Origin of the sequence: Streptomyces sp. NBC_01716 (genome assembly GCF_036248275.1) — a bacterium.
In the GTDB taxonomy this organism is placed as follows: domain Bacteria; phylum Actinomycetota; class Actinomycetes; order Streptomycetales; family Streptomycetaceae; genus Streptomyces.
In genome coordinates, this window is record NZ_CP109181.1 from 4245832 (window position 1) to 4301750 (window position 55919).

At 69.7% G+C, this 55919-nt stretch carries 55 protein-coding genes, 1 tRNA gene and 1 pseudogene (2 of these 57 only partly in view); 27 read left to right on the forward strand and 30 right to left on the reverse strand.

All coding sequences use genetic code 11. The features are described from left to right. The 7 genes from OIE74_RS18420 to pdhA form a co-directional block, all read right to left on the reverse strand. On the reverse strand, positions 1-541 hold the 5' portion of the coding sequence (locus tag OIE74_RS18420; protein WP_329384799.1) for an NAD(P)H-quinone oxidoreductase. The gene continues 446 nt to the left of window position 1, outside the view; the window shows 541 of its 987 coding nt (coding positions 1-541); it begins with the start codon at positions 539-541; its stop codon lies off the left edge, out of view. A gap of 93 nt (positions 542-634) precedes the next feature. Continuing rightward, entirely contained in the window at positions 635-1690 is a 1056-nt protein-coding gene (locus tag OIE74_RS18425; protein WP_329392344.1) for a potassium channel family protein, read from the reverse strand. Positions 1691-1710: 20 nt separating this feature from the next. Continuing rightward, positions 1711-3183 carry a molybdopterin molybdotransferase MoeA gene (locus tag OIE74_RS18430; RefSeq protein WP_329384801.1) on the reverse strand — a complete coding sequence of 491 codons (1473 nt, stop codon included), beginning with the start codon at positions 3181-3183 and terminating at the stop codon, positions 1711-1713. Next, complete coding sequence (locus tag OIE74_RS18435; RefSeq protein ID WP_329392345.1) at positions 3180-4085, reverse strand: DUF6457 domain-containing protein; 906 nt, start codon at positions 4083-4085, stop codon at positions 3180-3182. The genes OIE74_RS18430 and OIE74_RS18435 overlap by 4 nt, the downstream gene beginning before the upstream one ends. A 157-nt stretch (positions 4086-4242) precedes the next feature. Further along, the gene (locus OIE74_RS18440; protein WP_329384803.1) at positions 4243-5664 is read right to left on the reverse strand and encodes a dihydrolipoamide acetyltransferase family protein; all 1422 of its coding nucleotides are present in this window, start codon (positions 5662-5664) and stop codon (positions 4243-4245) included. Continuing rightward, complete coding sequence (locus OIE74_RS18445; protein ID WP_329384806.1) at positions 5664-6695, reverse strand: alpha-ketoacid dehydrogenase subunit beta; 1032 nt, start codon at positions 6693-6695, stop codon at positions 5664-5666. Before OIE74_RS18445 ends, OIE74_RS18440 begins: the two co-directional genes overlap by 1 nt. Beyond that, the gene (gene pdhA / locus OIE74_RS18450; RefSeq protein WP_329384808.1) at positions 6692-7885 is read right to left on the reverse strand and encodes a pyruvate dehydrogenase (acetyl-transferring) E1 component subunit alpha; all 1194 of its coding nucleotides are present in this window, start codon (positions 7883-7885) and stop codon (positions 6692-6694) included. The genes OIE74_RS18445 and pdhA overlap by 4 nt, the downstream gene beginning before the upstream one ends. A gap of 157 nt (positions 7886-8042) precedes the next feature. On the opposite strand from pdhA, the gene OIE74_RS18455 reads away from it, so the two are divergent. Continuing rightward, positions 8043-8558, forward strand: coding sequence for an Lrp/AsnC family transcriptional regulator (locus tag OIE74_RS18455; RefSeq protein WP_329384811.1), 516 nt, complete (start codon positions 8043-8045; stop codon positions 8556-8558). A gap of 33 nt (positions 8559-8591) precedes the next feature. Here the strand turns inward: OIE74_RS18455 and OIE74_RS18460 are convergent, their stop codons facing one another. Beyond that, complete coding sequence (locus OIE74_RS18460; protein WP_329384814.1) at positions 8592-9188, reverse strand: TetR/AcrR family transcriptional regulator; 597 nt, start codon at positions 9186-9188, stop codon at positions 8592-8594. After that, a complete protein-coding gene (locus OIE74_RS18465) occupies positions 9185-10732 on the reverse strand; it encodes a 3-hydroxyacyl-CoA dehydrogenase (RefSeq protein WP_329384817.1) in 1548 nt (515 codons plus the stop codon). The genes OIE74_RS18460 and OIE74_RS18465 overlap by 4 nt, the downstream gene beginning before the upstream one ends. A 241-nt stretch (positions 10733-10973) precedes the next feature. Between OIE74_RS18465 and paaN the strand changes: the two genes are divergently transcribed. Continuing rightward, a complete protein-coding gene (paaN, locus tag OIE74_RS18470) occupies positions 10974-12683 on the forward strand; it encodes a phenylacetic acid degradation protein PaaN (RefSeq protein WP_329384819.1) in 1710 nt (569 codons plus the stop codon). A gap of 99 nt (positions 12684-12782) precedes the next feature. Here the strand turns inward: paaN and OIE74_RS18475 are convergent, their stop codons facing one another. From OIE74_RS18475 to OIE74_RS18485, 3 genes are read right to left on the reverse strand one after another with little or no spacing between them, the layout of a single operon-like run. Further along, positions 12783-13535 carry a TrmH family RNA methyltransferase gene (locus tag OIE74_RS18475; RefSeq protein ID WP_329384822.1) on the reverse strand — a complete coding sequence of 251 codons (753 nt, stop codon included), beginning with the start codon at positions 13533-13535 and terminating at the stop codon, positions 12783-12785. A 34-nt stretch (positions 13536-13569) separates the two neighbouring features. Further along, positions 13570-14856: an HTTM domain-containing protein gene (locus OIE74_RS18480; protein WP_329384825.1), complete on the reverse strand. Its 1287-nt coding sequence runs from the start codon at positions 14854-14856 to the stop codon at positions 13570-13572. Then, on the reverse strand, positions 14853-15611 hold the full coding sequence (locus tag OIE74_RS18485) for a DUF5819 family protein (protein WP_329384828.1): 759 nt from the start codon (positions 15609-15611) through the stop codon (positions 14853-14855). The genes OIE74_RS18480 and OIE74_RS18485 overlap by 4 nt, the downstream gene beginning before the upstream one ends. Positions 15612-15725: 114 nt before the next feature. On the opposite strand from OIE74_RS18485, the gene paaA reads away from it, so the two are divergent. From paaA to OIE74_RS18510, 5 genes are read left to right on the forward strand one after another with little or no spacing between them, the layout of a single operon-like run. Continuing rightward, positions 15726-16784: a 1,2-phenylacetyl-CoA epoxidase subunit PaaA gene (paaA, locus tag OIE74_RS18490; protein WP_329384831.1), complete on the forward strand. Its 1059-nt coding sequence runs from the start codon at positions 15726-15728 to the stop codon at positions 16782-16784. Continuing rightward, positions 16781-17071: a 1,2-phenylacetyl-CoA epoxidase subunit PaaB gene (gene paaB / locus OIE74_RS18495; RefSeq protein ID WP_069628646.1), complete on the forward strand. Its 291-nt coding sequence runs from the start codon at positions 16781-16783 to the stop codon at positions 17069-17071. Before paaA ends, paaB begins: the two co-directional genes overlap by 4 nt. Then, complete coding sequence (paaC, locus tag OIE74_RS18500) at positions 17068-17850, forward strand: 1,2-phenylacetyl-CoA epoxidase subunit PaaC (RefSeq protein ID WP_329384835.1); 783 nt, start codon at positions 17068-17070, stop codon at positions 17848-17850. The genes paaB and paaC overlap by 4 nt, the downstream gene beginning before the upstream one ends. Beyond that, positions 17847-18347 (forward strand): 1,2-phenylacetyl-CoA epoxidase subunit PaaD, encoded by a 501-nt coding sequence (gene paaD, locus OIE74_RS18505; protein WP_443076156.1) that lies wholly within the window; start codon positions 17847-17849, stop codon positions 18345-18347. The genes paaC and paaD overlap by 4 nt, the downstream gene beginning before the upstream one ends. Then, a complete protein-coding gene (locus OIE74_RS18510) occupies positions 18348-19421 on the forward strand; it encodes a 2Fe-2S iron-sulfur cluster-binding protein (RefSeq protein ID WP_329384839.1) in 1074 nt (357 codons plus the stop codon). A 373-nt stretch (positions 19422-19794) separates the two neighbouring features. Here OIE74_RS18510 and OIE74_RS18515 read toward each other — a convergent pair whose 3' ends face one another. The 4 genes from OIE74_RS18515 to OIE74_RS18530 all read right to left on the reverse strand — a co-directional run bounded on the left by OIE74_RS18515 (position 19795) and on the right by OIE74_RS18530 (position 23289). Then, the gene (locus OIE74_RS18515) at positions 19795-20139 is read right to left on the reverse strand and encodes a rhodanese-like domain-containing protein (RefSeq protein WP_329384842.1); all 345 of its coding nucleotides are present in this window, start codon (positions 20137-20139) and stop codon (positions 19795-19797) included. 71 nt (positions 20140-20210) lie between these two features. Further along, positions 20211-21185 carry a J domain-containing protein gene (locus tag OIE74_RS18520; protein WP_329384843.1) on the reverse strand — a complete coding sequence of 325 codons (975 nt, stop codon included), beginning with the start codon at positions 21183-21185 and terminating at the stop codon, positions 20211-20213. Between the two features lie 100 nt (positions 21186-21285). Next, positions 21286-22752 (reverse strand): DUF2252 domain-containing protein, encoded by a 1467-nt coding sequence (locus tag OIE74_RS18525; RefSeq protein WP_329384846.1) that lies wholly within the window; start codon positions 22750-22752, stop codon positions 21286-21288. Positions 22753-22932: 180 nt separating this feature from the next. Further along, positions 22933-23289: a winged helix-turn-helix transcriptional regulator gene (locus OIE74_RS18530; protein ID WP_329384849.1), complete on the reverse strand. Its 357-nt coding sequence runs from the start codon at positions 23287-23289 to the stop codon at positions 22933-22935. Positions 23290-23456: 167 nt separating this feature from the next. On the opposite strand from OIE74_RS18530, the gene OIE74_RS18535 reads away from it, so the two are divergent. Together OIE74_RS18535 and OIE74_RS18540 are read left to right on the forward strand one after the other, a co-directional pair. Further along, positions 23457-24068 carry an FMN-dependent NADH-azoreductase gene (locus OIE74_RS18535; RefSeq protein WP_329384852.1) on the forward strand — a complete coding sequence of 204 codons (612 nt, stop codon included), beginning with the start codon at positions 23457-23459 and terminating at the stop codon, positions 24066-24068. A 600-nt stretch (positions 24069-24668) separates the two neighbouring features. After that, the gene (locus OIE74_RS18540) at positions 24669-26381 is read left to right on the forward strand and encodes an AIPR family protein (RefSeq protein ID WP_329384855.1); all 1713 of its coding nucleotides are present in this window, start codon (positions 24669-24671) and stop codon (positions 26379-26381) included. 68 nt (positions 26382-26449) lie between these two features. Here the strand turns inward: OIE74_RS18540 and OIE74_RS18545 are convergent, their stop codons facing one another. Further along, positions 26450-26890 carry an NUDIX domain-containing protein gene (locus OIE74_RS18545; protein WP_329384858.1) on the reverse strand — a complete coding sequence of 147 codons (441 nt, stop codon included), beginning with the start codon at positions 26888-26890 and terminating at the stop codon, positions 26450-26452. A 257-nt stretch (positions 26891-27147) separates the two neighbouring features. On the opposite strand from OIE74_RS18545, the gene OIE74_RS18550 reads away from it, so the two are divergent. Together OIE74_RS18550 and OIE74_RS18555 are read left to right on the forward strand one after the other, a co-directional pair. Next, on the forward strand, positions 27148-28170 hold the full coding sequence (locus OIE74_RS18550) for a TniQ family protein (protein WP_329384860.1): 1023 nt from the start codon (positions 27148-27150) through the stop codon (positions 28168-28170). Positions 28171-28542: 372 nt separating this feature from the next. Further along, positions 28543-28851 (forward strand): DF family (seleno)protein, encoded by a 309-nt coding sequence (locus OIE74_RS18555; RefSeq protein WP_329384863.1) that lies wholly within the window; start codon positions 28543-28545, stop codon positions 28849-28851. 8 nt (positions 28852-28859) lie between these two features. Here OIE74_RS18555 and trxB read toward each other — a convergent pair whose 3' ends face one another. Both trxB and OIE74_RS18565 read right to left on the reverse strand, forming a co-directional pair. After that, positions 28860-29858, reverse strand: coding sequence for a thioredoxin-disulfide reductase (trxB, locus tag OIE74_RS18560; protein WP_329384866.1), 999 nt, complete (start codon positions 29856-29858; stop codon positions 28860-28862). Further along, a complete protein-coding gene (locus tag OIE74_RS18565; RefSeq protein ID WP_329384868.1) occupies positions 29855-30268 on the reverse strand; it encodes an arsenate reductase ArsC in 414 nt (137 codons plus the stop codon). The genes trxB and OIE74_RS18565 overlap by 4 nt, the downstream gene beginning before the upstream one ends. A gap of 114 nt (positions 30269-30382) precedes the next feature. On the opposite strand from OIE74_RS18565, the gene OIE74_RS18570 reads away from it, so the two are divergent. The 3 genes from OIE74_RS18570 (at position 30383) to OIE74_RS18580 (ending at position 33019) form a co-directional block, all read left to right on the forward strand. Next, positions 30383-30691 (forward strand): ArsR/SmtB family transcription factor, encoded by a 309-nt coding sequence (locus OIE74_RS18570; RefSeq protein ID WP_164251842.1) that lies wholly within the window; start codon positions 30383-30385, stop codon positions 30689-30691. Further along, positions 30688-31827, forward strand: a complete 1140-nt coding sequence (gene arsB / locus OIE74_RS18575) for an ACR3 family arsenite efflux transporter (protein ID WP_329384872.1) — start codon at positions 30688-30690, stop codon at positions 31825-31827. Before OIE74_RS18570 ends, arsB begins: the two co-directional genes overlap by 4 nt. A gap of 73 nt (positions 31828-31900) precedes the next feature. Then, on the forward strand, positions 31901-33019 hold the full coding sequence (locus tag OIE74_RS18580) for an ArsO family NAD(P)H-dependent flavin-containing monooxygenase (protein WP_329384875.1): 1119 nt from the start codon (positions 31901-31903) through the stop codon (positions 33017-33019). On the opposite strand, the gene OIE74_RS18585 is transcribed toward OIE74_RS18580, so the two are convergent. From OIE74_RS18585 to OIE74_RS18600, 4 genes are all read right to left on the reverse strand, one after another. Next, the gene (locus OIE74_RS18585) at positions 32997-33812 is read right to left on the reverse strand and encodes a sulfite exporter TauE/SafE family protein (protein ID WP_329384878.1); all 816 of its coding nucleotides are present in this window, start codon (positions 33810-33812) and stop codon (positions 32997-32999) included. The genes OIE74_RS18580 and OIE74_RS18585 overlap by 23 nt on opposite strands. A 242-nt stretch (positions 33813-34054) precedes the next feature. Further along, a complete protein-coding gene (locus tag OIE74_RS18590) occupies positions 34055-34570 on the reverse strand; it encodes a GNAT family N-acetyltransferase (protein ID WP_329384881.1) in 516 nt (171 codons plus the stop codon). Between the two features lie 29 nt (positions 34571-34599). Continuing rightward, positions 34600-34968: an ArsR/SmtB family transcription factor gene (locus OIE74_RS18595; RefSeq protein WP_329384884.1), complete on the reverse strand. Its 369-nt coding sequence runs from the start codon at positions 34966-34968 to the stop codon at positions 34600-34602. A 58-nt stretch (positions 34969-35026) separates the two neighbouring features. Next, positions 35027-36085, reverse strand: coding sequence for a flavin-containing monooxygenase (locus tag OIE74_RS18600; RefSeq protein ID WP_329384887.1), 1059 nt, complete (start codon positions 36083-36085; stop codon positions 35027-35029). Between the two features lie 105 nt (positions 36086-36190). Here OIE74_RS18600 and OIE74_RS18605 point away from each other — a divergent pair, with 105 nt between their 5' ends. The 3 genes and pseudogenes from OIE74_RS18605 (at position 36191) to OIE74_RS18615 (ending at position 42093) form a co-directional block, all read left to right on the forward strand. Next, positions 36191-37603, forward strand: a complete 1413-nt coding sequence (locus tag OIE74_RS18605; protein ID WP_329384890.1) for an FAD-dependent oxidoreductase — start codon at positions 36191-36193, stop codon at positions 37601-37603. Then, a complete protein-coding gene (locus OIE74_RS18610; protein ID WP_329384893.1) occupies positions 37600-38823 on the forward strand; it encodes an MFS transporter in 1224 nt (407 codons plus the stop codon). Before OIE74_RS18605 ends, OIE74_RS18610 begins: the two co-directional genes overlap by 4 nt. Positions 38824-38955: 132 nt before the next feature. After that, positions 38956-42093: pseudogene (locus tag OIE74_RS18615) on the forward strand (Tn3 family transposase). A gap of 13 nt (positions 42094-42106) precedes the next feature. On the opposite strand, the gene OIE74_RS18620 reads toward OIE74_RS18615, so the two are convergent. From OIE74_RS18620 to OIE74_RS18640, 5 genes are all read right to left on the reverse strand, one after another. Then, complete coding sequence (locus OIE74_RS18620) at positions 42107-43075, reverse strand: arsenic resistance protein (protein ID WP_329392346.1); 969 nt, start codon at positions 43073-43075, stop codon at positions 42107-42109. 114 nt (positions 43076-43189) lie between these two features. After that, the gene (locus OIE74_RS18625) at positions 43190-43666 is read right to left on the reverse strand and encodes a MerR family transcriptional regulator (RefSeq protein WP_329384895.1); all 477 of its coding nucleotides are present in this window, start codon (positions 43664-43666) and stop codon (positions 43190-43192) included. Positions 43667-43700: 34 nt separating this feature from the next. Beyond that, positions 43701-44024 carry a hypothetical protein gene (locus tag OIE74_RS18630; protein ID WP_329384898.1) on the reverse strand — a complete coding sequence of 108 codons (324 nt, stop codon included), beginning with the start codon at positions 44022-44024 and terminating at the stop codon, positions 43701-43703. Further along, positions 44005-44451: a MerR family transcriptional regulator gene (locus tag OIE74_RS18635; RefSeq protein WP_329384901.1), complete on the reverse strand. Its 447-nt coding sequence runs from the start codon at positions 44449-44451 to the stop codon at positions 44005-44007. Before OIE74_RS18635 ends, OIE74_RS18630 begins: the two co-directional genes overlap by 20 nt. Then, positions 44448-44780, reverse strand: coding sequence for a hypothetical protein (locus tag OIE74_RS18640; RefSeq protein WP_329384904.1), 333 nt, complete (start codon positions 44778-44780; stop codon positions 44448-44450). The genes OIE74_RS18635 and OIE74_RS18640 overlap by 4 nt, the downstream gene beginning before the upstream one ends. Before the next feature lie 278 nt (positions 44781-45058). On the opposite strand from OIE74_RS18640, the gene OIE74_RS18645 reads away from it, so the two are divergent. The 3 genes from OIE74_RS18645 (at position 45059) to OIE74_RS18655 (ending at position 47409) form a co-directional block, all read left to right on the forward strand. Then, on the forward strand, positions 45059-45418 hold the full coding sequence (locus OIE74_RS18645) for a recombinase family protein (RefSeq protein WP_329384906.1): 360 nt from the start codon (positions 45059-45061) through the stop codon (positions 45416-45418). 5 nt (positions 45419-45423) lie between these two features. After that, a complete protein-coding gene (locus OIE74_RS18650; RefSeq protein WP_329384909.1) occupies positions 45424-45942 on the forward strand; it encodes a resolvase in 519 nt (172 codons plus the stop codon). A 1017-nt stretch (positions 45943-46959) separates the two neighbouring features. After that, positions 46960-47409 (forward strand): hypothetical protein, encoded by a 450-nt coding sequence (locus OIE74_RS18655; protein ID WP_329384912.1) that lies wholly within the window; start codon positions 46960-46962, stop codon positions 47407-47409. 258 nt (positions 47410-47667) lie between these two features. Here the strand turns inward: OIE74_RS18655 and OIE74_RS18660 are convergent, their stop codons facing one another. Next, positions 47668-47940 carry a helix-turn-helix domain-containing protein gene (locus OIE74_RS18660; protein ID WP_329384915.1) on the reverse strand — a complete coding sequence of 91 codons (273 nt, stop codon included), beginning with the start codon at positions 47938-47940 and terminating at the stop codon, positions 47668-47670. Between the two features lie 312 nt (positions 47941-48252). On the opposite strand from OIE74_RS18660, the gene OIE74_RS18665 reads away from it, so the two are divergent. After that, positions 48253-48996, forward strand: coding sequence for a hypothetical protein (locus tag OIE74_RS18665; RefSeq protein ID WP_329384917.1), 744 nt, complete (start codon positions 48253-48255; stop codon positions 48994-48996). Next, positions 48996-50444 (forward strand): hypothetical protein, encoded by a 1449-nt coding sequence (locus OIE74_RS18670; RefSeq protein WP_329384919.1) that lies wholly within the window; start codon positions 48996-48998, stop codon positions 50442-50444. Before OIE74_RS18665 ends, OIE74_RS18670 begins: the two co-directional genes overlap by 1 nt. A gap of 142 nt (positions 50445-50586) precedes the next feature. Here OIE74_RS18670 and OIE74_RS18675 read toward each other — a convergent pair. Beyond that, positions 50587-50673: transfer RNA gene (locus OIE74_RS18675), tRNA-Leu, on the reverse strand. 315 nt (positions 50674-50988) lie between these two features. Here OIE74_RS18675 and OIE74_RS18680 point away from each other — a divergent pair. The 5 genes from OIE74_RS18680 to OIE74_RS18700 form a co-directional block, all read left to right on the forward strand. Then, positions 50989-51846, forward strand: a complete 858-nt coding sequence (locus OIE74_RS18680; protein WP_329384920.1) for a DUF3662 and FHA domain-containing protein — start codon at positions 50989-50991, stop codon at positions 51844-51846. Positions 51847-51856: 10 nt separating this feature from the next. Next, positions 51857-52372: an FHA domain-containing protein FhaB/FipA gene (locus OIE74_RS18685; protein WP_329384922.1), complete on the forward strand. Its 516-nt coding sequence runs from the start codon at positions 51857-51859 to the stop codon at positions 52370-52372. Between the two features lie 141 nt (positions 52373-52513). Next, entirely contained in the window at positions 52514-54028 is a 1515-nt protein-coding gene (locus tag OIE74_RS18690; protein WP_329384924.1) for a Stp1/IreP family PP2C-type Ser/Thr phosphatase, read from the forward strand. A 25-nt stretch (positions 54029-54053) separates the two neighbouring features. Next, positions 54054-55463: an FtsW/RodA/SpoVE family cell cycle protein gene (locus tag OIE74_RS18695; protein ID WP_329384926.1), complete on the forward strand. Its 1410-nt coding sequence runs from the start codon at positions 54054-54056 to the stop codon at positions 55461-55463. After that, positions 55460-55919, forward strand: partial view of a peptidoglycan D,D-transpeptidase FtsI family protein gene (locus tag OIE74_RS18700; RefSeq protein WP_329384928.1) — the 5' end (the start) only. It continues 1004 nt past the right edge of the window; the window shows 460 of its 1464 coding nt (coding positions 1-460); it begins with the start codon at positions 55460-55462; the stop codon falls past the right edge of the window. The genes OIE74_RS18695 and OIE74_RS18700 overlap by 4 nt, the downstream gene beginning before the upstream one ends.

Sequence of the window (55919 nt, forward strand, 5' to 3'; positions counted from 1 at the left end):
GCGCGAGTTTTTCGGGCCCGCCCGCCGTGACGGCGACCCGCGCGCCGACCGACTTGGCGAGCTGTATCGCCATCGTGCCGATGCCGCTCGCGCCACCGTGCGCCAACAGCGTCTCGCCGGGCCGCAGATGGGCGATCATGAAGACGTTCGACCAGACGGTGGCGGTCACTTCGGGGAGCCCGGCGGCCGTCGCCAGGTCCACGCCCTCGGGTATGGGGAGCAGTTGGCCCACGGGGACGGCGACCTTCTCGGCGTAACCGCCGCCCGAGAGCAGGGCGCACACCTCGTCGCCGACCGACCAGCCGGAGCCCGCGGTGCCGGGGCCCAGCGCGGAGATCCGGCCCGAGCACTCCAGACCGGGGTAGGGGGAGGCGCCGGGCGGGGGGTCGTAGAAGCCCTGGCGTTGCAGCAGATCGGCGCGGTTGACCGCGCTCGCCACGACGTCGACGAGGACTTCGCCTTCGGCGAGTACGGGATCGGGTACTTCGGCCCAGACGAGCGCCTCTGGGCCACCGGGTTCCGGAATCGTGATCGCATACATGGTCGGAGGCTACCCCCCGGCTCTCCCGGCAGTACCGCCCGCGGGTTCGGGCTCATTTCGACCGGATTCGTGTGGGGGCCGGTGGCGGGCCGGTCAGTCCGACTTGCTCTGCACGGGGTTGGGATCCGCCCGTACGATCGTGATCAGCCGGTCCGTGAGCTGGAGCGGGCTGGCCGACGGGTCGTCGTACCCCAGCAGGCGGTGCCCACGCAGGACACTGACCACCAGGTCGTCCGTCTCCCGAACGCTCCGCCCCACCTCCGCCTTTATCACCGGCCGTTCGATGAGATCGAGACCGCTGCCCTGCTGGATCAGGTCCTCCATCACCGTGCCGGCGACGGGGCTGAGCACCGAGAGGCCGAGCAGCCGGCCCGCCGCGCTGGCGCTGGTGATCACGGCGTCCGCGCCGGACTGGCGCAGCAGCGGCGCGTTCTCCTCCTCGCGTACGGCGGCGACGATCTTCGCCCCGCGGTTGAGCTGACGCGCGGTCAGCGCCACCAGTACCGCCGTGTCGTCGCGCTGAGTGGCGATCACCACCTGCCGCGCCCGCTGGAGTTCCGCCCGCAACAGTACGTCGCTGCGCGTCGCGTCGCCGATGACGCCCACGAATCCGTCCGCGTTGGCCGCCTCGATCACCTTCGCGCTGGGGTCGACGATGACGATCTGGTCCTTCTTGAGCCCGGTGGCGCAGAGGGTCTGCATCGCCGACCGGCCCTTGGTGCCGAAGCCGACGATGACGGTGTGGTCACGCAAGTTGGACCTCCAGCGGTTCAGCCGCCACTCCTCCCGGGTGCGCTCCGTGAGGACCTCAAGAGTGGTGCCGACCAGGATGATCAGAAAGAGCACGCGCAGCGGTGTCACGAGCACAACGTTGATGAGCCGGGCCGCGTCGCTGTACGGGACGATATCGCCGTAACCCGTCGTGGAGAGGGTGACGGTGGAGTAGTAGACGGCGTCGAGGAAGTCGACCGAGTCGTCCGCGTTGTCGTGGTAACCGGAGCGGTCGATCCAGACGATGAAGACCGTGGTCGCCAGTACCCCCAGCGCCATCAACAGCCGCTTGCTGACCTGCCGCAGCGGCCGGTCGACGATCCGGCGCGGCAGCTTCACCCGGCCGGTGATCAGGTGTTCGTCGGCATGACGCGCCATGGCGTCGTGGCCGGGAAGTTTCACGTGAAACACCCGTCGTCCATCGAGGCGGCGGCATCGCCCCAGGCGGCCCAGGGCAGGTCGAGGACCTCCAGCTCGTCGCCCGGACGTGCGCCGCCCGGCGGGACGACCGCGAGCCCGTCGGCGACGGCGATGCCGCGCAGCATGGCGGGACCGTTGTAGCGCAGCGGCACGAGCCGGTCGTCGCGGTGGACGAAGGGCACGAGCCGGGTGTCCTGGGGATGGCCGTGCACCTCGTCCCGTACCGGCGCGTGGTACGCGGGCGCCGGCGCCCGTCCGCCCAGGGCCCGCAGCAGCGGCTCGGCCAGCGTCAGCAGTCCTGATACGGCGGCGAGCGGATTGCCCGGGAGGCCCACCAGATGGCGGCCGGAGGCGAGCCTGGCCAGCAGCATGGGGTGGCCGGGGCGTACGGCGACGCCGTCCACGAGCAGTTCGGCGCCCGCCTTGCTGAGCACGGGGTGGACATGATCGACGGGACCGCCGGCCGTACCGCCCGTGGTGAGGACCAGATCGGCCTCGGACTCGGTGACCGCGCGGTACAGGGCGCGTTCGTCGTCGGCGACCCGGCGGGTGTCGATGACCTCGGCGCCGAGCGCGCGCAGCCAGGGCGCGATCATCGGGCCGAGCGCGTCGCGGATGAGGCCGTCGTGGGGCATTCCGCGGACGAGGAGTTCGTCGCCGAGGACCAGGATGTCGACGGTCGGGCGACGGGCGGTGAGCAGTTCGTCGTAACCGGCGGCGGCGGCCAGGCCGAGCACCGCGGGGGTCACGACGGCGCCGGCGGGCAGGAGTTGGTCGCCGGAGCGGCACTCCTGGGCGCGGGGGCGGATGTCCTGGCCGTGGGTCACCTCGCGGTCGGCGTGGAGATGACCGGTGGTGTCGGTGCGGGCGTGCTCGCTGCGGATCACGGCGGTGGTGTCGGGCGGGACCCGGGCGCCGGTGGCGATCCGTACCGCTGTGCCGTCGGGGAGCGGGGTGGTGGCGGCGTGCCCGGCGAGGATGCCGGTGGTGGGGGCGGCCGGCGCGGGGTCGTCGGGGTCCAGGGCGTCGGGGTCCGCCGGTCCTAGGGACCAGGGGCCCGGTCCGGACACCGCCCAGCCGTCCATCGCGGAAGTGTCGAAGGACGGCAGGTCGGTGAGGGCGGTCAGGGGCTCGGCAAGGACATGCCCCAGGGCCTGTTCGAGGGGGACGCGCCGGGTGCGGGTGGTGGTCGCGGTGGGGGTCTTGGGGGTGGTGGAGGTCTTGGGGGCGGTGGCCGCCGTACGGCCCGAACGAGCCGCGATAGCACGGGCATCGGCCCACGGGGTGGCGTGGTGCCTGCCCCTGCCTTCGGGCTTCACCGGCGCGGAGCTGTGGCCGGATCCGTGGTGCGAGTCGGCGCCGGACCGGTCTCCCGGGCCCGCGTCCGGCTGCCTGCCGAACAGCGCGAGGACGTCCTCGACGCCGTCCACCTCGGGGTCCTGGGCCGTCATCCGGCCTCGGCCCCCTCGGCCTTGCCGCCGCCCTCGGCCTTGCCGTCCGTCGCGTCCGTCTCCTCGGCCCAGCGCAGGGCGAGCACCGTGGCCTTCCGGGACGCCTCTGCCACCGCCTCGGGACCTCCGCCGCCGGCCGCCGCACGGCCCGCCGCGTACCCGACCAGAAAGGTCGTCAGCGGCGCGGCCGGCCGGGCCACACCGTGCGCGGCGTCGCGGGCGAGATCGAGCAGGACCTTGATGTCGACGTCGAGTTCGAGGCCGAGTTCGTCCTTGACTGCGGTAATCCATTCGTCCAGCACGGTTCCATGCTCCCTGATGCGTGCGCGCGCCGTGGAGATGTCTTCCCAGGTGTCGCAGTCGAAGGATGCGAGCGGGTCGGTGTCCGCGGCGACACGGGCGAGGTCGAGTTCACTGGTCAGCAGTCGGAGCGGCAGCCCGGCGAGGCTGCCGTACTCGGTGGCGAGGAGGGCGATCTCGCGGCGCAGCGGCTCCGTGCGGTACGCCGCGACCAGCGGCTGGTCGCGGCCGTCCGCGTCGGTGAGTAGCGCGCCCTCGCGTGCGGCGTCCGCGGCGAGTACGTCCAGGAGCCGGTGCGTCGTCTGCCGTGTCAGGAAGGGCAGGTCGGCGGAGAGCACGAGCACGGTGTCCGCGTCGACCTGCCGTACGCCCGCGTCGAGCGCGGCGACCGGGCCGCCGCCCGGCGGCTCCTCGCGTGCCCAGCGCACCGGCCGCGCCGTGGGCCGCCGGCCGCCCACGACCACGGTCCGCGCGGCATCGCCGCAGGCTCCGAGCACCCGGTCGAGCAGCGCCCGGCCGCCGACGCTGACGGCGGGCTTGTCGATTCCGCCGAGCCGCTTCGCGGCACCTCCGGCGAGCACGATGGCGTCATGGGCGGTCATGGTCATGGCTGAAGTATGGTCCGCGATCGGGTGTCCGACGCATGTGATGTCGGACCGTGATGTACGACCGTGATCTTGACCGGTGCGGACCGTGATCCTGGCCGGTGCGGACCGTGATCCTGGGCCCCGTGCCGGGCGCGGTCCACCCGGGCGTGGCCTACAGCGTGCGCAGCAGCACCGCCGGCTGTTCCACACAGTCCGCCACGTACCTCAGGAAGCCGCCCGCCGTGCCGCCGTCGCACACTCGGTGGTCGAAGGTGAGGGAGAGCTGGACGACCTGGCGTACCGCCAACTCGCCTTGGTGCACCCAGGGTTTGGCGACGATACGGCCGACGCCGAGCATCGCGGCCTCGGGGTGGTTGATGATCGGCGTGGAGCCGTCGACGCCGAACACGCCGTAGTTGTTCAGCGTGAACGTGCCGCCCGTCAGATCGCCGGGGGTCAGCTTCCCGGTCCGGCCGGCCTCCGTGAGCCGGGCGAACTCCGCGCTCAGGGACTCCGCCGAACGGTTCCGCGCGTCCCTTACGACGGGGACGACCAGCCCGCGGTCGGTCTGCGCGGCGAAGCCGAGATGGACGTCGCGCAGGCGGACGATCTCCCTGGCCTCCATGTCCACCGTGGAGTTGAGCTCCGGGAAGCGCGCGAGCGCCGCCGTGCAGATCCGCGCCAGCAGGGCGATGAGGGAGATCTTCGGCCCGCCGGCCGCGTTGGCGGCGGCCCTGGCCGCCAGCAGTTCCGTCGCGTCCGCGTCGACCCAGCAGGTCGCCTCGGGGATCTCGCGCCGGCTGCGGCTGAGCTTGTCGGCGACCGCGCCGCGCACACCGCGCAGCGGTACGCGCTCGGTGACCGCGCCGGAGGCGGTGGTGGGGGAGGCTGATGCGGAAGGTGAGGCGGGAGCGGAGGGCGCCGCTGTTCGTGCGGCCTGCTGCTCGATCCGCTCGATCGCCTGCTCGACGTCGCACCGCAGGATCAGCCCGTCCCGGCCCGATCCGTCCAGCGCCCGGAGGTCGAGCCCGTTCTGCCTGGCCAGCCGCCGCACCAGCGGCGAGATGACCGGCACGGGCCCGGACCGCTCAGGTGCGGGCGCCGCTGCCGCTGCCGGCGCCGCCGTCGGCAGCGGATCGGCGAGTGCGACGGGGGCGGCCGGAGCTGCCGGTGCCGCGGCGACGACCGTCGCGGGGCGGACCCGGCGCCGCCGGGCGGCCGGAGCACCCGTGCCGTACCCGACCAGCACGTTCCCGGACGTCTCGGCCGGACCGGACCCGGCGGCCGGAACCCCCTCGGCGCCCGTACCGGTGCCCGAATCCGCCGGGGGGCCGGCGGCAGGCTCCGAGGCCCCGACCGCCACCGTCAGCAGCGGCGCGCCGACCGGCAGCTCCGTGCCCTCCTCGCCGTACCGCGCGGTCACCACGCCCCCGTACGGGCAGGGGACCTCCACCATCGCCTTGGCCGTCTCGACCTCGACGACCGGCTGGTCGATGGCGACGACGTCGCCGACCGCCACCAGCCAGCGGACGATCTCGGCCTCGGTCAGGCCCTCACCGAGATCCGGCAGCTTGAATTCGAGCACCTGGGCCATCAGCTGTCCGCCTCCCACTGAAGCCGCGCGACCGCGTCCAGCACCCGGTCCACACCCGGCAGATGGTGCTGTTCCAGCATCGGCGGCGGATACGGGATGTCGAATCCGGCGACCCGCAGGACCGGTGCCTCCAGATGGTGGAAGCAGCGCTCATTGATCCGGGCGGCGATCTCCCCGCCGGGCCCGCCGAAACCGTTGGACTCGTGGACGACCACCGCGCGCCCCGTGCGCCGTACAGAGGCGACGACCGTCTCGTCGTCGAAGGGCACCAGCGAGCGCAGGTCGACCACTTCCAGGTCCCAGCCCTCCGCGCGGGCGGCCTCCGCCGCCTCCAGACAGACGGTGAGGGAGGGGCCGTACGTGACGAGGGTGGCGCTCAGTCCCGTACGCCGCACGACGGCCCGGCCGATCGGCTCCACCACCACCGGTGCCTCGGGCGACCACCGCGCCTTCGACCAGTACAGCCGCTTGGGCTCCAGGAAGACCACCGGATCGTCGGAGGCGATGGCGGCCCTGAGCATCCCGTACGCGTCCTCGACCGTCGCCGGGGTGACGACATGCAGGCCGGGCGTTGCCATGTAGTACGCCTCTGAGGAATCGCTGTGGTGCTCGACGCCGCCGATCCCGCCGCCGTACGGCACCCGGATGGTGATCGGCAGCGGCAGCGCACCGTGCGTGCGGTTGCGCATCTTGGCGACATGGCTGGCCAGCTGCTCGAACGCCGGATAGGCGAAGGCGTCGAACTGCATCTCCACGACGGGCCGCAGCCCGTACATCGCCATGCCGACGGCCGTGCCGAGAATCCCGGCCTCGGCCAGCGGCGTGTCCGTGCAGCGGTCCTCGCCGAACTCGGCTGCGAGTCCGTCGGTGACCCGGAAGACCCCGCCGAGCGTGCCGACGTCCTCACCGAGGATGTGCACGGCCGGGTCATCGGCCATCGCGTCGCGCATCGCGCGCCGCAGCGCCTGCGCCATGGTGGCCGGCTTCGCCGCAAGGTCGGTCCTGGGGGCCCTGGAGGCGACGGTGGTCATCGCGCCTCCCCCTGTCCCGCGTCGGCCGGCTCGTCCGAAGCGTCCAGCTCGGCCCGCAACTGGGCCGCCTGCTCGCGCAGTTGCGCCGTCTGCTCCGCGTAGACGTGCGCGAAGAGGTCCATGGGGTCCAGCTCCGGCTCGGCGTTCATCCGGTCGCGCAGCCGCGCGGCCATCGCGTCGGCGTCGTCGGCGGCCTTCCTGATCCCGTCCCCGTCGAGCATCCCGCGCTCCGTCAGCTCGTGCTCCAGCAGCCGGACGGGGTCGTGGGCGCGCCACGCCTCGACCTCGCCGTCGCCGCGGTAACGCGTCGCGTCGTCCGCGTTCGTATGAGCCTCGATGCGGTAGGTGACGGCCTCGACGAGCGTCGGGCCGCCGCCGCTCCTGGCCCGCCGCACGGCCTCGGTGAGGACAGCGTGCACCGCCGGGGCGTCGTTCCCGTCGACCAGCCTGCCGGGCATTCCGTAGCCGACGGCCTTGTGGGCCAGCGACGGCGCCGCGGTCTGCTTGGCGAGCGGGACGGAGATGGCGAAGCCGTTGTTCTGCACGAAGAAGACGACGGGCGCCTTCCATACGGCGGCGAAGTTCAGCGCCTCGTGGAAATCGCCCTCGCTGGTGCCTCCGTCGCCGACCAGGGCGAGCGCGACCACGTCGTCACCCTTGAGGCGCGCGGCGTGCGCCAGCCCGACGGCGTGCGGGAGCTGGGTGGCCAGCGGGGTGGCGAGCGGGGCGATGCGGTGCTCGCGCGGGTCGTATCCGGTGTGCCAGTCGCCGCGCAGCAGGGTGAGGGCCTGGACGGGGTCAAGGCCGCGCGCCACCACGGCGAGGGTGTCGCGGTAGCTGGGGAAGAGCCAGTCCTGCTCCTGGAGCACCAGGGCCGCGGCGACCTCGCAGGCCTCCTGGCCGGTGCTCGACGGGTAGACGGCCAGTCGGCCCTGCTTGGTGAGGGCGGTGGCCTGCGCGTTGAACCGACGGCCGCGGACCAGCTCCGCATAGAGCCGCCGCAGCAGCTCGGGATCGGCGTCCGTCACCGCTTCCGTGCCCAGTACGCGATACGGCTCGGGGTCGGGGAGCAACGGGGCGGGGTCCGTACGGGGCTGCCACGCCGGGGGCGGGGTGGGCCGGTGGACGACGGGCCCCGGGGGCTCCTGGACCGTCGTGCTGCTCTTCTTCAACGCGTGCACCTCCTCCATGGGAGCGGGCTGGGCGGCGCGTGAGTGTGGCGCGCCTCACCTACCGATTGTTCGGTTTGCGCGGCATTTTGGCTACCGGCGCCTTCAGCCTGTGGACAAACGGTTCTGCACAGCCTGTGATGGGCACAGGGTGTCCAAGAGTGGAGAGGTGGGGGACATGGCGGCTGAACAAATGGCCGAGGACTGGGAGCGGACCGGGCAGCGGGAGCCGCCTGCCCGGCCGCTCGACGCGATCGACCACGACATCCTGCGCATCCTCCAGACGGACGGCCGCGCCTCGATACGGTCGGTGGCCGAGCGCGTCCATGTCTCGCGCGCCAACGCGTACGCCCGGATCAACCGGCTCGTCGAGGACCGCGTCATCCGCGGGTTCGGCGCCAGGATCAACCACGAACGGGCAGGTCAGGGGGCCTCCGCGTACATCACGCTCAAGATCGTGCAGAACTCCTGGCGCACGGTGCGCGAACAGCTCCAGGAACTGCCGGGCGCCACGCACATCGCCCTGGTCAGCGGCGATTTCGACGTGCTGCTGCTGGTCCACGCGCCGGACAACCGGACGCTGCGGGAGCTGGTCCTGACCCGGCTCCAGTCGATCCCCGAGGTGCTGTCCACCCGCACCCTGCTGGTCTTCGAGGAGACCGACTTGGACCCTCCGGGCCCGCCCACGCCCTGAGAAGCAGGGGGCGGCCCGAGCGCCGTACGGGTGCTACGAAGATTCCCCGCGGAGCCCGTCGAACGCCATCCGTACGACCGTCTCGGCGACCTGGTCACTGTCGTAGCCGCCGCCCGGCTGCGGCCGGTACCACTCCACGAGCGAATTGATCATGCCGAAGAGCAGCCGCGTCGCCAGCCGGATATCCATGTCCGCGCGGAGGTCGCCGTCGGCCGCCGCCGCCTTCAGCAGGCCCGCGACCCGCTGGTCGAACTCGCGCCGCCGCTCCATGGCCCAGCGCTCGGTCCTGGTGTTGCCCCGGACCCGCAGCAGCAGAGTCACATAAGGCAGCTCCGCCATCAGGACCTCGACGGTGCGGCGCGTCACGTACTCGACCCGCTCGATGGCCCGGCCCCGCCCGGCGTCCGGCTCGTCGAGGATCCCGAAGAGGCCGTCGATGGCCCGGCTGACCGCCCGGCGCAGCAGCTCCTCCTTGCCCGAGACATGGTGGTATATGGAGGACTTGGAGATACCGGCGGCCTTCGACAGATGCTCCATGGAGGTGCCGTCGTAGCCGCGCTCGATGAAGACGCCGACGGCGACCGTGAGCAGTGTCTCGGGGGTGTAGGTGTCCCGCTTGGCGGTGGTCATGAGCCCGCCCCTTCCGGCGCGGCGCCGGCCGCCGACGCGGCCTCGGCGGCGGCGAGGCGGCGCAGCGCCTGCGAGGCGGCGTACCGGCCCGACGGATACTCCTCGTGCAGCCGCTCCAGCAGGTAGAGCGTCCGGTCGGCCCCCAGCTCCGCCACCCAGTCGAGCGGCCCGCGCGGGTAGTTCACGCCGAGCCGCATCGCGGTGTCGATGTCATCGGCGGACGCGACACCGCGCGCCAAGGCGTCGAGCGCGAAGTCGACGAGCATGGCGACCGTGCGGCCCACGATCATGCCGGGGACGTCCGCGATCACACTGACCTGCTTGCCGAGCGCCTGGAAGAGGCCCACGGCCGCGACGACGGACTCCTCGGGCACCGTGGCGGACGGCGCGAGGGCTATCCGGGTCGCGGCGCGGTAGTCGTGCGCGAGGTCGAAGTGGATCAGCCGCAGGTCGGACGAGTCCGCCGCCTCACCGTCGGTGAGGAAGAGGCGGGTGCCGCAGGGCAGTTCGAGCCAGCCGGGGTATCCGGGAACGGCGTCCTCTTTACGTATGACCTCGATCCCGGCCTCTTCGATCATCCCGGGCAGCGCCGCCGCGGCGAACAGCTCGCCCTGGACGACCACGGACGGCGGCGGGTCGGCGGGCGGTGCGGTCAGCGGTTCGGGCGCGGGGGCGCCGTCCTCGTAGGAGAACCACCCCCGGCCCGACTTGCGGCCGAGCCGGCCCGACTCCACCAGGCGCCGCTGGGCCAGGGAGGGCGTGAAGCGCACGTCCTGGAAGAAGGACTCCCAGACGGAGCGCGTGACCGCCTCGTTGACGTCCTGGCCGATGAGATCGGTCAGTTCGAAGGGGCCCATCCGGAAGCCGCCGCACTCGCGCAGGACGGCGTCGATGGTCGCGGGGTCGGCGGCCCGCTCCTCGTACAGGCGCAGCGCCTCGGCGTAGTAGGGGCGGGCGACGCGGTTCACGACGAAGCCCGGGGTGTCGGCGCAGCGCACGGGCGTCTTGCCCCACGCGGCCGCCGTTTCCCGGGCGCGCGTGGCCGCGCTCTCCTCGGTCGCGTGCCCGCTGACGACCTCGACCAGCGGCAGGAGCGGCGCGGGGTTGAAGAAGTGCAGGCCGACGAAGCGGCCGGGGCGGCGCAGGGCGCCCGCGACGGCCGTGACGGAGAGGGAGGAGGTGTTGGTGGCGAGCAGGCAGTCGTCGCCGACGATGTGCTCCAGCGCCGCGAACAGCTCCTGTTTGACCGTCAGTTGCTCCAGGACGGCTTCGACGACGAGAGCGGCGTCCGCGAGCTCGGACAGTTCCGCGGCGGGCAGCAGCCGGGCCTTGGCGCTGTCGCGGGCGTCCGCGTCCAGCCGCCCCTTCTCCGTCAGCCGGTCCAGCCGGGCTCCGACGGCGTCGGCCGCCTGCTGGGCACGGCCGGGCAGGACGTCGTAGAGGCGCACGGGATGTCCGGCGACGAGGGCCACCTGGGCGATTCCCTGTCCCATCGTGCCGGCGCCGACCACCGCGACGACACGGGAGCGCTCGATTGCTGTCATGACCCGATCCTCCTGTATGAACATCCGCCGCGGTACGTGATCTCCCAAGGAGACCGGTCGCGGGCGGCGATCAGCCGGAACTGACCGGAACGACACCGTCCGCGGCGACGGGAAAGCACGGGTTTTCCACAGCCCCCCTTGTCCCGACCGATCGTTCGGTTACTCTAACTCTGTCCGTCGCTCGTGTCCCCCTGTCGCTCATTTCCCCGATCCCGCCCAGCTCGACGAGGAGTTGGTCCTCATGGCCGCCCAGCTCAGCCCCCAGCAGCTCAACGAGAAGCACCGGCCCACGCTCGACCAGGCCCTCGACGCGATTCGCACGCGTGCCTACTGGTCGCCGCACCCCGAGCACCCGAAGGCCTACGGCGAGAGCGCGCCGGCCGAGGGCCTGGCCGCGTTCAAGGCCCTGCACGGCACCCGTATCGACCTGGACCAGCCGGGCACCGACGGCTGGACGGGCGGCGAGACCTCGCCGTACGGGCCGGAGCTCGGCGTCGAGTATCCGCACGCCGACATCGACGTCCTGCTGCCCGCCATGCGCGCGGGCATGAGCGCCTGGCGCGCGGCGGGGCCCGAGACACGTGCCCTGGTCAGCCTGGAGATCCTGGCCAGGATCAGCGCCAGGACCCACGAGTTCGCCCACGCCGTGATGCACACCAGCGGGCAGGCGTTCATGATGGCGTTCCAGGCGGGCGGGCCCCACGCCCAGGACCGCGGCCTGGAGGCGGTGGCGTACGCCTATCAGGAGCAGACCCGCACGCCCGCCGACGCCGGCTGGTCCAAGCCCCAGGGCAAGCGCGACCCCCTGGAGCTGCGGAAGTCCTTCACGGCCGCGCCGCGCGGCATCTCGCTGCTGATCGGCTGCAACACCTTCCCGACGTGGAACGGCTATCCGGGCCTGTTCGCCTCGCTGGCCACCGGCAATCCGGTCCTCGTCAAGCCGCACCCGCGCGCGGTGCTGCCCCTCGCCCTCACGGTGCGGGTGGCCCGCGAGGTTCTCGCCGAGGCCGGCTTCGACCCGAATCTGGTCGCGCTGGCCGCCGAGCGGCCCGGCGAGGGCATCGCCAAGACCCTGGCCGTCCGGCCCGAGATCAAGATCATCGACTACACCGGATCCACCGCCTTCGGCGACTGGCTGGAGACCAACGCCCGCCAGGCGCAGGTCTACACGGAGAAGGCGGGCGTCAACACGGTCCTCGTGGACTCCACCGACGACTACAAGGGCATGCTCGCCAATCTGGCCTTCTCGCTCTCGCTCTACAGCGGCCAGATGTGCACCACCCCGCAGAATCTCCTCATCCCGCGCGACGGCATCGCGACGGACGCGGGCCCGAAGTCCTTCGACGAGGTGGTCGCCGACCTGGCGGCATCGGTGAGCGGCCTGCTGGGCGACGACGCCCGGGCCAACGGCCTGCTCGGCGCGCTGGTCAACCCGGACGTGAAGAGCAGGCTGGACGCGGCGGAGGGTCTCGGGGACGTGGCGCTCGCCTCGCGCGTGATCGCCAATCCGGACTTCCCGGACGCGGTGGTCCGTACGCCGGTGATCGTCAAGTCCGACGGTTCGCGCAAGCAGTGGGACCCGGCGGCGGGGGCGAACGGCTCGGAGGCGCCGTATCTGTCGGAGTGCTTCGGCCCGGTCTCGTTCGCGGTCGCCGTGGAGTCGACCGAGGAGGCGCTGGAGCTGCTGCGCCGTACGGTCCGCGACAAGGGCGCGATGACAGTCGGGGCGTACACGACATCGGCCGGGACGGAGCGCGCGGTCGAGGACGTCTGTGTGGAGGAGCTGGCCCAGCTGTCCCTGAATCTGACGGGCGGGGTCTATGTGAACCAGACCGCGGCCTTCTCCGACTTCCACGGCTCGGGCGGCAATCCGGCGGCGAACGCGGCGCTGTGCGACGCGGCGTTCGTGGCCAACCGCTTCCGTACGGTGGAGGTCCGCCGCCAGGCGTGACACCGCGCCCGTGCCCGGCCGTCGAACGGCGTCCGGGCGCGGGGTGGTTGGGCGCAGGGCGGTTGGGCCGGGCGGGCCGGTGCGGCACGGCCCGGCACGTCAGTTCGGCCCGCCCCAGTGGAACAGCGCCATGGCCACGCTGGTGGCGAGGTTGTAGCTGGAGACCTGGGGGCGCATCGGCAGCGCCAGCAACGTGTCGGCGCGCGCCCGCAGTTCGGCCGAGAGCCCGTGCCGTTCGGAGCCGAAGGCCAGCAGCGCGTCGTCGGGGAGAGTCACCGACCGGATGTCCGCCCCCTCCGGATCCAGGGCGTACAGCGGCCCCGGGGGGAAGTCGTCGGGTGACAGCCGCTCGACGGCGGTGGCGAAGTGCAGCCCGGCGCCGGCTCGGACGACGTTCGGGTGCCAGGGATCGAGATCGCCGGTGGTCACCACCCCGGTGGCCCCGAACCCGGCCGCGAGCCGCACCACCGCCCCGACGTTCCCGAGATTGCGGGGATTGTCGAGGACGACGACGGGAGAGCGCCGGGGCGCCGCCGCCAGCGCGGCCAGATTCTCCGTACGGCCACGCCTGACCGCCAGGGCGACAACCCGCGTCGGGTGCACCTTCGGCACCAGCTCCCGCAGGTCCTCGGCGGGCACTTCGACCAGCGACCCCCGCAGGGTGCCGGCCAGATCGTCGGCGAGCTCGGCCGCCAGGGCGAGCACGGACTCCTTGTCGCTCGTGACCGCGAGCCGCACGTCCGCCCCGAACCGCAGCGCGTGCTTGAGCGCGTGGAAGCCGTCGAGGACCACGGCGCCCGGCGCTTGGTCGTGCCACAGCCGCAGGGCGCTCGCGGGATCGACGTCGTTCATCGCCCCAGCGTAGGCGGGCGGACGGGGAGAGCCGTCACCGGACGAGCGAGGGGTCCGCGTCGACACCGGGCGGTGCCGGGGGCGTCGCGTCCTGCGCGGCAGGCCCGGCCTCGTCGCCCGTGCGCCGGTCAGGCATGCCGGCCCCGTCACCGCCCCTGGGCACCGGCCCCTTGGTGAAGCGCAGCCGCAGGCGCGTCGCCGCGTGGCCGATCCGGATCATGAAGCTGGTCGGCAGGAAGACGGCGTCGGCGGCGATCATGGCGAGCGAGAAGAACGGCAGCCCGAGCAGGACGGCGATGCCCGCGTGCTCCAGCATCATCGCCACCAGCAGGACGTTCTTGACCCGCCGGTTGAAGAGCGTGAACGGGAACGCGACCTGCACCATGACCGTGCCGTACGTCAGCGCCATCACGATCAGGCCGCTGGAGGCCAGGATGTCGGCGAGGGCGGGCCACGGGGCGAAGTAGTCCAGGTGCAGCGGGTAGTAGAGGGCGGTGCCGTCCTGCCAGCGCGACCCCTGGATCTTGTACCAGCCGGCCGTGGCGTAGATCAGACAGACCTCCGCCATGATCACGACGAGTGCGCCGTTGTGCGCGAGGTTCGCGATGACGTCCAGCAGCGCGCGCGGCTCGCTCTTCGGCGCGTAACGGTTCAGCGCCCACCACAGCCCCTGGGAGAGCCACAGCGTCCACAGCAGCACCGTCACCCACCACTCGCCGCCGGTCCTGTCCAGCAGCGTGCCCAGCAGGGCGACACCGAGCACGGCCCACAGGAGGGGCCCGACCCGGTCCACCGGCGCGGCCTTGCCGGAGGCGACGGCGCGCGCGGCGCGGTCCTCCCGGCGGGCGTCCAGCGACCAGACCCGGCCGCAGCGCGTGAGCACCAGATAGATCGCCATCAGATGGATGACGTTGTCGCCGCCGTCGCCCATGAAGATGCTGCGGTTCTGGAGGGACAGCACGCCCACCATGAAGACCACGGACATGGTGCGGGTGCGCCAGCCGAGCATCAGCAGGGCGCTGGACAGTACGGAGACGGCGTAGACGATCTCGAACCAGACGCCGCTCTCGGACCACATCAGCGTGGTGAACGCGCCGTTGCCCGCGATCAGTTGCTGGGCCATGTCCCAGCTCCACGGGCTGCCGGGCCCGTACAGCTCACGGCGGTTGGGCAGTTCGCGCAGCAGGAAGAGGAGCCAGGCGGCGGAGAATCCGATCCGGACGACGGCGCTCTGGTGGGGGCCGAGCGGCCGGGAGGTGACGCGCTGGAGGACGAGCGCGGCCTTGTGGACGACGGTGGGGGCGTGGGCGGGGCGGCTCATCCGCGGGCCTCCGTACGGCTGTCGGCGCGCGGGCCGTCGCCCGGCGAGCCGTCGTTCCGCACGCCTTCGGACAGATCGTCCGGGGTCACGGTCCACCACGGGAAGACGCGGTAGCCCGGCTTGGTGTTGGTCTTCTCACCGCTCCACGGGGGCGCCTGGACGACCCGGGCTGCGGAGCGGAGCTGAATGCGCTCGACGGGGCCGCCGAGGTCGTACGACTCCAGGCGCAGCATCACGATCCTGCGTATGTAGCTCTCGGAGAGCTGTCCGCGCAGACCGTTGGGGCGGGCCTTGTCGTCGTGGGAGTTGACGTAGAAGTCCCAGCCCCGGCGCAGTTCGTTCTGGTCGACATGGCTGGGGAAGGGGTTGCCGCGGATCGCCTCGGCGTCGTCGGCGGTCAGATTGATCCAGCCGGTCGTCTCGCGCGCTCCGTCCGCCGTGTTCACGTCGGCGCGGACCTCGACGGCGATGTTCTGCTGGAGGGGATTGGGCGCGAAGAGCTTCCAGTTCTGTTCGAACTCGGGATAGATCCAGTCGCCCACCTGCTCGCTGTACTCCTTGGAGACGGTGTTCTGGGGCGCGACGTGCAGGAACACCATGGCCACATGGCCCACGGCGAGCAGCCCGACGACCGCGAGAGCGACGGCGGCGACCACCTGGTACGGGAAGGAGAGCCCGGCTATCCCCGGTGTCGGAGCCGCTGGTGGACCCGGTGGAGATTCCGGGTTTCCACCGTTGTCGTCGTTCGAATCCATCCCGCCCCGATCCCCGTCTTCCCACAGTCGGTTATCCACAGGGTTGACACCCTACGGGCCGCCGACCGACCATTGAAGTCCATGAACCGAACGATCGGTCGGTAGGGGGCCCGGATGACGGCAGTGACCGCGGGGACGGCTGTGGAGGCAACGGTGGAGACGACGGCAGCGGCGCCCGGGGCGTACGAGGCGGCGTTCGACGCCGCGGTGGCCGCCGACGAGCGCATCGAGCCCCGCGACTGGATGCCGGAGGCCTACCGTGCGTCGCTCGTCCGCCAGATGGCCCAGCACGCGCACTCGGAAATCATCGGCATGCAGCCGGAGGCGAACTGGATCACGCGCGCGCCCTCGCTGCGGCGCAAGGCGATCCTGATGGCCAAGGTGCAGGACGAGGCGGGACACGGGCTGTATCTCTACAGCGCGGCCGAGACCCTGGGCACAAGCCGCGACGAGCTGCTCGACAAGCTCCACTCCGGCCGCCAGAAATACTCGTCGATCTTCAACTACCCGACGCTGACCTGGGCGGACGTCGGCGCGATCGGCTGGCTGGTGGACGGGGCCGCGATCACGAACCAGGTCCCGCTCTGCCGCTGCTCCTACGGCCCGTACGCCCGCGCGATGGTCCGTATCTGCAAGGAGGAATCCTTCCACCAGCGCCAGGGGTACGAATCACTGCTGGCCCTCAGCCGTGGCACGCCCGCGCAGCACGAGATGGCGCAGGACGCGGTCAACCGCTGGTGGTGGCCCTCCTTGATGATGTTCGGCCCGCCGGACGACGAGTCGGCGCACTCCGCGCAGTCGATGACCTGGAAGATCAAGCGGCATTCGAACGACGAGCTGCGGCAGCGGTTCGTCGACATCTCTGTCCCCCAGGCCGAGACGCTCGGTCTCACGCTCCCCGACCCGGACCTGAAGTGGAACGAGGAGCGGGGACAGCACGACTTCGGGACGATCGACTGGGACGAGTTCCGCGAGGTCCTGAAGGGCAACGGCCCCTGCAACGAGCAGCGGATCGGCCGGCGCCGCCGCGCCCACGAGGAAGGCGCGTGGGTACGCGAGGCGGCGACGGCCTACGCGGCGAAGCACAGCGGCACTGACAGCGGCGGCGGCAGCGGCACCGGAACCGGCGGCGCGGACATCGCGCGGCCCGTGGAGAAAGTGGCGACGGCATGAGCGGATCGACCCAGTGGCCTCTGTGGGAGGTCTTCGTGCGGTCCCGCCGCGGGCTCTCGCATACGCACGCGGGCAGCCTGCACGCCCCGGACGCCGAGATGGCGCTGCGCAACGCGCGCGACCTCTACACCCGGCGCAGCGAGGGTGTGTCGATCTGGGTGGTCCCCTCCGCCTCGGTCACGGCGTCCTCGCCGGACGAGAAGGACTCGTTCTTCGAACCGGCCGGCGACAAGCCCTACCGGCACCCGACGTTCTACGAGATCCCGGAAGGGGTGCGTCACCTGTGACCGGCGCTCCGACAGCGACGGCGCTCGCCCTCGCCGACGACGCGCTGATCCTTTCGCACCGGCTGGGGGAGTGGGCGGGACACGCGCCCGAGCTGGAAGAGGACGTGGCGCTCGCCAACATCGCCCTGGACCTGCTGGGCCAGGCCCGGATCCTGTACTCCCTGGTGGGGGACGAGGACGAGCTGGCCTATCTGCGCGAGGAGCGCGACTTCCGCAATCTCCAGCTGGTCGAGCAGCCGAACGGCGACTTCGCGCACTCGATCGCCCGCCAGCTCTACTTCTCCACCTATCAGCGGCTGTTGTACGAGCGGTTGGCGACCGGTGACGGGCCGTTCGCCGGGCTCGCCGCCAAGGCCGTGAAGGAAGTCGACTACCACCAGGACCATGCCGAGCAGTGGACGCTGCGGCTCGGTGACGGCACCGCCGAGAGCCATGAGCGGATGCAGCGGGCCTGTACGGCGCTGTGGCGGTTCACCGGCGAGATATTCTCACCCATGGCCGCAAGCGCCGGACGCGATGACGGCGATGACGGCGATGACGGCGACGGCCCTGGGTACGGCGAGGGGCTGGACGGCGTCAACAGGCAGGAGCTGGCGGAGCGTTGGCTCTCCTCGGTCACGGCGGTGCTGGAGCGCGCGACGCTGACGGTGCCCGACGGGCCGCGCGCCGGGGCATGGACGGCGGGCGCGGGACGGCAGGGCCTGCACACCGAGTCCTTCGGCCGGATGCTCGCCGAGATGCAGCACCTGCACCGCAGCCACCCGGGAGCGTCATGGTGAGCGCGGCTGGACCGACCGCGCTGGAGAGCGAACTGCGCGCGCTCGCCGGCTCCGTCCCCGACCCCGAACTGCCCGTGCTGACGCTGGAGGAGCTGGGCGTGCTGCGCGCCGTCCATGTCTCGGGACCGGGCAGGGTCGAGGTCGAGCTGACCCCCACATACACCGGCTGTCCGGCGATCGAGACGATGTCCTCGGACATCGAGCGGGTGCTGCACGAGAAGGGGATACCGGACGTCTCCGTCGTCACGGTGCTCTCCCCCGCCTGGTCGACGGACGACATCAGTGCCGAAGGGCGGCGCAAACTCGCGGAGTTCGGCATAGCCCCGCCCCGTCCGCACCCTACGGACGGACCGGTGCCGCTCAGCCTCGGTATCCGCTGCCCGCATTGCGGCTCGACCGACACCGAGCTGCTGAGCAGGTTCTCCTCCACCGCGTGCAAGGCGCTGCGCCGCTGCTCGTCCTGCCGCGAACCGTTCGACCACTTCAAGGAGTTGTAGATGTTCCATCCGCTCCGCGTCAGCGAGGTCGAGCGGCTCACGGACGACTCGGTGACCGTCACCTTCGCCGTGCCGCCCGAGCTGGACGAGACGTTCCGCCACACTCCGGGCCAGCACATCGCGCTGCGCCGAATCGTGGACGGCGAGGAGATCCGTCGTACGTACTCGATCTGCGCGCCCGCCGGCGAACTGCCCGTCCTGCGGGTGGGCATCCGGCTGGTCGAGGGCGGCGACTTCTCGACGTACGCCCTGAAGGAACTCGCCGTGGGCGACACGGTCGAGGTCATGGAGCCGACCGGCCGCTTCGTGCTCCCGCCGCGCCCCGGGCACTTCGCCGCGATCGTCGGCGGCAGCGGGATCACCCCGGTGCTGTCGATGGCCTCGACGCTCCTCGTGCGGGAGCCCGAGGCCCGGTTCTGTCTGATCCGCAGCGACCGCACCGTGGCTTCGACGATGTTCCTGGAGGAGGTCGCCGACCTCAAGGACCGCTTTCCGGACCGCTTCCAGCTGGTCACGGTCGTATCCAGGGAGGAGCAGCAGGCCGGGCTTCCCTCGGGCCGGCTGGACGAGGAGCGACTGGCGGCGCTGCTGCCCGCGCTGCTCCCGGTGGACAGCGTCGACGGCTGGTTCCTGTGCGGCCCCCTGGGCCTGGTGAAGGGCGCGGAGCGGGCGCTGCGCGGCCTGGACGTCCGGCGGAAGGCGATCCACCAGGAGATCTTCCACGTGGACGACGGCGCCCTGGACGCCGGGCTGGCTGCGAACGCGGCCACGCCCACCGGCGCGGCGGGCGGCCCCGTCGGAAGCACGCTCACGGCGACGCTCGACGGCCGCTCGGGCAGTTGGCCGGTCCAGGAGGGGGACTCCCTGCTGGAGACGGTGCTACGCAGCCGGTCGGACGCGCCGTACGCGTGCAAGGGCGGCGTCTGCGGCACCTGCCGCGCGTTCCTGGTCTCGGGCGAGGTACGGATGGACCGCAACTTCGCCCTGGAGCCGGAAGAGACGGAAGCGGGCTACGTACTGGCCTGCCAGTCCCACCCGGCCACCGCCGAGGTCGAATTGGACTTCGACCGCTGACGCGGCGAGTCGGACGCGCTGTACGCCTCCAAGGGCGGCGTGTGTCCGCGGCACCTGCCGCGCGCGCTCCTCGTCTCGGACGAGGTCCGCACGGACCGCCACACCCGCCCACGGCTGACGCCGACATGCGGGTGCGGTGACGCCCGGCCGGGCCGTATGGCATGTACGAGCGTCCCCCACACGCCGGGCGGGGCCCCTCCGGATCGCCCCGCCCCGGACGTACGCGAGCGCCTGAAGCCAACGCAGAGGGCAGCTCCCGTGCCCAAAGGGCTACGGGGGCCCGGTCAGAGCACGAACCCCGGGCGGCGGTAACCGCTCCGCAGCAGACCCGAGCTGGACCGGGCCCTCCGAACAGGCCCCAGGGCACCCCCCGTCAGAGCACGAACGCCGGGCTGCCGTTGTCCGTGACCATCGGGCGGCCCGCGCCCTCCCAGGCCTGCATGCCGCCCTCGACGTTCGCCGCGTCGACGCCCTGCTGGACCAGGTACTGGGTGACCTGCGCGGACCGTCCGCCGACCCGGCACATGACGAAGGCCTTGCGCCCGTCGGCGACCGCCTCGGTCACCTCACCGAAGCGCGCCACGAACTCGCTCATCGGGATGTGCAGCGCGCCCTCGACATGGCCCGCCGCCCATTCGTCGTTCTCACGGACGTCGAGCACCAGACCGTCGGACGGGACCGCCGCAGCATCCACCGCGGGCAGTTGGGCGAAACTCATGTGATGTGCCTTCTCTCGTACGTGTGGGTCCCCCGGTGCGACAGATACAGCCTCGCGCACGGAGCGCGCCGTCACTGCACCAACCGCGCCAGTTCGGACTCGCGTGCCGAAACCTCCGCCAGCAACTGCTCAGCGATCTCCTCCAGCAGCCGGTCGGGGTCGTCCGGCGCCATCTGAAGCATCGCGCCGATCGCGCTCTGCTCCAGATCCTGCGCCACGATCGTCAGCAGTTCCTTGCGCCGGGCCAGCCAGTCCAGCCGGGCGTAGAGCTCCTCGTTCTCGCTCAGGCGCGGTTCCTTCGGCACGGGCCCCGCCGCCCACTCCTCAGCGAGCTGCCTGAGCAGCGCCTCGTCCCCGCGTCCATAGGCCGCGTTCACGCGCGTGATGAACTCGTCCCGGCGGGCCCGCTCGGTGTCGTCCTGCGCGAGATCCGGGTGCGCCTTGCGGGCCAGGTCGCGGTAGAGCTTGCGCACCTCGTCTGTCGGCCGCACCCGCTTCGGCGGCTGCACGGGCTGGTCCGTCAGCATCGCCGCGGCCTCGGGCGACAGACCGTCGGAGTCGAGCCAGTCGTGGAACAGCTCCTCGATCCCCGGCATCGGCTGCACCATCGCCCGCGCCTCACGCGCCTTGCGCAGATCCTCGGGGTCACCCGACCGGGAGGCACGGGCCTCGGCGATCATCGCGTCCAGCTCGTCCAGCCGCGAGTACATGGGGCCGAGCCGCTGGTGGTGCAGCCGGGAGAAGTTCTCCACCTCGACCCGGAAGGTCTCCAGGGCGATCTCGAACTCGATCAGCGCCTGCTCCGCGGCCCGCACCGCCCGCTCCAGCCGCTCCTCCGGCCGCTCGGACTCCTGGCCCGGACCGGCGGCCCCCTCGGCTCCCCCCGCCCCGTCTCCGGCGCCCTGCGGGCCATCCACGCCCTCCGTGGCCGCCCCCGCCGTGGCTTCCCCGCCCGTGGTGGCATCCGTCGTCGCATCCGGCACGTCTGGCACGTCCTGCTCGTCGTCGTTACGGATCGTCGGCTCCCGGGAGGCGTCCTGCGTCACCCGTCCAGCCTACGGGCGAACCCGCCCCCCTCCTTCACATCCCTGGTCCCACACCCCCGCGAGCTCCGCCGGTCCCGGCCCCCGCCGGGCCCCGTCGCCCTCACACCCCGAGCTCAGCGGCGATCCGCCCGCTCCTGACAGCCGTCACCAGCTCCGAGTGATCCGCCTCGGTCCGATCCGCGTACGCGACGGCGAAAGCCGCGACCGCCTCGTCCAGCTCCTCGTTCTTGCCGCAGTAGCCCGCGACGAGCCTCGGGTCCACGCTGTGCGCGTGCGCCCTGGCCAGCAGCGCGCCGGTCATCCGCGCGTAGTCGTCGACCTGGTCCGCCGGGAGCGCGGCCGGGTCCACACTGCCCTTGCGGTTCCTGAACTGCCGCACTTGATACGGCCTGCCGTCCACCGTCGTCCAGCCCAGCAGGTTGTCGCTCACGACCTGCATCCGCTTCTGCCCGAGCACCACCCGGCGCCCCTCGTGCTCCACACCCGGCGTCTCGAACCCCGCGGCCCCCACGAACGGCAGCAGCGCCGAAGCCCTCGCCTCCTTCACCTGAAGCACCAGCGCCTCGCCCCGGTGGTCCAGCAGCAGCACCACGTAGGAACGCGTCCCGACACTGCCCGTGCCGACCACCCGGAACGCCACGTCATGGATCGCGTACCGCGCGAGCAGCGGCAGCCGGTCCTCCGAGAGCGTGCCCACGTACTCACCGAGCGCCGCCGCGACCGCCGCGGCCTCCCCGTCCGGCACCCGCCGCAGCACCGGCGGCGCGTCGACGAACCGCCGCCGCGCCACCCCACCCGCAGCCCCGCCCTCGTCGCCGTCGCCGTCGCCGTCGTCCACGATCTCCGTCGACTTCGCGGCGAACCGCGCGCTCGTGTTCTTACGCGCCTTCTCCGACACCCGCTCCAGCGTGCCCATCAGGTCGCGCGCGTCCGTGTGGGAGACGAGCTCCTCGTCCGCGATCGCGTTCCACGCGTCCAGGGCCGACAGCTTCGACAGCAGCCGCATCGTGCGCCGGTACGCCCCCACGGCGTCCCTGGCGCCCCTGCGGCACGTCTCCTCGTCCGCACCCGCCTCCCGCCCGGCGAGCACCAGCGAGGTCGCGAGCCGCTTGACGTCCCACTCCCAGGGGCCGACCACCGTCTCGTCGAAGTCGTTCAGATCGATGACGAGGCGGCCTCGCGCGTCCCCGTACAGCCCGAAGTTCGCCGCATGCGCGTCACCGCAGATCTGCGCGCCCGCGCCGGTCACCGGTGTCCCCACCAGGTCGTGCGCCATCAATCCGGCCGCGCCCCGCAGAAACGCGAAGGGAGAAGCGGCCATCCGGCCCACCCGCAGCGGCGTCAGCTCGGGCACCCGCCCCCGGCTCGACTCCTCGACGGCCCGCACCGCGTCCGGCCGCGAGGCCGAGAGCACCAGCGAATCGTGCGACGACCTCGGCACCCGCTGCCGCAGTGCCTTCCCCGCGTCCTTCGGCGTGCTCCCCGCCCCGCCCGGCGCCATACGCCGCGCGAAACCCGGCACCACCGGAATGCGCTCGTCCGTCACCACCGAACCGGCCTCGCCCATGGCACGCCGCCTCCCCCGTACTCGCCCAACATCAACTGCCCACGACGTTACCCCCGCGCCCCACGGCCGTCTCCCCCTGTGGATAACCCCGCGAACCCCCCGCGCACACCCCGCGAACCCCCCGCGCACACCCCGCGAACACCCGGTTCCCGACGGTGCGGCCGGGTCCAACGACAGGCGCTACTCCATCTCCGGGCAGCCGCTCTCGCCAGCCAGATGCTTCTCGGCCCACCGCCCCAGTTCCCGCAGCGCGGGCTCCATCGCCGCCCCCGCGTCCGTGAGCCGGTAGGCGACCCGCAGCGGCGGCCCTTCGTCGACTTCTCGTACGAGCAGCCCCGCGCCCGCCAGCTCTGTCAGCCGGTCGGACAGCATGCGCTCGCTGATGCCGGGGATCGCCCGCCTCAACTCCGCGAAGTGCACAGCGCGTTGCATGAGGACGGAAACGATCAGGCCGGTCCACCTCTTGCCGAACAGTTCGAAGACGCGGGTCATCCCCACGTCCACCGGCTTGCACGCGTCCCCGTGGCTTCCCTCCATGGCTCCAGGGTACTGCGAACCCAAGAGGAACTAATAAAAAGTAAGCTACTGTGTTATCAATAGGTACGTACGGAAGTACGGCAACGCGAGCACCGGCACCCAGACCGGGTCGTATCCACCGCCCACCCGTACATCCGCTTGTCCGTGCATCCCCACTGGAGAACCTCATGGCCACCTTGCTGCACCTCGACTCCGCCGTTTCCCCGCAAGGATCCGCCTCGCGCGAAGTCACCGCCGCCTTCGTACAGAGCTGGCGCGAGCAGCACCCACAAGGCGAGGTCGTCTACCGCGATCTCGCGGCGGCCCCGCTGCCGCACCTGGACATCGCCGCCGTCGTGGCGGGCGCCGAGAACGCGCTGCGCGCCGAACTCGCCGCCGAGCTGGCGGCCGCGGACGCCGTTCTCATCGGCGCCCCGATGTACAACTTCACGATCCCGTCCACCCTGAAGGCATGGCTGGACCACGTGATCATCACCGGCCACAACGCCGGCGAGGACAGCCCGATCAAGGGCAGGCCGTTCACGGTCGTCGCCAGCCGGGGCGGCTCCTACGCGGCCGGATCCCCGCGCGAGGACTTCGAGTTCGTCCAGAACTATCTGGAGAAGGTGCTGAACGGCATGTTCGGCGTCGAGGTCGACTTCATCGTTCCCGAACTGACCCTGGCCCACCAGGTTCCCGCCATGACCGACCTCATCCCGCTCGCCGAAGCCTCCCGCGCGAAGGCGCAGGAAGAGGCCGCCGAGAAGGCCAAGGCCCTCGCCGCCCGCCTCGCCGCCTGACCCCGCGAGGACGGACCGACAGCGACGACGGACCAGGCAACATCGCGAGGACAGACCGGACAACACCGGCAGACCGACCCGCGCCCAAGGCCGTACCGGGTGCGGGCCGGCCCGTCTCCACCCCCGCTCCGCACGCGCCCGGTGACATGCGTCACCGCACCACCCACGCGCGCCACCACCCACGCTCGCCACCAGGCGCACCGGCAACACCGCACGCACCACCGGCCACACGCCCCGACAGCGGGATCCGGACATACGAGAAGCGGGCCTCCACCAGGACTTTCGTCCTTGGCGGAGACCCGCTTCCTCGGTCTCTTCTGGTGGGCAACCGACGAAATGCGCTGATCAGCGGCGATCTCTGCGCGTCCAAGATCTTTTCCCGCGAATCAAGCGGTCTTTTCCCACCGCGCTGGTCACCGAGGGTCTCAGCAGGATGTCTGCCAAGGCGCAGGCGGGGCAGAGTGGCGACCACAGGACAGAGTTACAGGCATACATAGCCGGATCACGTTCCGCCTCTTCCTGATCACCCTGTGCGATGGCTACGGTGGCCTCCGCACCTTGAGCATGTCTGTCAGAACTGGTGATCAGGGGGGGGGCCGCATGAAACGGCTGTGGGTCAGGCACGTCAAGGAGGCGCTGCACACGGGTTTCGCGGAACACATCGATATGAGTGACTACGCAAAAGCCAGCGACTCCGTCCGCGAAAAGTCCTTCCTGAGCCGATCCTTAGCGGCTCTCGCCGTACAGAGGTTCACCGAACTGTCTGCCGCCGAAGCGGCGGCCACAGTGGTCGACGGATCCGGCGACAACGGAATCGATGCCATCGCAATCGATCCCCTGCAGCGAAGGGTGATCCTTGTCCAGTCAAAGTGGGACGGTTCCGGGGACGGCAGCCTCGGATTGGGTGATTCCCGGCACTTTACGGCCGGGTTCAGGGATCTTCTTGACACGAAATTCGACCGGTTCAACGCACGGCTACGTGCCCAAGAGGCGAAGATCACGGACGCACTTGACGACGTCGATGTGACCTTCATCCTCGTAGTGGCGACCACCGGCCGAACCGACTTGGCCGCGCCCTCGTCTGCCGTTTTTAGCGACCTGCTCGATGAAATGAACGAGTCACAGCAGGTCGTATCCATGGAGACCCTGGGCTTGAGCGATTTCCATTCCTTCATATCCGAAGGATTGGGGGGTTCGCGAATCGACTTCGGCGTACAGCTGGAGAACTGGGGCACGGTAAGCGAGCCATATGAGGCCTACTACGGAGTGGTTACCGCTTCAAGCGTTGCGAACTGGTATGAGCATTTCGGGGATCGCCTTTTCTCTCAGAACATCAGGAAATCCCTGGGCAATACCAGTGTCAATGAGGCAGTCACGCACACGATCCTCAAGGATCCACAGCACTTCTGGTACTTCAACAATGGTGTGACAGCCCTGTGTGAAAGCGTAAAGAAGACCGCACGGGGTGCCGCCAGTCGCACTTTTGGTGATTTCTCGCTCACAGGCGTGAGCATCGTCAACGGCGCCCAGACGGTGGCCAGCATTCATCAAGCAGCACACAAGGGCGAAGCCGGCCTGGACGAAGCCATGGTGTGGGTTCGCTTTATCAGCCTTGAAGGATGCCCAGAAGGTTTTGCAACAGCGGTGACCAGGGCGACGAACACACAGAACACTGTGGAGACCCGAGATTTTGTCTCGCTGGACCCGGAGCAGGGCCGCCTGCGCACAGAATTGGTTCTCTCGCTCAAAAAGACATATTCGATCAAGCGTGGGGAGCCGGTTCCGAGTCCCGAACATGGCTGCACGGTGGTCGACGCCACAGTGGCTCTGGCGTGTGCGAACAGGGAGCCCAGTTTTGCGGTTATGGCGAAGAGCAGGATGGGAAGTCTCTGGGAGTCCATAGAAAAGGCCCCGTACCGAACACTCTTCAATCCGAGGATAGGACCCTATCGCGTATGGCGCTGCGTCGAAGTCATGCGAGAAGTTGACGCGACATTGACGCGTTTGAAGGGTCAGCTTGATGGGCGCCCGCGTTCCATCTGCCTCCAGGGGAATCGACTGGTTCTTCATCTGGTTTTCCGGGAACTCGATCTGCAGCGTATCGAGGATCCCGAGTACGACTGGTCATCGGAACTGAAACGTGTTCCTGGGCTGACCGAGCAGAGCTTGATGTCCCTCACGGAGTGCATCAATGAGGCCTATTCGAATAATTATCTGACCAGTCTTTTCAAGAACATTACGAAGTGCCGCGACTTGGTCCAGAAAGTTCGTTCCGAAAAGGAAGGAAGCAACAAGGAGATTGACGGGCAGTAATCCGAACCCTGACAGTCCGGACCCCCGGCACCATCGGAAGCTCCTCGAATGACCCGTCACTCCGTGAGTCAGTCCAGCGCGATTTCACCGTCTGGCAGCCACCCTTCCCAGTAGCCGTCCATGAGATCGAGTAGTTGTACTGGCTCGACGATCATGTTCGCCGAGCGCAGGCTCTCCGTAGTCCACCATCGCGCGGCCGGGCCCAGCGCACGGCCAACAGAGGTGGGCCAGCTTCCGGCAGCGGGCGCTACCAGGACCACGTACTGAGCGCCCGTCGGCTCTCTCCCGGCCTCCAGCCGGCCGATGACCGGCATGATCCGAACCGTGGGAAGTCCCAATTCTCGCCGCAGGTGGCGAACTGCGGCGCGACGCCTGGTCTCCCCGGGGCGGATCGGGATGCTCGGCACAGCCCAGACGTCACCCACGGGCGTAAGGAGGAGCTGCCGCTCCGAGGAGGAAAAGAGCACCGGGCGCACAGTGTCGCCGGTCTCGGGAGTTGCCTTGGTCATCCCCTCACTCTCCAATAGTGCTATTCGAATAGCACCATTTGGGTTCTATTGGGATGAGCGAAGGCGTCCCAAGGCGTAAACCACGAGGCAACCCGCAATCACTCACACCGGTGGTCTTGCGCCCATTCGCGGTTTCCGGTCCCACTCAGATCGAAGAATCTGCCTCATGGGAACAGCCGAGACGAGCTCCTCCACCCCGCCAGCCAAGCGCCGCAGCGGTAAGAAGACCGTGCCCGAGCCGCGCGCACCAGGGGGCGTTGCAGCCGCTCGAGGGGGAAGCACTGGGCAGCTGGATCGATGCCATGGCCAAGGACCGCGGCATCGCCGTCAAGCAACTCCTACGCGAGTTCCACCTGCACAAGCTCGGCACTCTCGCCATAGGACAGACACGGCTTCCCACGCCGGCGATCCTCCGGATCTGTCGCCTGACAGGAGTCGGCGAACCGGCTCTGCACGCGATGACGCTCGCACGCTTCGCGGGAAACGCGTTGCCTCACCTGCCCCCGAACCTCGAAGCGGATGCTGGTGCCATCGGACAGTGGCATGCAGGAGCGTGGCTCTGCGACCGGCACCTCCGCTGGTGCCCTCGCTGTCTTCGGGAGAACGGCCGACGCTGGTCTCTGCGCTGGTTGCTGCCCTGGACCTTCGCCTGCCTCAAGCACCGCGTCTATCTGGCGAGTGAGTGCCAGCGATGCCAGTCTGTCGTGACCCCCGGGGCAGACTGCACCTTCCCCTCACGTTGCGAGGCCGGCACGGCGAACGAGCGCTTTCATCGCTACGGATACGACGAGCGATGTGATTTCCCTGTCACCAAGTATCTTCCGGTGCCCGTAAGTGACAGCGCCGTCCTCTCCCTCCAAGCACGGATCAACGCATGGCTGGACGGAGCTCCGACGGCGGACGACAGAAGGCTCGTCTCGCTGACAGCCGTGCTCACCATGCTTCTCTCGCCGGCAATGCTCCGTCGCGGGGATCCTGTGCTTCTGTTCGCGGTTCGCAGTCTCCGCGCACCACGGCCATGGCAGGAGCGAGCACTGTGGACTGACCCCCTACGGGTTGCCGCTGCCGCGTGCGCCGCCGATCGCATGCTGCAAAGCAATGACTCCGCAGCGGAGGTAGCCCATTTGATCGCCGACTATCGCACTGTCGACTACCGGACGACGCCCTGGCGGCTGGACGCCATGGACTGGGCTTACGGGCCGGCGCTGCGTCCGAACGTCTACGTCGACGAGCTTGTACGCCGAGGAACGATCACCATCGGCTCCTACCACCTGCGCTGAGTTGATCGGTGCCACGGCCCGCCCGGCCGATCGCGCGCCCTGAGGCACCGAACAGAAGCCCTGGCGTCTTCGTGACGTTGATCGCCAGACTTCCCCCCCCCTCGCCCGGATAACAGACGCCGCTGCCGCTCCTCGCCCCGGGGCAACACAGAAGTCCGCAGATCCAAGCCATCACTTGAAGCTCATGACCGAGGCCGGACTCCTGAACCGCGAACGCCGCGGCACCTGGGCCTGGTTCTCCGTCAACCACGACGGCCTGCGCCGTGTCCGCGACATCCTGGACCGGCAACTGCCTGAGCGCCCCTGCCCGGTCACGCCGTCGGAGGAACAGCACCCCGAATCGGAGGGTGCGGCCGGGTACAGCATGGGCCCGTGGACATTGAACTGCTCTACTTCGACGGCTGCCCCAACTGGCACCTCACCCACGAACGCCTCACCGAAGCACTGAACGCCACCGGCAGCCCCGGCCAGGCGGTGCGCCTGCGCCCCGTGGACACGGACGCGACGGCCCAGGCTCTGCGCTTCCCCGGATCACCCACGATCCGCATCGACGGGCAGGACCCATTCCCGGCCCCAGGCGAAACCTACGGACTTACCTGCCGCCTCTACGCGACCCGCGACGGACTCGCCGGCGCACCTACCGTGGACCAGCTCGTCCAAGTCCTCACTCACGGACCGTAGACGAGGGGTCAGACGCCGGCGGGAGCCCTGCCCGGCTCGGCGGTGTTCGCACCGCTCGCGGCGTTCTCGGTGTCGGTGAGAGCGGCGAGGTAGCGCTCGGCGTCCAAGGCGGCGGCGCAGCCGGTGCCGGCTGCGGTGATGGCCTGGCGGTAGGTGTGGTCGACGACGTCGCCGGCGGCGAAGACGCCGGGGATGTTTGTGCGTGTGGAGGGGGCGTCGACCTTGAGGTAGCCCTCGTGGTCCAGCTCCAGCTGGCCGGTGAAGAGTTCAGTGCGCGGGTCGTGGCCGATCGCGATGAACAGGCCCGTCGCGTCGAGGTCTCGGGTCTTGCCGGTGAAGGTGTCCCGCAGGACGAGGCCGGAGAGCATGCCGCCCTCCTCCTTGATCTCCGCGATCTCGCTGTCGAACGCGAAGGAGATCTTGTCGTCGGCGAAGGCGCGGTTCTGCATGACCTGCGAGGCGCGGAGGGCGGAGCGGCGGTGGACGACGGTGACGGAGCTGGCGAAGCGGGTGAGGAAGGTGGCCTCTTCCATCGCGGTGTCTCCGCCGCCGACGACGACGATGTCGCGGCCTTTGAAGAAGAATCCGTCGCACGTGGCGCACCAGGACACGCCGCGCCCGGAGAGTTCGTCCTCGCGCGGCAGTCCGAGCTTGCGGTAGCCGGAGCCGGTCGCCACGATCACGGTCTTCGCGCGGTGAACCGTCCCCTGTGAGTCGGTGAGTTCCTTGACCGAGCCGGTCAGGTCGACGGAGACGATGTCGTCGTCAACCATCTCCGCACCGAACTTCTCCGCCTGGGCCCGCATGTTCTCCATGAGGACCGGCCCGTCGACCCCGTCGGGGAAACCGGGGAAGTTCTCGACCTCGGTGGTCGTCGTCAGCGCGCCGCCGACGAAGATCGAGCTGCCGAACAGCAGCGGCTTCAGCTGCGCACGGGCCGCGTAGAGCGCGGCGGTGTAGCCGGCGGGGCCTGAACCGATGACGATGACATCACGTATCCCGCTCATGCCGTCGTCCCCGGCGCGATCTCCTCGATCAGCACCTCGACGCGCTTTTTGATCTCGTCGCGGATGGGGCGTACGGCTTCGACGCCCTGGCCGGCCGGGTCGTCCAGCGTCCAGTCGAGGTAGCGCTTGCCGGGGAAGACGGGGCAGGTGTCGCCGCAGCCCATGGTGATGCAGACGTCCGACTCCTTGACCGCGTCGACGGTGAGGATCTTCGGGGTCTCCGCGGAGATGTCGATGCCGACCTCGGCCATCGCCTCGACGGCGGCGGGGTTTACGGCGTCGCCGGGGTTCGATCCGGCCGAGCGGACCTCGACGCGGTCCCCCGCGAGATGGGTCAGCCAGGCAGCGGCCATCTGGGAACGGCCGGCGTTGTGGACACACACGAACAGCACAGAAGGCTTGTCAGACATCGAGGGGGTCTCTTGTTTCTCACGGGCGACGCCAGGCGTCACGTGACAAAGTCAGGCACCAGTGACATCAGCACCCGGTGGCGTCAGTCGCCACTGATGTGACAGTATCAGCCCATGATGACGTCAGTCGACACTGACCTGATCCGGGTTCTCGCGGACCCGCTCAGGATGCAGATCGTGACCCTGCTCGCCCGCGAGACGCTCTGCACCACGCATCTGGTCGAGGAGACCGGCGCCCGGCAGACGAACCTCTCGAACCACCTGCGGGTCCTGCGCGAAGCAGGCGTGGTGGAGACGGAACCGTGCGGGCGCTTCACGTACTACAAGCTCCGGCCCGACGTCATCGCCCAGCTCGCGGGCCAGTTCTCCGACCTGGCCGCCTCCGCCCGTACCGCTGCCGAGAACAAGAGGGCCTGTCCGTGACCCCCACCGAACCGACCGCTGCCGCCGCCACAACTCCGCAGAGCGGAGAGGACGCCTCGGTCGTCGCCAAGCTCTCGACGCTGGACCGGTTCCTGGCGGTGTGGATCCTGCTCGCCATGGCCCTGGGTCTCGGGCTCGGCCGGCTGATCCCAGGACTGAACGACGCGCTCGCCAAGGTCGAGATCGGCGGCATCTCCCTGCCGATCGCCGTCGGCCTGCTGATCATGATGTATCCCGTACTGGCGAAGGTCCGCTACGACAAGCTGGACGCCGTCACCGGGGACAAGCGGCTGATGGTCTCGTCCCTCGCGGTCAACTGGATCGCCGGCCCGGCCGTCATGTTCGCGCTGGCCTGGATCTTCCTGCCGGACCTGCCCGAGTACCGCACCGGCCTGATCATCGTCGGCCTCGCCCGCTGCATCGCCATGGTCATCATCTGGAACGACCTCGCCTGCGGCGACCGCGAAGCAGCCGCCGTCCTCGTCGCCCTCAACTCCGTCTTCCAGGTCATCGCCTTCGGCCTGCTCGGCTGGCTCTACCTCGACCTGCTCCCCGGCTGGCTCGGCCTGGGCGACGGCGAGAGCCTCGACATCTCCATGTGGAAGATCGCGCTGAACGTCGTCATCTTCCTCGGCGTCCCCCTGCTGGCCGGCTTCCTGACCCGCCGTCTGGGCGAGAAGAAGATGGGCCGCGAGTCCTACGAGTCCACGTTCCTGCCGAAGATCGGCCCCTGGGCCCTGTACGGCCTGCTGTTCACGATCGTCATCCTCTTCGCCCTCCAGGGAAAGACGATCACCTCACAGCCCATGGACGTCGCCCGGATCGCACTCCCACTGCTGGTGTACTTCGCGATCATGTTCTTCGGCACCTTCGCGCTCGGCAAGGCCATCGGACTGGCCTACGACCGCACCACGACCCTGGCGTTCACCGCGGCCGGCAACAACTTCGAACTCGCCATCGCCGTCGCCATCGCCACCTTCGGCGTCACCTCCGGCCAGGCACTGTCCGGCGTCGTCGGCCCCCTCATCGAAGTCCCCGTCCTCATCGGGCTCGTCTACGTCTCCCTGGCCTGGCGGCGGAAGTTCGCCCCCACGGCGATCACCACCAGCACGGCGACGAATACGGCGAACCGCTGATGGAGGGTCCCAACTGCCCGGCACACCCACGCACCAAAGGACACGTCGCGGGCACGGCGGGCCCGCGACCGCGATGACCGATGTGGTGGTGATCGGCGGCGGCCAGGCCGGGCTCGCCGCCGGTTACCATCTGCGCCGCCTCGGCCTGGACTTCGTCGTCCTCGACGCCCAGTCCAGGGTGGGCGGCGCATGGCAGCACGCCTGGGACTCGCTGCGCCTGTTCTCCCCGGCGGCGTTCTCCTCACTGCCGGGCAGGCTCATGCCCTCGCAAGCGGGTCAGGAATACCCGGACGCCGGGCACGTCGTGGACTACCTCACCGACTATGAACACCGCTACGACCTGCCCGTACACCGGCCGGTGCGCGTGAACGCCGTACGACGAGACGGCACACGACTGCGAGTCGAGACAGACCACGGTGCCTGGTCCGCGCGAGCCGTGATCTCGGCGACCGGTACGTGGTGGCGGCCGTTCCTGCCCGCCGTCCCCGGCATGAACGTTTTCACCGGCCGCCAGCTTCACACCGCCGACTACCGGACCCCGGCCGAGTTCGCCGGGCAGCGCGTCGTCGTGGTCGGCGGAGGCAACTCCGGCGCCCAGGTAGCGGCCGGCCTCGCCCACAGCACGGAGCTGACCTGGGTGACTTCACGCCCGCCGCGCTTCCTCGCCGACGACATCGACGGCCGCGCCCTGTTCGACACTGCGACCGCCCGCCGCCGCGCACTCGACGAAGGCCGCACGGACACAGGCGGCGTCGCCTCGCTCGGCGACATCGTCGCCGTACCTCCCGTACGCGAAGCCCGCGACGCCGGACTGCTCAAAGCCCAGCCCATGTTCGACCGCCTCACCTCCGACAGCGCCGAATGGTCCGACGGCACAAGCACCAAGATCGACACCGTCATCTGGTGCACCGGCTTCCGCCCCGCCCTCTCCCACCTCGCCCCGCTCGCCCTGCGCGGACCACGCGGCCACATCCCCACGAACGGCACACAGGCCGCGGGCGAACCCCGTCTCCACCTGCTCGGCTACGGCGACTGGACCGGCCCCGCCTCCGCCACCCTCATCGGCGTCGGCCGCCCCGCCCGAGACGCGGCACGCGACATCGCCGCCCTGCTGCTGACCGTGCAGCAACGCTTCGTACCGGCGCACTGTAGGCAGCAGGGGGCGAAGGTCAGTCATGACGGGCGAGCTTGACGGCGGAAACGAGCAGGATCACGGCCAGCGCGGGGATGAGCACCAGGTCCGGGAACACGCCAAGGAGCAGTCCTCCCAGCACCGCCCCGGCGATCGAGCCCGCAATCATGATCAGTGTGAAGCGGCGGTTGGCGCCCAGCACGGCGAAACTGCCGTCACGGCTGTAGCGGGCGAAGGCCACCAGCATCGTGGGCAGCGACACCAACAGCGAGAGACTTCCCGCCGTCTTGATGTCCACCGCGAACAGCAGCACGATCGTGGGGATCAGCAACTCGCCCCCGGCCACGCCCATGATCGCCGCGACCACCCCGATACCGAACCCGGCCACGACTCCACAGGGGACCTGCGCCCACAGCGGCAGGTCGAGCGTCCCCAGTGCGGTGGTGTGGGTGATCATCAGGGCGACGGCCATGAGCACCATCAGGGCGGCCAGCACCTTGTACAGGGTGGAACTGCGCATCCGCACCGCCCAGGCCGCTCCGGCCCAGGCGCCCAGCAGACTCCCGGCGAGCAGGTTGACCGCGACCGGCCAGCGTACGGCCACCTCGGCGGCCGAGACCGCTGCCATCCGGGCGGGCAGCGCGACCAGGACCACGACCAGGCTCATCGCCTTGTTCAGGATGACCGCAGAGAGCGCGGCGAACCCGAAGAAGCTGATGAGCAGCGGCAACCGGAACTCCGCGCCGCCCAGGCCGATCATTCCCCCCAGAACGCCGATGGCCGCACCCGTACCGAACACCACAGGCATCGAGCGTGTCGAACGCAGGGGAACGAGGTTCTGGTCGGTGGTCATGGCGGGCATCTTCGCTGGTCACGTCTCTGGCCCGCTAGGGCGCAGCCTCATCGTCGGGGAAGAACACCGCGCTCACATCCGGATTTACCCGGGACCGATACAGGCAGGCGATCAGCGGTCACTCCAAAGGCTCCGGCCATCAAGGTCCCCGACAACGTCACGCGCCCGGTCGATGTCGATACTCATCACCGCATCGTTCCCAGTGCCTCTGACGTCGCGCCCGGCCTTTACGAGGGTGCCCTTCAGACGACCTTGGTGCTGCGGCGTTCGATGAGGAGGACGTCGCGCCAGACGCCGTGGTGGCGGCCGACGCGTTCGCGGGTGCCGATGATGCGGAAGCCGGCTCGTTGGTGAAGTGCGAGGCTGGCGGTGTTCTGGGGGAAGATGCCGGACTGGATGGTCCAGATGCCGGCGGCCTCAGTGGATTCGATCAGCGCGCCGAGCAGTGCGGAGGCGATACCGCGCCCTCGGGCACCGGGGTGGACATACACCGAGTGCTCGACAACTCCCGCGTACGCGGGGCGGTTTGATACGGGTGCAACGGCTGCCCAGCCCGCTACCGTGCCGTCGTCGGCGAGGGCGGCGAAGCGGTGCTCGGGCAGTTTCGCCGTGTCGAAGGACTCCCAGGACGGTGTTGCGGTTTCGAAGGTCGCGTTGCCCTCGTCGATGCCGGCCTGGTAGATCGCCAGCACCTCGTCGGCGTGCGCGGCTCGGAGCGGCACGATGACGGTGGGCGCCCGTCCGACGTGGGTGGACACGGTGTGGCTCCTGTGGGTCGGGGCGAAGGTCAGGTGCCGGCCGCGGTGGTCAGCAGCTGGCCCATCGCCGCCAGAACGCTGGGCTCCACCCGGTAGTAGACCCAGGTGCCTCGCCGCTCGGACGTCAGCAGTCCGGCGTCCTTGAGCTTCTTCAGGTGGTGGGAGACGGTCGGCTGGGAGACACCGACGTCGGAGATGTCGCACACGCACGCCTCGCCGCCCTCGTGCGAGGCGACGGCCGAGAACAGGCGGAGCCGGACCGGGTCGCCGAGCGCCTTGAACATCCTGGCGGCCACTTCGGCCTCTTCGGCGCTGAAGGGCCGTTCGGTCAGCGGCGGGCAGCACGGCGCGACGGCAGCCTCGGGCTCCAGCAGCGGCAACACCTGCACATTCGACATACGTCTATGTTGACACACATCGAACCAAGCGCCCAGAGGCTGCCGCTGCCGTGGACGGTTACGCGAGGCTGAGGCGGTCCGCGAGGCGACGGGCGGCGCGCTGCGCGTCGCGGCCGACGCCTCGCAGGGAGGCGGAGGAGAGGCTGCGCTGCCACTCCAGGCCCACATACGCCAGAGCGGGATGGGTGAGGGAGGCTCCGTCGCGGTGACGGGGGCGACCCTGCCCGTCCAGTGCGCCAAGGGGGGCGAGATAGGCGAGGTCGGGATGGTAGCCGGTGGCCAGGACAATGGTGTCGACGTGCTCGGTCGTACCGTCCTGCCAAGTCAGTTCGGCGCCGTCGATGCCCGTGAACAGCGGGCGCCGGTCGGGCGCCCGGGCCGCGAGAGCCGCCCGATAGCGGCCGTCGTCGATGACGGCCATGGTGGCCGGAGCCTTCTGGAAGCGGCCGAGCGGCGCGGTGTCCAGGCCGGTGACCTTGAGCCAGAAGTGCAGATCCTTCCCTGCCAGCGGGCGCTGCTTGAACCACTTCACCGGCGCCCGGCTGGCGAGGGTGACACGGGAGCGCAGGGCGAGTTCCGACGCGATCTGCACGGCGGAGTTGCCGGCGCCCACCACCACGACGCGCTGCCCGGCGAAGGGCTCGGGGCTGCGGTAGTCGGTGACGTGCAGGACTCTTCCGGCGAAGGAGTCCAGGCCCGGCAGCGCGGGGCGCTTGGGCCGGCCGAAACCGCCGGTCGCGGCCACCACGGCTCGGGCGCCGGCCTCGGATCCGTCAGCCATGGTGAGCGTGAACCCGTCCCCGTCCGGGCGGACTTCACGCACCCGCCGGCTGGTACGTATCTCGGCGTCCAGCCGGTCGGCGTACCGCAGGAGGTAGGCGACGACCTCGTCGCGGTGGGGGTAGCGGTCCGGGTCGCCGCCGAACGGCAGACCGGGCAGCGAGCTGTACCGGGCGGGCGAGAAGAGGGTGAGGCTGTCGTAGTAGTACGGCCAGGAACCTGCCGCCTGATCGGACGCCTCCAGGACCACCGGCTTCAGCCCTCGTCCACGCAGGGCGTGGGCGGCGGCGAGACCGGACTGCCCGCCCCCGATGACCGCGACGTCAAGCCGTTCCATCACACTCCCACTGATTCGATAAACGTCTATGTTGACGGCCATCGAATCAGATGGCAGGCTGGGCGTGCAAGTCATTGACGGATGTCGAACCAAGGAGGAGTCGCCGTGTCTGCGCCGCTCACCGACGTGTCCACCACCGCCCTGCCGACCGTGGTGATCGGAGCCGGCCCCGTCGGCCTGGCCGCCGCCGCCCACCTCACCGAGCGCGGCATCGAGCCCCTGGTCCTGGAAGCCGGGCCCGCCGCGGGCAGCGCCGTACGCGAGTGGGGGCACGTACGGCTGTTCTCGACCTGGTCCGAACTCGTCGACCCGGCCGCCGAAAAGCTCCTGGCGCCCACCGGCTGGACCGCCCCCGACGGCGCCGCCTACCCCTCCGGCGCGAACTGGGCCGAGCAGTACCTCCAGCCCCTCGCCGACCTCCTCGCTGACAAGGTCCGCTACGGCGCGACCGTCACCGGCGTCTCCCGGCTCGGGCGCGACCGTATCGTCGACGCCGACCGCGAGCAGCAGCCCTTCACCGTACGCATCAGGCTCACCGACGGCACCGAGCAGCGGATCCTCGCCCGCGCCGTGATCGACGCCTCCGGCACCTGGACCACCCCCAGCCCCATCGGCGCCGACGGGCTGCCCGCCCTCGGCGAGCACGCTGCCTCCGCGCGTATCTCCTACCGCATCCCCGACCTCAAGGACCCGGCCGTCCGCGCCCGTTACGCCGGCAGGCGCACCGCCGTGATCGGCTCCGGCGCCTCCGCGTTCACCGCCCTCGCCTCGTTGGCGGACATCGCCAAGGACGAACCGGGTACGCACACGGTGTGGATCCTGCGGCGCGGTATCAGCGGCTCGACCTTCGGCGGCGGCACCGCCGACCAGCTGCCCGCCCGCGGCGCGCTCGGCCTGGCCGCGAAGGCCGCCGTCGACAACGGATACGCCGACGCGGTTACGGGCTTCCGCACCGAGTCCGTCGAGCCCGCCGGGGACGGACGCCTGGTTCTGACCGGCGAGGACGGCCGCCGGCTCGACCCGGTCGACGAGATCATCGTCCTGACCGGCCTGCGCCCCGACCTGTCCTTCCTCTCCGAGATCCGCCTCCGCCTCGACGAGCGGCTCCAGGCACCGGTCGAACTGGCACCGCTGATCGACCCCAACCAGCACTCATGCGGCACCGTCTACCCCCACGGACACCGCGAACTGTCCCACCCCGAACCCGGTATCTACCTGGTCGGCATGAAGTCCTACAGCCGCGCCCCCACCTTCCTCGCGATGACCGGATACGAGCAGGTCCGCTCCGTAGTGGCAGCCATCGCCGGAGACACCGAATCCGCCGACCGCATCGAACTCACCCTTCCCGAGAGCGGAGTCTGCGGCGGCGCCGGCCTCTTCGACGACCCCGCCGGCACGGAGCAGAGCGACGGCGGGGGCTGCTGCGCACCGGAACCCGCGCTCGTACAGATCGGCGCCGCCACCGTGGCGACCGGAGCGGCCGAAGGCGAGCAGGCCCCTGGCGGCTGCTGCTCGTGACGGAGCTTCACACCCGCGGGGCCGCGACCGGAACAGGGGACCGGTCGCGGCCCCGCGCCGTACTCCCCGCACTGTGTGCCACACAGATCACCAGCTGGGGCATCATCTTCTACGCCTTCCCCGTACTGAACCCCGCCATCATCGCGGACACAGGCTGGCCACCCGGCGCCACAACAGGAGCGTTCTCCCTCGCGCTGCTCATCTCCGCTTTCGCCGGCATCCGCGTCGGCCGCATCATCGATCACCGAGGCCCGCGCACCGTCATGACCGCAGGCTCCGTCCTCGGCGTCGTGAGCCTCCTCATCATCGCCGCCGCCCCGAACCTCCCGCTCTTCTTCGCCGGTTGGCTGCTCGCCGGACTCGCGATGGCAGCAACCTTCTACCAGCCCGCCTTCGCCGCCCTCACCCGCTGGTGGGCCCCCGACCACGTCCGCGCCCTCACGATCGTCACCCTCGCGGGCGGCCTCGCCTCCACCGTCTTCGCACCCATCACCGCCGCGCTCGCCGACCACATGTCCTGGCGAGCCACGTACGGCGTCCTTGCACTCGTCCTCGCCGCAGTGACCGTCCCCACCCACGCCCTGGCACTCAAAGCACTCTGGCCCGCCGTACCCCTGGCCTTGCCCGTCCAGACCGGCGACTCCGCGACCGCAGTGGCCCACAGCCGCCCCTTCTGGGTGCTTGCCGCAGCCCTGACCCTCTCAGCGCTCACCGTCTCCGCCGTCGTCGTGGCCCTGGTCCCGCTCCTCTTGGAGCGCGGTTACTCAACCGACGAAGCAGCCTGGGCGCTCGGTATCGGCGGCGCTGGCCAGACACTCGGCCGGGCCCTCTACGCCACCCTCGCCCGACGCTCCGGGACAACCGTCCGTACGACCGCGCTGATCGCCCTCGGCGGCCTCACCACCGCCACACTCGGCCTGGTCCCCGGCCCCTACACCGTGCTGGTAGCCCTGTCGATCACGGCCGGAATGGTGCGCGGAAATCTCACCCTGCTCCAGGCCACCGCCGTCACCGACCGCTGGGGCGCCACTCACTACGGCCGCCTGTCCGGAATCCTCGCCGCACCAGTCACCGTGGCGTCAGCTCTCGCACCGTGGGCTGGCGCAGTGTTGGCAGGACCACTCGGTGGCTACGACGGGCTCTTCCTCGCACTCGCCATCAGCTCGGCCGCCGCAGCTGTCCTGTCCGTCACGTCTGGCCGCCTTACCTTGCGCCATTGACGGCCTCGGGGAACATCGGTACAGCCGTTGGCGCTGAGAACGATCATGGTCGGCTAGCACACCGGCTGGGGGCTCCGCTGGGGTTCGGGCAAAGATCGCCGGGTGGGTACCGGGGCTGGCTACGGTCCGTTCGTGCGGGTGGAGTTTCTGAATGATGAGCAGGCTGAGGCGTATGGGAAGTTCGCCGAGGAGCCGACCCGCCCCGAGTTGGAGCGGTTCTTCTTCCTGGACGACGTCGACCGCGATCTGATCGCGCTGCGGCGCTCCACGCACCACCAGCTCGGCTTCGCGCTCCAGATGTGCACGGTGCGCTACATCGGCCGGTTCCTCCCGGACTACGCGCTGGATGCGCCGTGGCCTGTGGTCGAGCACCTGGCCGCGCAGCTCGGTATCGAGGACCCGTCGGTGGTGAAGCGGTACACCGAGCGGCCGAAGACGGCGTACGAGCACGCGTGGGAGATCCGGGACGCCTGCGAGTATCACGAGTACGACGACCCGGAGTAGTCGCGGCGGTTCCGTACGTTCCTGCACGGCGGGGCGTGGACGCATGCCGAGGGTCCGAAGGCGCTGTTCGACCACGCGGTGGGCTGGCTGCGCCGCAACCGGGTGCTGCTGCCGGGCGTCTCGGTGCTGGCCCGGCAGGTGTCGGAGGTGCGGAAGGTCGCGGACAAGCGGCTGCACGCCACCGTCGCGGGCGCCGCCCGTCGTGCGGACCCGGCGCTGCCCGGGGATCTGGTGGCGACGCTGAAGACGCCGGAGGGTTCGCGGTTCTCGGAGCTGGAGCGGCTGCGTCGGCCGCCGACGCGGACCACGGGGACGGCGTTCGCCCGAGCGCTGGAGCGGGTGGACGAGATCGGCGCCTACCGGCTCGGCAGGCTGAGGCTGTCGCGGATCCCGCCGAACCGGATGGCGGCGCTGGCCCGGTACGCGCTGGGGTCGAAGGCGCCGCTGCTGGAGCGGGCGGCGGAGCCCAAGCGCACGGCGATGCTCACCGCGGTGATGCGGCACCTGGAGGCGAAGGCGATCGACGAGGCCCTGGACCTGTTCCAGGTCCTGATGGCCACCCGGCTGCTGAATACGGCGAAGCGGAAGACGGAGAAGGAGCGGCTGTCCACGCTGCCGCAGCTGGAGAAGGCGTCACGGGTGCTGGCGCGGGCGGCGAAGGTGCTGTTCGAGGAGCTGGAGCTGGTCGAGGAGCAGGAGGCGGACCTGGACGTGGCCGCGCTGTGGGCGGCGCTGGAGGAGGTTGCCCCGCGCGCCGCCGTGATGAGCGCGGCGGCCACGGTGGTCTCGCTGGTGCCCGAGAACGAGAACGAGAACTCGGCCGAGGTCGCCATGCGGGCCGCGCTGGCGAACCGGTACGCGACGGTGCGCCCGTTCCTCGCGTTGCTGGGCGAGTCGAAGGCGCTGGACGCGGCGAGCGCCGGGAAGCGGGTCCTGGCCGGGGTGCGCGCTCTGCCGGCGCTGGCGCGGCGGAAGGTGGGGGTCAAGCCGCTGTTGCCGCGCGAGGTGGACGACAAGCTCGTGCCGCCCGCGTGGCGCAAGGCGTGTACGCCAACCCCGATCTGCCGCAGGGCGCGGTGGACCGGGACGCGTACGTGGTGTGCGTGCTGGAGCAGCTGCACCGGGCCCTGAACAACCGCGACGTGTTCGCCGCTCCCTCGCACCGCTGGTCCAACCCGCGCGCCCGCCTGCTGGACGGGCCCGACTGGGACGCGGTCGAGGAGGACGTGCTGGCCGGGCTGAGCCTGGACATGCCCGTTAAGGAGCACTTGGCGGAGCTGGTGCGGGGCCTGGACGCCGGATGGAAGCAGCTCGCGACGCGCCTGGAAGAGGCCGGGCCGGCGGCGAAGGTGTCCATCGAGGTGCAGGACGACGGGCGGGTGAAGCTGAACGTCGACAAGCTCGGCGCGCTCGGCGAGCCCAAGTCCTTGACCTGGCTGCGCAAGCGGGTCGAGAAGATGCTGCCGAAGATCGACCTGCCGGACCTTTTGTTCGAGGTGAACGCGTGGACCGGCTTCCTGGACGCCTTCGTGCACCTAGGGGACGGCACGACCCGGATGAAGGACCTGCCCACCTCGGTGGTCGCGCTGCTGGTGTCGGAGGCGTGCAACATCGGCCTGGCCCCGGTGGTGAACCCCGGCTACGAGGCCCTGACCCGGGCCCGGCTCGTGCACGTCGACCAGTACTACCTGCGCGCCGACACCATCGCCGCGGCGAACGCACGGCTGATCGCCGCCCAGGCCGAGGTGCCCATCGTGAAGTTCTGGGGCGACGGGCTGCTCGCCTCGGTGGACGGGCTGCGGTTCGTTGTCCCCGTACGCACGATCAGCGCGGCGCCGTCGCCGAAGTACTTCGGATTCAAGCGGGGCATCACCTGGCTCAACGCCGTCAACGACCAGGTCGCGGGCATCGGGCAGATGGTCGTCCCTGGCACCCCACGCGACTCCCTGCACATCCTGGACGCGCTGCTGAATCTGGACGGCGGAGTGAAGCCGGAGATGGTGGCCACCGACAACGCCTCGTACTCCGACATGGTGTTCGGCCTGTTCAAGATCCTCGGCTACAACTTCAGCCCGCGGTTCCGCGACCTGGACGACCAAAGGTTCTGGCGGGCCACCATGCCCGGCGTCGAGACCGGCACGTACGGCGTGGTGGAGGACCTGGCCCGCAACCGCGTGAACCTGAACAAGGTGATCACGCACTGGCCGGACATGCTGAAGGTCGCCGGTTCCCTGGTCACCAACCAGGTCCGCGCCTACGTCCTGCTGCGGATGTTCGGCCGCGACGGGCGCCCCACCCCGCTGGGCGCCGCGTTCGCCGAGTACGGGCGGATCGCCAAGACCGAACACCTGCTGCGGGTGGTCGACCCGGTCGACGACACCTACCGCCGGCAGATGAACCGGCAGCTCACCGTGCAGGAGTCCCGTCACAAGCTGGCCCGGGACGTGTGCCACGGCAAGCGCGGCACCATCCACCAGGCGTACCGCGACGGCATGGAGGACCAGCTCGGCACGCTCGGTCTGGTCCTCAACGCCATCGTGCTCTGGACAACCCGGTACATCGACGCCGCCGTCGCCCAGCTCCGCGCCGAAGGCCACGATATCCAGGACGAACATCGCCCGCCTCTCGCCGCTCAAGCACGCAAACCTGAACCTGCTCGGCCGCTACAGCTTCACCGCCACCGTCCCGGCCGCCGGCGCCCTGCGCCCGCTGCGTGATCCGGACGCGGTCGAGCTGGACGAGGACGACGGCGCTATGGAGGAGTGAAGGGGGTGCGGCCCTATCCCTGGCCCGCACCGGCGTGGGCAGCGGAAGCCGGGAGCAGTCTCGGGACCGCCCGGACGTAGATGACCATGCCGACCAGTTCGACCAGGGTCTGGGTGACGACGACGACCGCGGCGAGGGCGAGGCGGTCGGGCAGGGCCAGGGCGAGAGGGAGGACGACCAAGGAGTTGCGGGTCGCGCCGGAGAACACGATGGCCCGTCCGGCAGGTGCGTCGAGGCGGAAGATCCTGGCGACAACAAGGCCGGCGACGGCCATCACCACCAGGAAGAGAACGTAGAACGGGATCACCCGGACGACGTCGCTGAGGCTGTCACCGAGCTTGGGGACCTGGGAGGCGACGACGACCGCGAGAGTGGCGAACATCAGCGGCACCATCAGGGTGTTCATCACGTCCGTGGTCTTCTGCCCGGCCGTGCGGCGGGCCGCCCATGCCTGGGTGAGCCAGGCCAGGGTGAGCGGGATGACGATCAGTACGACGAACGCCTCGACGAACGGGCCGACCTCGACGATGTCGGCCAGATCCGAGCCCATGAACAGGAACAGGTAACCGGGCAGGAGAACCATCTGCGCGAGCAGCAGCAGGGGGCTGGCTGCGAGCAGGCGCTGGCTGCTGCCGCCCGCGAGTCCGCTGAAGACGATCACGTAGTCGATGCACGGGGTGAGCAGGACGAGCAGGAAGCCCATGCGCACGGCCTGGTCGTCGGGCAGGAAGACGAACATGGCCGCGACGACGAGCGGGACGACGACGAAGTTCAGCACCAGCACGGCGGCGAGGAACTTCCCCTCCCGCAGTGAGCGCAGCAGCTTGGAGGCGGGCACCTGGAGGAAGGTGACGTAGAGCAGGGCGGCCAGGACGGGGTTGATGGCATGTTCCAGGCCGGGCCCGGCATCAGGCGCGGCCCAGCCAACCAGCCCTCCGGTGACCAGAGCGCCGAGGTAGATGACGATCTGGTGGCGCTCCATGGCTTCGACCAGGCCAGATGACTGCGACAACGTACATGCTCCTTGCTCAGGGACAGGCGAGACGAGGGGAAGGCGGGCGGCGGGGCCCGGCCCGGAGGGTAGAGGCGGCGCCGGTCAGGCCAGCGGCACGCTGCGCCGCACGGCCCCGTCCGGATGCGCGGGCAGGGCCGGGGGCGCGGCGGGGGTCCGGCCGAGGAAGGCGCACTGCGGGTCGCAGCGGTCCTCACGGTCGGGCAGCTCGTCCAGGTGCTCCACCGCGCGGTGCAGGGACGCGGTGAACGCGGCCAGTTCCACCGCCCGCCGCTCGGCCTCCTCGATGCGGGCCACGACCCGCTCGCGCAGGTCGGCCTTCACCTCCTGGCAGGCCCCCGTCCGCCATACCCCGAGCAGTTCGGCGATCTCCTCCAGCGGCAGGCCCAGGTGCTTGGCCGCCGAGATGAACGCGAGGCGGTCGATCGCGTCCTCGCCGTACAGGCGGTAGCCGGCCGGAGTCCGTTCGGCGGGCAGCAGCCCTGCGCTCTCGTAGAACCGCAGGGTGGTCGCCGGGACGCCGCTGCGTGTCGCGAGCTGGGAGATCCGCATCGTGCTCATCCCTCGACCGTAAACCTTCACCCCGACTCGAAGGTCAAGCCCGGCGCCCTCCGCGCGTGATCTGCAACGGGTCTCCCGACGTCTTGCAGCCGCACCCGTCCTCACCAGCGGCCTTCGCCGAGGAGGAGCAGGAACAGGAGCCGCGGCGCTGGCCGAGCCACCAGGTCCCGGCGGCGAGCACGGCCAGAACGACGGCGATGGCGGGCAGCCAGCCCACCACCGCCCCGGCGCCCGCGCCGAGGACCCCGGCGGTGATCAGGACCGGCAGCGCGCAGCACGCCACGCAGGCCAGGGCGGCGAGTCCCCCGAGCGCTTTCGGGGCCCGCTGGGGGCGGGGGTCAGCAGCAGGGTCCGGCATGACGGTTCTCCTCGGCGAGGTCGGTGAAGGGGATGGGGCAGCAGGCACTTCCCGCGCAGACGGTCAGGTCGTCGCACCCGGCGTCGACGGCCGCGGCCAGGGCGGCGCGGATGGTGGTGAGGTCGGCGATCTTCGCGTCGACCTCGGCGAGCTTCGCCTGCGCGCGCTCCTGGAGTCCCACGACGGGGCGGCCGTGCCGATGACGGCCCGCCTCCAGCAGATCGGTGACCTCCTCCAGCGTGAACCCGAGCCGCTGCGCGGCCTTGATCACCCGCAGCGCGGTCACCGCCCCCTCGCCGTACAGGCGGTGGCCGCCGTTGCTGCGCTCCGGCTCGGCCAGCAGACCGCGCCGCTCGTAGTAGCGCAGGGTCTGGATGTTCACCCCGGCCGCCTCAGCGACCTGCCCGCTGCGCAGCCCCGCGCTCACGACCGTGTCCCGGCGGCCGTCCGCGCGGCCAGAGCCTCCAGGACCGCGGCGTGCCGCTGGTCCACCGCGATGTCCAGGCCGATCAGGTTCTCGCCCGGGGTGACGCTGAAGGCGAAGAACGAGCAGCAGCCGCCCTCCCGCTCCGCCAGGTCCCTCACCCGCTCCTCGACACCGGGTCCGCCGGCCAGGTCCAGGTGCAGCCGTAGCTGTTCCGGCCGCGACATCGCAGTCAGCCGTTCGGCGAACAGCTCATCCCACTCCGCGACCCGCAAGGGCCGCTCCTCGGTGGGCAGCGTGCAGGACTGCGGCACCCACGCCAGATCGCTCATCGTGCTCACTCCCGTCGTCACGTCCCCAGGAGGGGGACACCTCCGACGGTAAACCTGTACCTAGGTACCGGTTGCAAGCCCCGGTGAACGCGGCAGACGCCGAGGCCCTGACCACTCCCCTGTCGTCAAACGATCGTTTGACGACAGACAAGCCGGGCGTCCAATGAACCCGCGCCATCCGGGGGTTCACGGCGGCGCGAATCCAATCAGATCCGATGGTGATTGCTGACAGGGTTTGACGACAGATAAGGTCCGATCCTCCGTACGGAAGGGGCCGAGTGGCGAACCTGGTCTACAAGCGGGTCTCGACCGACCAGCAGTCGACCGCCCGGCAGAACCTCGTCCTTCACGAGGCCGGGATCGAGGACCCGGTCGCCTTCGAGGAGACCCCGGGGACCTCCAGCCGCCTCCACCCGCTCCAGCGCCCGAAGTTCCGCGAACTCCTCACGTACGCACGGCCGGGCGACACCGTCCACATCTCCGAGATGTTCCGCCTCGTCCGCGGCACCGGCCACATTCTCGACGTGCTCGACTCCTCCACCGCGACCAGGTCGCACTGCGCATCCACGACGGCGCATTCTCCGCGACGGACCTCACCGCCCGCCACCCGCGCACCGGAGAGCTGCTGTCCACCGTGAAGTTCATGGTGCAGACCCTCGCAGCCGCCGGCGAACTCCAGCGCGACCTCCAGCGCGAGCTGACCTACGACGGACTGCGCGCCGCCGAGGCCAAGGGCAGCAAGGGCGGACGCCGCCCCGCCGTTCCGGCCGAGAAGGTCGGCGACGTCCGCACCGCGTACCTGGAAGGCCGCTCCATCGCCGCCCTCGCCCGCGACCACGGCGTCAGCCGCGGCGCGATCCGCACCGCCGTCGCCGACCTCCTGCCCGACCACACCGCCACTGAGGAGGCCGCCGCCCCTGAGCTGCCGGTCACCCTCGACATGCCGGGCAAGGTCGCCCTTCCTGCGCACCACCGAGCTGGAGCCCGCCGAGCGGGCCGCGCTCGACCAGGGGGTGACCGTACGACGCGGCCAGGGCTACACCCTGCGCGTCAGCGCCATCCCCGCCGTGCACCACCAGCTCCTCGCCCGCTGCCAGCCGCTCGACTGCGCCCAGGGCATCCCTGCGGTCCCGGCCCAGCGCAAGGCCCGCCGCGAGTATGAGAACCGGGTCCAACCGCTGTACCGATGTTCCCCGAGGCCGATTGAGCACCCCTGTCTGGACGCAGCACGCCTCGGAACAGTGGATCTCCTCTTGAGAGCGCACAAAGGTCTGCCCTGTGTCCTGACTTCCCGGCCGCAGGGCACTACCCGCTACCCGTCGCCGACTCCAGTGCGGGACGAATCCAGTCCGACGCATGTAGCGGCAGGAAGGACGGCTCTCATGACATCCCTACCTCCTGCTCCGGAGGGCCTATGTCCTCTCGCTACCGGGCGGACTGCCACGGCTGACTCACCTGTCGACCTCGGCACAAATGGGGCACAGGTTCCGCCTCGCTCCGGACAGCGATGAGCCATCCCCCAGTGCTCACATGTCTGTGCATCCGCGACCTTTTGCCGAGCACAAGCGACACAGACGAACCGTAAAAGCCCTCCCCCCGGGCTCCTCCGAGGCGCGCCTTCCCCCCCTGGCCGCAGTCGACTTGCCACTGTGCCTGTCTCTCACCCATGTCTTGCGATACGCGGGAGTAGGCCGCGCGCCCCTGCCTGCCCCATGCGCGTTGCGGCCCCAGCCAGAGTTGTCGACGGGACTGCGGAACACAATGCAGAGACAGGGCTGCACAGACCACTTCCTTGATTCCTGACGACAGGCGCCACTGATCGGACACATTTTTTTGGCAGGCCTCCCTCCGCCGATCACAGTGCCGAGGGATACAGGACTACCCGATCCTAGGTTCACCGAGACACAGGGAGTGCAAAGCAAGTACGCGGCCTAAATGAACCGCCCACTCCCTTTACAGGTAATCCTCAGCAGAAAGGTATTCGAGCATTGACAGCTCCTGCCTCTCGCACAAGACAGGGGGCATCACTTCAGGCGAGACAGGGCCTGAATTACAAAACGGATATTTTCGATCTCGTTCGCACAGGCGCCGGGGTAGGTAATTGATCTTGTCGCTACATCGAGTGAAGAACCCCTTGCGGGATGGGTAATTGATGGCTTCTCATAGATAGGGTTCTGAAATGATCGAGACCCTTCCATGGGAAGAAGTAGCCGGGAATCCCGACAAGTACATCCAGCTCCTCGATGAGAGGGAGGCCGAGTTGCAGCGCGATCTCTTCAAAGTGCGCCAGGAGCTCCGGGTGGTGCGCCTTGTGAAGAAGCAGATGGAGGTCACGGACGAGTGGCGCACGTCGGGCATCCCCGACCAGCGAAAGGCTGAATCGGCGCCCGAAGAAGGCGACGCCTCAGCTGCGGATGGCTTTCAGCCCCTCACCCGCAAGACGAGGATCATGCGACTCATCGGCCAGGACCCTCAGCGGCAGTGGAAGGCACTCGAAGTGGCCAGCGCCTTGAATGAAACCGACAAGATCAAGAGTGTGCGCGTAGCCATGGATGAGCTGTCCAGGACCGGCTCTTTGATCAAGCTTCCGAACGCCTACTACCAGTACGCACAGCCTCAGCAGAATTAGCCCGAGAGGACCAGGAAGGCCGCCACCAAGGAGTCCAGTCCAAGGTGACGGCCAACCGCGACGAACCCCCCGAGAACCTTCCACAGCGCCGGATCAGTTCGTCATGTTGCATTTTACGAGCGGTCGACCGCCGCCGGTAGCGCACGACGAAAATGGTCCTGCCCTTCGCCCGAAGGGATGACCGCTTCTGTGTTCAATTTCGAACGACTCTTCCACCATCAGGGTTCACCGGCCGCCGGCTTGCCGTGGCGCCCGGACTCATACGTCCCGGCCCGGCCAGAGGTCACAACCCAGCGCTTTTTCCAGGTTGGCGATGGTCAGCAGATCAGGCCACGCCTCACCGGCGAGTGCCTTGGCGATCGTGAAGCGGGCGACGCCACTCATGCGCGAGAGATGAGCCACGGACCAGCCCCTCTCATCGAGAGCGGTCCTGAGCCTGACGGCCATGGCCTGGGCGACCCGAGCTCCGTGGTGCTCCTCCATGACGGCCTCAGGCCACACGCCGTCGGCGCAGTAAGCGCGCGGCGCCAAGCGGCGGGCATCTCCTTGAGGCATGAGGTGAAGTCTGACCCATCCGGTCCTCCCAAGTCGCACACAGTCGCCGCTACCGCTAGATGTTATTCGAATAACACCCCGCCTGCTGGGGTGTTCATCTGGCGGCATGTGATGACTCAACGGATCAACTCATATCGACCGGCCGGCTCACCCCCGGGGTGGGGCCGCGTCGGCGACGAGGTGCGCCGTGTGGTCCTGCTGGCGGACCCTCTCACTCCGTATCAGGCACGGGAACTACTCGGCGCACTGACCCAGTTGGCGCTCTTCTGCTCAGGCGAGGGTTTACCAGTGACTGCCGAGGTATGGCTGTCCCGAGAGGTCATCGAGCGCTTCATCGCCGTTGGCTGCCCACAGGTGACCGAAAGAACCCGAGGCAACTACCGCTCCCGACTTCTTCGATTGAGCGAAGTCGTCACCGGTGGCGTGTGCGCCACAGGCAAGGTTCCAAAGCTTTCTGGCTCCAGCCCTCACCGCCCGTACAGCCGCACGGAGCTCGCTGATCTATGGGGATGGGCGTCCGGTCAACCGACCGAGGAACTGCGCTGGGGGTGCAAGACGCTCATGGCCCTCGGCGCCGGCTGCGGCCTCGACTCTCCCGAAGTCATTCCACTCCGCGTTCACGACATTCGTCGGTCGAGCGGGACAGGCGGGCCAGTGGTCGCCTTCACTCGAGGACCGAGGAGCCGGGAAATCCTGTGCCGCCGCCCGTGGGAGGGCGTCCTGGCCGCAGCCGCCGACCGACTCGACACCCCCGGTGCCGCCAGCTATCTGTTCCGGCCAAGCTCGCATGGGAGAGGGACCAACACAGTCACCAACTTCCTCTGCCGCACGAAACCCAGCCAAGACGTTCCCCGTCTCGTCATGGGCCGACTCCGCTCCACCTGGCTGGTCGGCTTGTTCAACGACCGGGTCCCCATCACTGTCATCGTCGCGGCGGCGGGCGTCGACACTCTTCACGGCCTGTCTCGTATCCTGCCGTTTCTCGATCCCCTGCCTGCTGAACAGGCTGCCGCCTTGCTGCGAGGCGACTGATGATCAGCAGCGCCGACCCGAACGAGGTGCCGAAGGACCGTCACGAGCGGCTGCTCGCCATGCGGGCCGAACGCAGGCTCCTCTCCGACGCGGATGTTGCCGCCGCGGCCGAGGAAGTTGATCACAGCAACCTGGTCCCCCTTCTCCAGGAGTTCGTCCATCTCGACCGCGGGCGCCCCCGCAAGCTGTCTCTGCGCACACTCCTGATAGGGCTGCATCTGTGCACCCAGTTCAACGGCGGCCGGATCATCCTCGAAAGAGTCACAGACATCCTCCTCTTCGGGATCAGTCCGCAGGCCCGCGAGCATCTCAGCGTCCCCAACTACCCCGACCACGACCAGGGATTCGAAGCCGGATACGCAGTCGTACGACGCCTCTTCCACGCCATGCGCAAGGCGATAGACCCTTCACCCCTGCCCGCCAACAAGCGCCTCTCCCGTACCCAAGCCACAGAGCTGACAGCCTCGGCCGACCTCGAGGCCCTGGCTCTGCGCGAACAACGGCTCGCCCTCTTCACCGAGTTCGTCCTCGACGCATCGGTACGCCCGTTGAAAGACCTGCTCGCCGAAATGTCCGACGGTTCCCTGGCCGTCGACGCCACCCCCATCCGCGCTTTCGCCCGCGGCCGCAAAACCGGTGGTCCGGAGCTCGCGACAGACCCAGACGCAGGCTGGTACGTACGCGATGGCGACCACCGTGACCCCGACACGGCACTCGTCGCCGAGGCCATGCAACCGCCGAAGCAGCGACGCAAGAACGAACGGAGAGAGAAAAAGGGCAAGAAAACGTCGTTGAAGAAGAAGGCCAAGTACCTGTTCGGCTACGACGCGGCTCTGGCGGTCACCCGCGACGCCCGCTACGACCAGGTACTCCTCGACGACAACACCCCCAACCCGAACATCCTGCCCGCCCTGGTCCTCGGGGTCTCGCTCGACAAGCCAGGCCACCGCCCCGCGTACAACGGACTCAAGATCCTGCGGCGGCTCGGCGAACGAGGCTACAAACCGGGCTTCCTCGCCGGAGACCTCGCGTACAACAACTCCGAGCCCAACGACTGGCAGCTGCCCATCCGCGCGCTCGGCTACAAACCCGTCTACGACTACCGCGTGGACCAGCTCGGCAACCAAGCCGAGACGCACGGCGCGGTCATGGTCGAAGGCACCTGGTACTGCCCCTCCATGCCACAGCCCCTGATCGACGCAACCAAGGATCTCTACGCCGAGCGCATCGACCGCGAAACCTGGACCCGCCTCATCGAAGCGCGCAAGCCCTACCGCCTCATGCCCAAGGAGAACGAGGACCCGCAAGGACATCAGCGCGTGATGTGCCCGGCCGAGGCCGGCAAGGCGCAGTGCCCCATCAAGCCAAGATCAATGGGCCGCGGCATCCAGCTCCCACTCGTCGACCCCCAGCTGAAGAACACCCAAAAATCAAGGCCCGCTCTGTGACGTACGACACTGAGCGGGCTCCATGCTGCGTGGACAGCCCTCCGGCGCGCGGGCCAACGAGACCTTGGCCAGTCGACCAACGAGAAACGGGCCCCCGCCAGGACTTTCGTCACTGGTAGAGACCCGTTTCGTCGGTTTCTCCTGGTGCGCGAGGGGGGAGTTGAACCCCCACGCCCTTTCGGGCACTGGAACCTGAATCCAGCGCGTCTGCCTATTCCGCCACCCGCGCATTGGGTGTGCCGTCGAGCCTCTCACCTGCTGGTGTGATCGCCTGGCGACATCGAAAAGATTAGCACGCTGCACAGCGTGGAATCACATCCGTTTGTCCCGGCGACCCGGCCGGGGAACAAGCAACCTCAAGCGGCCTCCCCCCACTCCTCCGGAGTGCACCCCGCGTGCGGGACACTGTCCTGAGGCCGCCTCTACGATCCGTGTGAGAGGTGACACTCATCGACGGGGCAGACAAGGGGAACCAGCCGATTTCCCGACGCGTGGATACGATCAGTAAGCAGTACCAGGACGGCAACGACGGAGGAGGTGCCCCATGGGAGTCCTGAAACGGTTCGAGCAGCGACTCGAAGGTCTGGTCAACGGCACCTTCGCGAAGGTGTTCAAGTCCGAGGTCCAGCCTGTGGAGATCGCCGGCGCCCTTCAGCGTGAGTGCGACAACAACGCCACGATCTGGAACCGCGAGCGCACCGTCGTCCCCAACGACTTCATCGTGGAGCTGAGCGCGCCGGACTTCGAGCGCCTCAGCCCGTACTCGGGACAGCTCGGCGACGAACTCTCCGGGCTCGTCCGCGACTACGCGAAGCAGCAGCGCTACACCTTCATGGGCCCGATCAAGGTCCATCTGGAGAAGGCCGACGACCTCGACACCGGTCTGTACCGGGTGCGCAGCCGCACCCTCGCGTCGAGTACGTCACAGGGCCCCGAGGCCGGCCCGGGACCCGCCCCCGCGCGGGGCCCCGCGGCCCCGCCGGCCGCACCGCCCGGTGGCTACGGCTATCCGCCCTCGTCCCCGCCTCCCATGCCGTCGGCACCCCCGCCGGGCGCCGTACGCCCGGGACAGGCCGCGCAGGCGCCGTCGACACCGCCTCCCGGGACGATGCCGGGCGCCCAGGTCCGCCGGTGGATCGAGATCAACGGCAACCGCCACCAGATCTCGCGCCCCACGCTGGTGCTGGGCCGCAGCACCGACGCCGACGTGCGGATCGACGACCCCGGCGTCTCGCGCCGGCACTGCGAGATCCGGACCGGAACGCCCTCGACGATCCAGGATCTCGGGTCCACCAACGGCATCGTGGTAGACGGACAGCACACCACCCGCGCTACGCTCCGCGACGGCTCGCGGATCGTCGTGGGCCAGACCACCATCGTTTACCGGCAAGCCGAAGGGTGAAGCGGGGGCAATGTCAGAGCTGACCCTGACGGTCATGCGGCTAGGTTTCCTAGCCGTTCTGTGGCTGTTCGTGATTGTGGCCGTCCAGGTCATTCGGAGCGATCTGTTCGGCACACGTGTCACGCAGCGCGGCTCACGCCGCAACGCCGACGCACGGCCGCCGCAGGGCGCCGCCCGCCAGACCCCCGCGCCGCCCGCACAGCGGCAGCAGGGCGGCCGGCAGCGCCGGGGGGCGCCCACGAAGCTGGTCGTCTCCGAGGGGATCCTCACCGGTACCACGGTGGCCCTCCAGGGACAGACCATCACCCTGGGACGGGCGCACGACTCAACGATCGTGCTGGACGACGACTACGCGTCCAGCAGGCATGCCAGGATCTACCCGGACCGGGACGGTCAGTGGATCGTCGAGGATCTCGGGTCCACCAACGGCACGTATCTCGACCGGACCCGGCTCACCACCCCGACACCGATTCCGCCGGGCGCGCCGATCCGCATCGGCAAGACCGTCATCGAGCTGCGGAAGTAGTACGACAATGAGCGAGCGGAGCGAGCGAGCCGCGGCGGTCCTGACGTGGGACCGCGGCAGGCTCCCGACCGGAGGGTGGGCAGTGTGGCTCGAGACCGGCTGGCGCCACATTCGGCTGGCGAACCGACAGGAGAGGCGCGCATGAGTCTTTCTCTGCGCTTCGCCGCCGGGTCGCACAAAGGCATGATCCGGGAGGGGAACGAGGACTCCGGCTACGCCGGTCCCCGGCTCCTGGCCATCGCCGACGGCATGGGCGGCCAGGCCGCCGGCGAGGTCGCCTCGTCCGAGGTGATCTCCACGCTCGTGCAGCTCGACGACGACGTGCCGGGATCGGACATCCTCACCTCGCTCGGTACCGCGGTCCAGCGCGCCAACGACCAGCTGCGTGTGATGGTCGAGGAGGACCCCCAGCTGGAGGGCATGGGCACGACGCTCACCGCCCTCCTGTGGACGGGCCAGCGCCTCGGCCTCGTACACGTCGGTGACTCCCGCGCGTACCTCCTGCGCGACGGCGTCCTCACGCAGATCACCCAGGACCACACCTGGGTGCAGCGCCTCGTCGACGAGGGGCGTATCACGGAGGAAGAGGCCACCACCCACCCGCAGCGCTCCCTGCTGATGCGCGCGCTGGGCAGCGGCGACCATGTCGAGCCGGATCTCTCGATCCGTGAAGTCCGCGCGGGCGACCGCTACTTGATCTGCTCCGACGGCCTCTCCGGCGTTGTCTCGCACCAGACCATGGAAGAGACCCTGGCGAGCTACCAGGGCCCGCAGGAGACCATCCAGGACCTCATCCAGCTCGCTCTGCGCGGCGGCGGTCCCGACAACATCACCTGCATCGTCGCCGACGTCCTGGACGTCGAGTCCAACGACACCCTCGCCGGGCAGCTCAACGACACCCCGGTCGTCGTCGGCGCCGTCGCCGAGAACCAGCAGCTGCACGCCGCCGAGAGCGACCCGTCGATGCAGACGCCCGCCGGCCGCGCCGCCGGCCTGGGCCGTCCCGTACCGCAGCAGCACCAGCCGCCGGGGGGCTTCGGCCCGCCGGGCAGCGGAGACGGAGCCGGTTACGGCGGCATGCCGCCGGACGCCGGCTTCGGCGCGTACAACGACGACGACTTCGCCAAGCCGCGTTCCGCGGGCCGCAAGTGGTTCAAGCGCTCGTTCTTCACCGCGCTCGCGCTCGTGGTCGTCGGCGGCGGTCTGTACGGCGGCTACCGCTGGACCCAGACCCAGTACTACGTGGGTGCCAACGACGAGCACGTCGCGCTCTACCGGGGCATCAGCCAGGACCTGGCGTGGGTCAACCTGTCGAAGGTCGAAGAGAACTTCACCAAGGTCGAACTCAAGTACCTGCCGCCGTACCAGCGCAAGCAGGTCGAGGACACGATCGCCGAGGGCAGCAAGGCCTCCGCGCGCACCAAGATCGAGGATCTCTCCAAGCAGGCCGCCGCGTGCAAGAAGGACGAACAGCGCCGTGAGTCCGAGCGCGCGGCGAACGCGATCACCGGCGAGGGCGAGGCCGGCGGCACGACCGGTACGAAGCCGAAGGCCGGCACCAGCACCGACACCAAGCCGAACACAGCGACTCCCACTCCGGGCCCGAGCCTCTCGGAGGAGGAGCAGAAGCTGGCCTCGAACTGCGGTAAGCAGTAGCCGGCCGTAAGGGGCCTTCACCACCATGAGCGTTGTCACCAACACGACCACCATCGGCGCGATCGAAGCACCGAGCCGCCGCAACACCGAGCTCGCGATGCTCGCCTTCGCCGTCGTCATCCCCGTCTTCGCCTACCTGAACGTGGGCCTGGCGGTCAACGACGAAGTGCCCAGCGGAATGATCGGGTACGGCCTGGGCATCGGGCTGCTGGCCGGTATCGGCCATCTCGTGGTGCGTAAGTTCGCCCCGTACGCCGATCCGCTGCTGCTGCCGCTCGCGACGCTGCTCAACGGCCTCGGGCTCGTCCTCATCTGGAGGCTGGACCAGTCGCCGCGGCTGATCGACCGCGCCAACCGCATCTTCGGTTCGTTCACCCCGGACGCCCCCAAGCAGCTGCTGTACTCGGCGATCGGCATCGCGCTCTTCGTCGCCGTGCTGCTGCTCCTCAAAGACCACCGCATCCTTCAGCGCTACACCTACATCTCGATGGCGGTGGCGCTGGTCCTGCTGATCCTGCCGGTCTTCTTCCCGGCGGTGAACGGCGCGAAGATCTGGGTCAGCATCGGCCCCTTCAACGTCCAGCCCGGCGAGTTCGCGAAGATCATCATCGCGATCTTCTTCTCCGGCTATCTCATGGTGAAGCGCGACGCCCTCGCGCTCGCCAGCCGCCGGGTGATGGGCCTCTACCTGCCGCGCGGCCGTGACCTCGGCCCGATCCTCGCGGTCTGGGCCATGTCGATCCTGATCCTGGTCTTCGAAACCGACCTCGGTACCTCGCTGCTCTTCTTCGGTCTCTTCGTGATCATGCTGTACGTCGCCACGGAGCGGACCAGCTGGATCGTCTTCGGTCTGGTGATGTCGGCCGCGGGCGCTGTCGGTGTCGCCACGTTCGAGCCGCACGTCCAGCAGCGCGTCGAGTTCTGGCTCAACCCCTTCGCCGAGTCCACCTGGGAGCAGAGCGACCAGATCGGCCAGGCGCTGATGTCCTTCGGCGCCGGCGGCACGCTCGGCACCGGGCTCGGCCAGGGCAACTCCGACCTGATCGGCTTCGCGGCCAACTCCGACTTCATCCTCTCCACCGTCGGCGAGGAGTTCGGCCTGGCCGGCATGATGGCGTTCCTGCTGATCTACGGCCTGATCGTGGAACGTGGCGTACGCACCGCGCTCGCCGCCCGCGACCCCTTCGGCAAGCTCCTGGCGATCGGCCTCTCCGGCGCCTTCGCCATCCAGGTCTTCGTCGTCGCAGGCGGCGTCATGGGCCTCATCCCGCTGACCGGTATGACGATGCCGTTCGTCGCGGCCGGTGGTTCGTCGGTGATCGCCAACTGGGCGCTGATCGGCATCCTCATCCGGATCAGCGACACCGCGCGCCGCCCCGCCCCGGCTCCCGCACCCTCACCCGACGCCGAGATGACCCAGGTGGTCCGACCGTGAACAAGCCCCTGCGCCGCATCGCGATCTTCTGCGGACTGCTCGTGCTGGCGCTGCTGGTGCGTACCAACTGGCTCCAGTACATCGAGGCCGACGAACTCAACACCCATGAGAAGAACCGCCGCGTACTCATCGAGCGGTACGCGAAGGAGCGCGGCAACATCGTCGTGGACGGCAAGCCGATAACCGGCTCCGCCAAGACGAAGGACACCGACTTCAAGTACAAGCGGACCTATCTCGACGGCCCGATGTGGGCGCCGGTCACCGGATACGCCTCGCAGGCGTTCGGTGCCACGCAGATCGAGAGCATCGAGGACGGCATCCTCACCGGCAACGACGACCAGCTCTTCTTCGACCGCACGATGGCGATGTTCACCGGCGACGAGGAGAAGGGCGGCAACGTCGTCACGACCCTCAACGGCGCCGCCCAGAAGGCCGCTTTCGAAGGTCTCGGTAAGA

Coding starts and splice junctions, on each gene's coding strand:
- OIE74_RS18430 (WP_329384801.1), bottom strand. CDS start 3,183: ATGACGGCCCAGGACCCCGAGGTGGACGGCGTCGAGGACGTCCTCGCG.
- OIE74_RS18485 (WP_329384828.1), bottom strand. CDS start 15,611: ATGGATTCGAACGACGACAACGGTGGAAACCCGGAATCTCCACCGGGT.
- OIE74_RS18460 (WP_329384814.1), bottom strand. CDS start 9,188: ATGACCACCGCCAAGCGGGACACCTACACCCCCGAGACACTGCTCACG.
- OIE74_RS18595 (WP_329384884.1), bottom strand. CDS start 34,968: ATGTCGAATGTGCAGGTGTTGCCGCTGCTGGAGCCCGAGGCTGCCGTC.
- OIE74_RS18685 (WP_329384922.1), top strand. CDS start 51,857: ATGTCAGAGCTGACCCTGACGGTCATGCGGCTAGGTTTCCTAGCCGTT.
- OIE74_RS18630 (WP_329384898.1), bottom strand. CDS start 44,024: ATGCCGGACCCTGCTGCTGACCCCCGCCCCCAGCGGGCCCCGAAAGCG.
- OIE74_RS18525 (WP_329384846.1), bottom strand. CDS start 22,752: ATGGGCGAGGCCGGTTCGGTGGTGACGGACGAGCGCATTCCGGTGGTG.
- OIE74_RS18580 (WP_329384875.1), top strand. CDS start 31,901: ATGACCGATGTGGTGGTGATCGGCGGCGGCCAGGCCGGGCTCGCCGCC.
- OIE74_RS18620 (WP_329392346.1), bottom strand. CDS start 43,075: ATGGAGCGCCACCAGATCGTCATCTACCTCGGCGCTCTGGTCACCGGA.
- pdhA (WP_329384808.1), bottom strand. CDS start 7,885: ATGGAGGAGGTGCACGCGTTGAAGAAGAGCAGCACGACGGTCCAGGAG.
- OIE74_RS18640 (WP_329384904.1), bottom strand. CDS start 44,780: ATGAGCGATCTGGCGTGGGTGCCGCAGTCCTGCACGCTGCCCACCGAG.
- paaA (WP_329384831.1), top strand. CDS start 15,726: ATGACGGCAGTGACCGCGGGGACGGCTGTGGAGGCAACGGTGGAGACG.
- OIE74_RS18585 (WP_329384878.1), bottom strand. CDS start 33,812: ATGACCACCGACCAGAACCTCGTTCCCCTGCGTTCGACACGCTCGATG.
- OIE74_RS18465 (WP_329384817.1), bottom strand. CDS start 10,732: ATGACAGCAATCGAGCGCTCCCGTGTCGTCGCGGTGGTCGGCGCCGGC.
- OIE74_RS18695 (WP_329384926.1), top strand. CDS start 54,054: ATGAGCGTTGTCACCAACACGACCACCATCGGCGCGATCGAAGCACCG.
- OIE74_RS18535 (WP_329384852.1), top strand. CDS start 23,457: ATGGCCACCTTGCTGCACCTCGACTCCGCCGTTTCCCCGCAAGGATCC.
- OIE74_RS18530 (WP_329384849.1), bottom strand. CDS start 23,289: ATGGAGGGAAGCCACGGGGACGCGTGCAAGCCGGTGGACGTGGGGATG.
- OIE74_RS18480 (WP_329384825.1), bottom strand. CDS start 14,856: ATGAGCCGCCCCGCCCACGCCCCCACCGTCGTCCACAAGGCCGCGCTC.
- trxB (WP_329384866.1), bottom strand. CDS start 29,858: ATGAGCGGGATACGTGATGTCATCGTCATCGGTTCAGGCCCCGCCGGC.
- OIE74_RS18565 (WP_329384868.1), bottom strand. CDS start 30,268: ATGTCTGACAAGCCTTCTGTGCTGTTCGTGTGTGTCCACAACGCCGGC.
- OIE74_RS18625 (WP_329384895.1), bottom strand. CDS start 43,666: ATGAGCACGATGCGGATCTCCCAGCTCGCGACACGCAGCGGCGTCCCG.
- paaN (WP_329384819.1), top strand. CDS start 10,974: ATGGCCGCCCAGCTCAGCCCCCAGCAGCTCAACGAGAAGCACCGGCCC.
- OIE74_RS18650 (WP_329384909.1), top strand. CDS start 45,424: ATGGTGCAGACCCTCGCAGCCGCCGGCGAACTCCAGCGCGACCTCCAG.
- OIE74_RS18655 (WP_329384912.1), top strand. CDS start 46,960: ATGATCGAGACCCTTCCATGGGAAGAAGTAGCCGGGAATCCCGACAAG.
- OIE74_RS18690 (WP_329384924.1), top strand. CDS start 52,514: ATGAGTCTTTCTCTGCGCTTCGCCGCCGGGTCGCACAAAGGCATGATC.
- OIE74_RS18515 (WP_329384842.1), bottom strand. CDS start 20,139: ATGAGTTTCGCCCAACTGCCCGCGGTGGATGCTGCGGCGGTCCCGTCC.
- OIE74_RS18670 (WP_329384919.1), top strand. CDS start 48,996: ATGATCAGCAGCGCCGACCCGAACGAGGTGCCGAAGGACCGTCACGAG.
- OIE74_RS18510 (WP_329384839.1), top strand. CDS start 18,348: ATGTTCCATCCGCTCCGCGTCAGCGAGGTCGAGCGGCTCACGGACGAC.
- OIE74_RS18425 (WP_329392344.1), bottom strand. CDS start 1,690: ATGGCGCGTCATGCCGACGAACACCTGATCACCGGCCGGGTGAAGCTG.
- OIE74_RS18570 (WP_164251842.1), top strand. CDS start 30,383: ATGATGACGTCAGTCGACACTGACCTGATCCGGGTTCTCGCGGACCCG.
- OIE74_RS18475 (WP_329384822.1), bottom strand. CDS start 13,535: ATGAACGACGTCGATCCCGCGAGCGCCCTGCGGCTGTGGCACGACCAA.
- paaB (WP_069628646.1), top strand. CDS start 16,781: ATGAGCGGATCGACCCAGTGGCCTCTGTGGGAGGTCTTCGTGCGGTCC.
- OIE74_RS18455 (WP_329384811.1), top strand. CDS start 8,043: ATGGCGGCTGAACAAATGGCCGAGGACTGGGAGCGGACCGGGCAGCGG.
- OIE74_RS18680 (WP_329384920.1), top strand. CDS start 50,989: ATGGGAGTCCTGAAACGGTTCGAGCAGCGACTCGAAGGTCTGGTCAAC.
- OIE74_RS18540 (WP_329384855.1), top strand. CDS start 24,669: ATGAAACGGCTGTGGGTCAGGCACGTCAAGGAGGCGCTGCACACGGGT.
- OIE74_RS18545 (WP_329384858.1), bottom strand. CDS start 26,890: ATGACCAAGGCAACTCCCGAGACCGGCGACACTGTGCGCCCGGTGCTC.
- OIE74_RS18435 (WP_329392345.1), bottom strand. CDS start 4,085: ATGACCGCCCATGACGCCATCGTGCTCGCCGGAGGTGCCGCGAAGCGG.
- OIE74_RS18600 (WP_329384887.1), bottom strand. CDS start 36,085: ATGGAACGGCTTGACGTCGCGGTCATCGGGGGCGGGCAGTCCGGTCTC.
- OIE74_RS18445 (WP_329384806.1), bottom strand. CDS start 6,695: ATGACCACCGTCGCCTCCAGGGCCCCCAGGACCGACCTTGCGGCGAAG.
- OIE74_RS18440 (WP_329384803.1), bottom strand. CDS start 5,664: ATGGCCCAGGTGCTCGAATTCAAGCTGCCGGATCTCGGTGAGGGCCTG.